Here is a 57,671-nt window from a genome sequence, read left to right on the forward strand (position 1 = left end):
TTTTGCTTATCAGCCTGAATCCAGCAGTAACTGAATACGCCCTGCGTTTTTTAGCTCTGAAACTGTTGGGCTATGCGTTGCATATTTTCACGCAATATTGCAATAAAAGCGGCCGCCAGCTGTGATGCCGGACGGTGCGCCGGTTGCAGGATGGAAACCGACAGCGGCACGACTGGCAGGAAGGGTTTGAATACCAGTTTTGAGTCCACTTCCCGGTAGTCGAAGTAGCTGCTGGCGGTCATTGGGTCACAGATGGTGTAACACAGACCTTCTTCAACCAGCGTCAGGGCTGGCTGAAAATTACGCAGTTCAAAACGGGGGTTAAACCCTGCTTTAGCGGCTTTAAATGCTCGCTGAGTAGCGATTAGGTTGGGGTGGTCTTCCTGTAGTACGGCCAGTGGCTGGTCGGCCAGATCCTGAGGCTGAATATATTCCTTTCTGGCCAGTAGGTCATCCTTGGGCATGGCGCAGACACAGGGGAGTTCAAAGGTTTCGACTGCCAATGCAGCGTTAGGTGGCGGAGTTTCTGCCAGACCAATATCGTACTGCTGGGAGGCAATCCATTCTTCAATGACGGCTGACGCCCGCATCATCATAGACACTTTTACCTTAGGTTTATCACGAATAAAGTCAGCCACTAATCTGGGCATGATGAACTGTGACGACGCCGGCATACAGGCAATGCGCAACCGGCCTTCTTTCAGGGATGCTATTTCTTTCATGGTGCGGGCAGACTGCTGCAGCCGTTCCAGAATGGCTTCGGTTTCTTCGAAGAAGTAGATCGCTTCTGGTTGGCGAACCAGCCGGCCTCGCTGGCGCTCAAATAACTGAATCCCCAGTTCTTCCTCCAGGCTGGCAATCATTGAGCTGACTGCTGGCTGAGTGCGATTCAGCACTCTGGCGGCTTCTGAAATAGAGCCTGTGCGCATGACTTCACGAAAGGCCTGAAGTTGGCGAATGCTGAGGTTCATCATGATTACCTGTGATTAACCGCATAAATCGGGATTTTTTTCACCGATAAAAGCAGTTGAAAGTTAAGGGTTAATCTACAAAGCATAAAAAAAATCTATAGAGTAATCAATATTATCGTTTTGATTTTATGGGTTGCTCTCGCCAGTATTTCCTCACGAATAACTATAAATCTGCTGTGTTATCACTTCACCGGATCAGGACCGAAACCTGACCTGAAGCCATATAGATGAGCACAGCGTTGTGAGGAACCCGCCCATGAATCGATTCGTCAGCTTGCTTCTGACCGGGTTGATATGTCTGGTAGCCGCCGGGCAATTTGTCCAGGTTATTACCCGTTACGTACTGGAAATTCCGGTAATGGGGCTCGAAGAAAGCCTGCTTTATCCTACTTTGTGGCTGTATGTACTGGGGGCGGTTAATGCTTCCCGGGAAAATACCCATATCCGCGCTAACGTGCTGGAAATCTTTCTCAAAACGCCTCGTCAGTTCACCATCCTGGCCATTCTGGGTGAAGTGATCAGCCTGACGGTTGGCTGCTGGCTGACTTATTGGGCCTGGGATTTCACTAAGTATTCCCTGCGGGTCTGGAAAGAAAGTCCAACGCTTTATATCCCTACCTTTTATGTCGATATCGCACTGCTCTCCGGCCTGGTGCTGATGATGCTCTATACCCTGATGCATCTGGTGAAGCATATCCGCAGCCTGAGTGATGCCGACTCAGGTGACAGTTCAGTTCAGGAGTCTCAGCAATGATTGAAGTCGCGTTAATCGCAGTAGCCTTACTGGTCATTCTGCTTACGTTAGGTGTGCCGCTGCCGTACTGCTTTGGTGGTGGTTTGATGGTGATGTATTTCCTTGGCGATGTAGTAATGAAGGGCAACATGCTTTGGGGCTTTCAGCAACTAGGTAATCCGGTATTGCTGGCTATACCACTGTTTGTACTGGCCGGCACGATTATGAGTGTCAGTGGGATTGCCGCGAGTCTGCTGCGCTTTGTAAATATCTTTGTTGGTCATTTACGGGGTGGTCTTGGTGTGGTTGCAACCATCAGCTGTGCGCTGATCGGGGCTATTTCTGGCTCAGGTTTAACAGGTGTCGCTGCGATTGGTCCGCTGCTGATACCGGAAATGGAAAAGCAGGGTTACCCCCGTGAATACGCCACTGCGTTGATTGCCAATGCATCTCTGCTGGGGTTGTTGATTCCACCAAGTGTCACCATGATCGTTTATGGCTGGGTGACAGATACGTCTATTCTGGCCTGCTTCTTAGCGACGCTTGGCCCGGGGCTGCTGATCATGACGAACTTTTCGGTCGTGAACGTATGGTTGGCGCGTAAATTCCCACTGGTGTTGGAAGAACGCCCGAAAGGAAAGGAATTCGTAGCGGAAGCGACTAGCCGTGGTTTTAAAGCTACGCCTGCGTTGCTGATGCCTGTGATTATTCTGGGCGGTATTTATGGCGGCATCATGACGCCGACAGAAGCTGCAGCTCTGGCGGTTATTTACGCTATACCTGTTGGTTTCTGGATTTATCGCGGCCTGACTATCAAGACTTTCCTGGCAGCCTGTAAAGAAGCATCGACTTCTGTCGGCGCCATTATGCTGATGATCCTGTTCAGTATGATTCTGTCGCAGATGTTTGTACTGGAAAGTATTCCTCAGGCATTGGTTGAGTCTATTTTTGCGATCACCGAAGACAAAACCATATTGCTGATTCTGATAAATATTCTGCTCTTCCTGGTAGGCATGGTGGTGAACGACGTGACGGCGATCATTCTGATTGCGCCGTTGCTGTTGCCGCTGATGACTGCGATTGGAATTAGTCCGATTCAGTTTGCCGCCATTATGGGTGTGAATACCGCGATGGGTGGTGTAACGCCGCCATATGCATCGATTCTGTATCTGGGTGCCCGGGTAGGCAAGGTTAAGGTAACAAAGGTAATTCGTCCGGCGATGATCCTGATCCTGACCGGTTACTTGCCAGTGGTTTTCCTAACATCTTTCTGGGGCGATCTGTCGCTCTTCCTGCCACGTTTCTTTGGCTATTAAACCTGATTGATTTTCCGGGCAGCTGCGGCTGTTCGGTGCGTCTGTATGTGAAACCTGTAATAAAAACAAATGAGGCTATAAACATGAAACTGAATACTCTGACTAAGTATGTCAGCGCTGCGGTGCTGGCCGGATCTCTGGGCTTAACAGCGGTTGCTGAGGCTGCAACGCTGAAAATCAGCCACATCCGTCCACAGGGCGCGATCATTGATAACGAACTGAAAGATTTTGCTGCAAAAGTAGATACAGCGACTGAAGGTGATGTGAAGGTAAAGATCTTCGCGGCCAGCGCACTGGGTGATTACACCACTGTTCAGGAGCGTATCTCAGTAGGCGCAATCGACATGGCAGTGCAGCCAGCAGCGACTGCTGCTGAGCGTAAGATGCAGATCAGTGCGTTTCCATATGTGGCCGAAAACTGGACACAGGCAAAAGAAATTTATGGCCCGGGCGGCGCGATTCATTCAGCAATGAAAGCGCTGTATGCCAAACAGGACATCACTATGCTGGCGGCGTATCCGGTGTATTTCGGTGGCGTAGCACTGAACCGTGATGCGGTTTCACCAGGTGATCCGAGCGTAGATAAAGGTATTAAAGTACGTGTACCAGGTATCAAAAGCTTCCAGCTGACATCTGATGCACTGGGCTACATTAGCTCTCCAATCCCATTCTCTGAAGCATTTACTGCTGTACAGACTGGCGTAGTTGACGGAGTTGTTGGCTCCGGCGCTGAAGGCTACTACGCATCTTTTCGTGATGTGACTAAGACCTACGTGCCAGTGAATACTCACTTCGAAGTCTGGTACATGATCATTAATTCTGAATCACTGGCTGATCTGGATACAGAAGATCGTGCAGCGTTAGAGCAGCAGGCGTTGGCATTTGAAACTAAGCGTTGGGAAAACGCTGAAGCGGATCAGGCGGCTTATGAGCAGAAGCTGGCAGATAACGGCGCGACTATTGTGGACCTGAGCAATGAAGAACTGGCTGCAGCAGCAGCGAAAGTACGTGCTGAAGTATGGCCGCAGATTCTGGAAGACGTAGGTGCCGAATGGGGCCAGAACGTTCTGGACCAGATCGCTAAGTAAAACGCATATTTCACCAGGCCCTGGGAGGTGTGTATACCGCTTCCCAACCGGCCGGGCAGATAACTGCCTGGCTGGTTTTCTACCTGCTTAGTGATTCTTCAGTAATAAGCTTAAACAGCATCTGCTAATGAAAAGCGTGCTTATAAAACGATCTAACAGATAGTTTTGGCCAGTAGCTGGCGAATTTTTAGAGCATCAGTTACTGGCAAAGTTTTCTGTCCGCAGTTCTATGGGCGGGTGTATTACCGCCAAATAAGGAAGCCTATGTTTCGTTATCTTGCAGATGACGCACCGAATAAAAGCCAACAACAGGTGTGCATCATAATTAATGACCGCAAAGTGACTGTACCGGTGAATACCTCCGTGTGGTCGGCTATGGCTGCCAGTGGTGAAGCCACCACCCGGTTGTCATCTGTCTCACAACAGCCCCGTTCAGCCTATTGTGCGATGGGTGCCTGTTTTGAATGCCTGGTGGAAATAGATGGCTTGCCTAATCAGCAGGCTTGTATGACACGGGTTTATCCTGGAATGGAAGTACGTAGCCAGACAATAACTGAAGCCAGTCAGGCGGTTCCTTTGGCAGCTGGTTTGGGTTATGAGCTAAATGCTGATCAGGAGGCTGATCATGACTGATAGCTACGATATCGCTGTTATTGGTGCGGGTCCTGCTGGCATGTCTGCAGCAATAACGGCTAGTAATGCCGGTGCCAGGGTAGTTGTGCTGGATGATAAGCCTCAGGCTGGCGGGCAGATCTATCGTCATGTGACTGACAGCCCGTTGGCAGATACTGCATTACTGGGAACAGACTACACCAAAGGTGCAGATCTGGTGGCAGAATTTAATGCCTGTCGAGCAGAAAAAATTACTGCAGCGAATGTATGGCATGTAGACGAAAGCGGTGAAGTTTTATTTTCACAGGCAGGTGCATCTGCCAGCCTGACCGCCCGGGAAGTAGTGGTGAGTGTCGGAGCAATGGAGCGACCTTTTCCCATTCCTGGTTGGCACTTGCCAGGGGTTATGACTGCTGGCAGTGCACAGGTCATGCTGAAGTCTGATGGTTTAGTACGTGAAGATGCTGTGTTTGTTGGTAGTGGGCCTTTGTTATATCTGATTGTTGCTCAGTACTTACGTTTAGGCGTTAAGGTCAAAGCGCTGGTAGACACGACACCAAAGCAAAACTATCTGGCGGCATCTCATCTGCTACCCGGTGCGTTTGGGCACCTGAGTGTTTTGACAAAAGGATTAGGCTTACTGAATGAAATCCGTCAGGCCGGAGTGCCTGTGTATAAGTATGCTGAAGATCTTAATATTCGCGGAGCACTTAAGGCGGAAGCATTGAGCTTCACCTCGAAAGGTGTACAGCATGAGCTTACAGCGGAGCATATTTTTCTGCACCAGGGTGTTATCCCTAACCTGAATATGACCCGGGCAATTGGCGTAGAGCATAGCTGGAATCAGCAACAGCTCAGCTGGCAACCGCAGACTAATGACTGGGGACAAACGTCAGTTCAGCATATTGCTGTTGCCGGAGATGGGAGAGGCATTATCGGTGCAGATGCCGCCCAGCTCTCCGGGCAGTTAGTCGCCTGGCAACAGCTGGCGCGATTGGGACTGATCTCAGCGGCAGACGCGGCGAATCATAGCCAGCCATTACAGCAGAAGTTGAAAAGCTATCAGGGGTTACGGCGTTTTATAGATCGCCTGTATCAACCGATGGATGCACTGCGTAAGCCTTTCCGTCCCGAAACTATGGTATGCCGGTGTGAAGAACAGACGCAGGGGCAACTCAGAGCCGCGTTTGATCAGGGGGCACGGCTTCCCGATGAGCTTAAAGGTTTGACCCGTTGTGGTATGGGGCCCTGCCAGGGGCGTCAGTGTGGCCATATAGTCAGTGAGCTGCTGGCTGAATGGCAGGGGTGTGAGGTTGAAGAGGTTGGCTATTACCGGTTGCGGTCACCTATGCGTTTGATCAATCTTACAGAGCTGGCACGTTTTCAACCGCATCATCAAACTGCCCGTACCGAGGTGAAGTTATGAATGCTCAGGCCGGTAAGAGTAAAGCCAGTGTGATTATTATTGGTGGCGGTATTCAGGGGTGTTCGACCGCTTACCAGTTAGCGAAGCGTGGCATTGACGTTCTGGTGCTGGAAAAGGACCGGGTAGCAAGGCATGCGTCAGGTGTTAACGCTGGTGGTGTACGTCTGTTAGGCCGGGATATCGCCGAAGTGCCCTTGAGCAATGTGTCGATGCAACGCTGGCAAACCCTTGATGATGAACTGGATGCTGATACGGGTTTCCGACGACGCAGTCTGATTAATATTGCGGCGGATGAAGCGGATATACAAACCCTGCAAAAGCGTCAGGATGTGATGCATCAGCAGTGCTATTTTCACGAAACAATGATCGATCAACAGGAATTACGCGAACGTTTGCCCCATGTGGCTGATTATTGCGTCGGCGGTGTGGTTTCTGAGACAGATGGTTATGCGATTCCCTATAAGTCTACTTTCGCGTTTCGTCAGGCGGCGGCCAGGTTGGGTGCAAACTTTGTTGAAGGTCAGCAGGTGCAGCAGCTACGCCGGGTAGGTAATAGCTGGCTGGTGGAAACAGTAGCCGGACGGTATGAAGCTGAGTATCTGGTGAATTGTGCAGGTGCCTGGGCAGATCAGGTTGCTGTCATGATGGGAGATAACTGCCCAATGACATACAGCGCGCCAATGCTGATGATCACCACCAGAATGCCTCACTTTGCGACGCCGGTAGTGGGGGCTGTCAGCAGGCCGTTATCTTTTAAACAGTTTGAAAACGGCACTGTGCTGATTGGCGGTGGTGCAAAAGGTTTTGCGGACCGTGCCAATAATAAAACCCGTCTTGATTACGCCAAACTGGCAGCTGGTGCCAGTAATGCCGTCGATTTCTTTCCAATTATGCGTACCGCCACTGTGAACCGGATGTGGGCGGGCTTAGAGGCTTACATGCCGGACAATCTGCCGGTGATCAGCGCGAGTGTTAACAGCCCGAATGCTTTCCATGCTTTTGGTTTTTCTGCCCACGGTTTCCAATTGGGGCCGGTGGTAGGTGAAGTGATGGCCGATCTGATTACCCGAACCCATAGTGATTTTGATCTCAGTGCATTCAGAGTTGATCGCTTTGAACGCAAGGTCCTGTAGGCAGCAGGTTTTCATAGTTAATTGATGGTTGCTGTTCAGGAATCATCACTCAAGAGAGGTTTTGAAATGACAATTGAACGTATCGAATCTAATGAACGTATGAGCAAGGTAGTTAAGCATAACGGTACCTTGTACCTCTGTGGTCAGACTGCCAGTGCGCCGGAGTGGGATATTTCTGAACAGACGCAGCGTTGTCTGGATAAAGTAGAAACACTGCTGACGGAAAACGGCAGTGACCGTAATAAGATCCTGTCGGTAACCATTTATGTGCGTGACATGAAGGACTTCGCGGCGATGAATGCGGTATGGGATGCTTGGGTAGCGGACTATGAAAAACCCGCCCGTGCCTGCGTGGAAGCCCGTATGGCCCGTCCTGATCTGTTAGTAGAACTGTCGGTCATAGCCGCGCAGTAGTTATGTATTTTAATCCGGTATTGCCTTACGAATAACCGGTTGAATGAACAGACAGCCGGATAACATCCTTGAACCAGGTTCAGTAACTGTTATCCGGTCTGACTCCCGCAGCGGTTTATGCTAACCGCCTGAGTTCTCCGCTCAGGCGGATTTTTTACTTTAGGTTGTGTTGAATCTTGTCCAGTATTTGCCAGATTCGATCACCCCATGAAGCATGTTCCGGTTTCATAAGGCAAGAACGTACACAGGTGGTGTAATCTGAATCTACATATACATCCGGAAATGTTTTCTTGATGAGATGCGACGGATAACTGAATGTTGCCAGATACAAATCCTGCTGCTCGGCCCGTTCAAACGTCAGTTGCGAAAGCCTGGATATTTCACTGGTGCTGGTTGCCTTAGGTGCCCAAATAACAATATCCAGATCCGGTTCCAGTGGTGTGATAAATCGACTGTCGTTGTTAAGACGGGCGTATAAAGCCAGTGCTGCCTCTCGACAGTGGCTCAGGTCGGTAGCAAAGTTGCCTTTAGGTACTAGCGGGAACATTTCCAGCGTTGCCCAAAGAGCCACCGCAGCTGCGCCTGCACGTGAACATTCCAGACTGATTTCTCCCAAGTGCAGTTCATCTGAACTGAAATAGGTATAGGGAGAGTCGTGTTTGTAATAACGTCCAACTTGCGGATCTCGGAACAACACACAGCCGCAGCCGTAGGGTTGCAGACCGTGCTTATGAGGGTCTACTACAACAGAATCTGCTTGTTGGATTGCATCATAGGCAGCCCGTACCTCAGTTGTGAGGTTATCCGCCAGGGTATAGTAGCCACCGTAGGCTGAATCGATGTGGATCCGAAAACCGTATTTCTTTTGTAGCTTTAATATTTCTGGCAACGGATCGACCGAGCCGACGCCGGTGGTGCCCAGAGTTACCACCACAGTGCCAACGTCCAGTTGTTGCAACTTAGTTTCCAGGTCTGTCAGATCCATTCGTGCCTGATCATCCACGGCTACCGGTTCAAACGGAATTTGTAGGACGCCGCAAATTCGGTTGTGGGTGTAATGGGCCTGTGATGAGGCTAGTACTGTTTTACCTGGATGGATGTGATTAGCAACCCATAAGGCTTCCAGATTAGCCAGAGTGCCGCCCCCGGTGAGGTGGCCAAGATAATCATTCCAACCGTACATTGTTGCGATTTTAGCAACAGCTTCTTTTTCCATGGCTGAGCTGGCTTTACCGCCGTCCAGTGCATGATTATTCGGATTGATCCAAGTCGCGAGCATATAGGCCATACGGGCTACTGGATGAGGTGGCTTGAGCATTTGTCCTGCATATTGTGGATGCGGATAAGGGTAGTTATCCCACATTTTTTCAGCGACCTGTAAAAGAATCTCTTCGGCTTTTTGCTGATCGTATTCAGTAGTATGGGCTGGCAAATGGCTGTAACCATCTGCGAGTTTTTCAACAGCTTTTTGAAGAATGCCAATACTGGCTGTTTCTATAGTCATAACAGTTATTTCCGTGGGTAGTTTTAGAAAGCGGAGATCACAAGTACCGCAACAAATGCTGGTACTACATAGCGGATGACGACACGAAATACCGGTATTGCTTTAGGATCAGTACTGAACATGGCCTCCAGTTGGGGCTGTCTTAAAGCAAAACCACAGAACACTGCTGTTGCCATTGCACCGAAGCTCATAAAGACATTGGCTGTCAGATAATCCAATGCGTCGAAAAAGGTTTTTCCAAAGAAGACGGGCGAGTTCCAGATATTTAGGGAAAACACGGTTCCGAGACTTACTATCCACAGGCTCAGTGTTGTTAAACCTGCGGCGGTTTTACGGCGTAAATTAAAACGGCGTTCCAGCCAGGCGACTGTTGGTTCCATCAGCGAAATCGCTGACGTAAGTGCAGCAATGAACAACATGAAGAAAAAGAGTGAACCAAACAGCTGGCCATAAGGCATATCACTGAAGATAAGTGGCAGGGATATGAACATCAGACCTGGTCCTGCACCTGGTTCTAAACCGTACTGAAATACTAACGGAAAGATTGCCAGGCCCGCTGTCAGTGCGACCAGAGTATCAATACCTGCAACAGCAAATGCTGTCTTGGTGATAGAGCTATTGGCCGGCATATATGCGCCGTAGGTGATGATAGCCGCGGAGGCAAGGCTCAGAGTAAAAAAGGAGTGGCCGACAGCAATGAATATGGCTTCGCTGCTGAGTTTGCTGAAATCTGCACTGAAAAGGAAATCAACAGCTGCTTCAAAGTTACCGTTAGCAGCAGAGTAACCAATTAGCACAGCCAGCATCAACATCAGTGAAGGCATAAGCCAGTTAATGGCTTTTTCAATACCTTTTTCGATACCGGAACTGATAATGCTAAATGTAATGAGTAGGAAAATTACGCTGAAGATAATCAGTGTGACAGGATCTCCCAGCAAGTTTTCAAAGGTACCACCGGTAAAAGCGGTATCTATAGTCGTACCTGCTGTGTTAAATGTGCCATTTGCTGTGATCCAGAAGTAATACAGGCACCAGCCAGCAACGACAATGTAGAAAGATAGGATCAGATAACTGGTACAGATAGCCAGTCCGCCGATAGCTTTCCATCCTTTGCTGGCTCCTGCTTTACCTGCAAGATTACCGAAGGCGTCTACTGCATTGAGTCGGGTCGCACGACCGATACCAATTTCTGCCATTAATAGCGGTATGCCAAACAGAAGAATGCAGGCCAGATAGACGAGTACGAATGCTCCGCCTCCGTTTTCACCTGCTATATAAGGAAATTTCCAGAGGTTTCCCAGGCCGACAGCAGAACCTGCTGCAGCCATGACAAATGTTAATCGACCGCGCCAGATTCGGTTGTTTGCTGGGGCGTCAGCCTGACCGTTATAGGTAATATTTTCAGCACTCATAGAGTTGCTCCTGATTCTTATTTTTGTAGAGAAGTGATTCCGGCCGCAACCATCACCACTGTGGCAGAGGTGATGTCAGTGCAAACCGGTAACAAATAAGAGTCTATGGAATGATGTAAAAGCTAAGAAATGAAACCTGGAGATGGCGGCTATAACTTCAGTGAATGCCCTGAGGAGAGAAAATAGATTTACGCATGACAGTCGCAATTTCCTCCCTTGCCCAATGGTGGGCTGCATCATTGTGATGGATGCTGTGCCACAGCAGAAAATATTGGTGATCAGGTAAGCTTTCTATCGGCAACTCACGCCATTGAACCTGATGCACTCTGGCGGCATTAGCGGCGATATGTCGAGGTACGATCAATAGCATGTCGGTGGCAGCCGCGACATTAAAGGCAGAAGTATAAAAAGGTACTTCATAGGCAATTCGTCGTTGTAAGGCACATGTTTGTAAATACTGATCAAAAAAGCTGTCTTTATCGCCGCCCGCAGTGATCCGGATGAAAGAGTATTTAAGCAGGTCAGGCAAGTCTGGATCTGTCAGTGTATTTAGTGGATGCTGTCTGGCCATTAATAGTACAGGTTGATCATTACCCAGATGGATACCATATAGATCTTCTGGAATTTCGCTGGCCATAGTAGTGGCATAATCAATAGGCATAGCGCCAAGATTGCCTAACCATTCGGGTTGCCATTGTCTGTAAACCAGATCAATACCAGGTGCCTGCGCTGAAAGGCTGCAGATAACATCCGGAAATATGAAATTAGCGACGTAATCTGTACAGGCGAATGTAAGTCGGCGGCGGCACTGGCGAGGATTAAAGCCACTGTCATCCCGTAGGTTATCAAGTTGATTTATGATCGTCTGTAAGCGGGGTTTAAGCCGCTGTGAGAGGCTTGTTAGCAGGTAATCATTGCCGTGGCGAACTAATAGTTTATCGTCAAAGTAATTCCGTAATTGAGCCAGTTGTTTACTCATTGCTGATTGGGTCATGCAAAGTTGATCCGCACTTTGTGTGACATTCCGGGATTCAAGTAATACTGCCAGGGAGCGCAGCAGGTTTAGATTAAGGCGTTCCATTGGCAACTCCGATAAATAGTTAACTAATTAACAGTTTATGGGGGTGGTCAGAAATGCTTATATTTCATGTCAGTCATGAATAAACGGAATAGCTCAGGCAATTCATGTAGATAGCACTGTGTTATGTAAAAGTATGAATGAGTAAGCCCAAGTTGCTTTTACGCAGACTTTGCGTTTTGCTTATGCTCTTCAGGATGAAGTGAGTAATGAGGTACAGCTGTGTTTTTGATAATACGTATCGCAATGTTTTGCGGACTTTTTGCGCTGACAGGAATGGTCAGTGCGGAAGTATTTCATTATGTAACTGACAGCGGTCGAAAAGTTTATGTTAACAGCAAGCATAAGGTACCGGCGCAGTACAGGGATCAGTTGAAAGTGAAAAAGGAAGCGAGTGCTGCATTAACCACTGAGGAAAGATCGGCTCAGGATAAGACGCGGGCTGTGGCACAGACTCAGGCTGATATTCGCCGGGAGATACGCCGCCTTGAAGGCTTACGTGACAAAATGCGCACGCCGGTAATTATTCGTGGTAATCAGGTTGTGGTGCCTGTACGTATGGTTACCGCCGGCCGACGTCTCGATTTGAAGCTGATATTAGATACAGGTGCTACCCGTACAGTTATTCATCAGAACTCTGTCCAGAGTGTGTCTTTGAATGTACGTAATAAGAGCAAAGCAGTTGTTGCTGGCGGCGGTCTGATTAATCTTCAGAACGTCGTTTTTGAGCGTGTTGAGTTTGGGCCTTATACCGTTGAAAATCATACTGCTTCTGTTATCGAATCTAAAAGACAAAGCTTTTATGATGGCCTGTTAGGTATGGATTTGCTGGCTCATTCTGCATATAAAATTGATTTTAAAGAGCAAGTGATTATTTGGAATGCAGAACAGTATAAGAAGGTGAATGATCTGCTTGATGAATTAGCAGAAGAGCAGAGTTCAGAACAAAAACTTCAAAAGTAAGTATGTTTCTATACAGTCTCAGATAAACGAAACTGAGTGAGAAAAGCCTGATCGTAACAGAATGAACGGTTTATTCTTTGGGATTAAGTCGCCCCAGATTTTTAGTACCTCTAAGTTAAATTGTTAAGGAAGATGAAATGCAAAGTTTTATAAAGCTAACCACTATTGCTGTAGCTGTTTTGTGGCTTTCAGCCTGCTCCAGCAAGGTAATGATGAAGTCAGAATCGCCTGATGTTGTAGCGCCGCCTGCGGAAAAGGCGACTGTTGTCTTTATGCGAAAATCGATAGTTGCCAGTGCTGTTGGCGTAGAGATATTTGAAGTAGTCGATGATGAATTAAGCTTTGTCGGTGCGTTGCCTACAGGCGATAAAATTGCTCATCAGACTTCGCCGGGTACCAAGGTTTACATGGCATATGGTGCGGCTGCAGATTTTATGATTGCGAATGTGATCGGCGGTAAAACCTATTATTCGATTGTTAGGCCTAACTGGGGAACCGGCGGTTTTGCACCAACACCTATCAGACAGACAACGTCTGAATACAATATGCAAACGGATGATTTTAAAAGCTGGGATAGCGGCACAGCCTTGATTGAAAAAAATCCGACAGCGGATGAGTGGTTTCAGCAAAATAAAGCTAAGTATCAGGCTATATATGAGAAATACTGGCAGCGGTTTCAGAGTAAAACACCTGACGAAAAACAACAGCGTACTTTGATGCCTGAAGACGGTATTTAAGCTCAGTACGTGAAGTAAGAGGTCTGAGTATTTTGGCCTGATTCGGTAATGCTAATAGCAGGGATATCGAGATGGATACAACTCAATTCGTCATAGAACTGACAGACAAGCTGGCCTGGCCGTTGGTTGCTGTCATGGCACTGGCGATGCTGAAGCGGCCCTTAGAAGAGCTGTTACCGCTGGCTAAACGGCTAAAGTATAAAGATCTGGAGGTTGAGTTTGATCAGGTGCTACAGGCTGTCAGTCGTGATGCTGCAGGAGTGTTTCCGGAGCTTGAACAGGATCAGCGTAGTCGCTTGATCGCGACTGTAAAGCATCTGCCAAATGCTGCAGTTCTGGAAGCCTGGGATGAGGTGGATGTTGCTGCTGAAACCTTAATCCGCCAGCAGGTTAAGGATGTGGATCTGGCCGTTAATACCCGTTACAAAACGATGGGGGCTATACTTGCCCGGCAAGCATTACTGGATACTAAGAAAGTAAAGCTGTTTCATGAGCTGCGTCAGTTGCGTAATAAGGTAGCCCATGCTGAAAACTTCAGTGTCGGACCGGCAGAAGCGGTGCAGTATATTGAGCTTTGCCTGAGGCTAGTGGAGCATCTGAAGACTATCAGTGATACTGCTGCAGAGTCAGATAGCCCGTTACAGGCCATGTCCTGAAGCGGCTCTTCAGAAGCAGCTCTTCAGAAGCAATTCTAAGCTGTTTTAAACCTATAACGCCCGGATAATCCGGGCGTTTGTATTTTAAGGCTTTGTGTTACTTACGTTATTTAAGCCTGAGGTACCAACTGGCGAATATCTTCCAGTAAGCTGTCATTTACTTCGCGGCTTCCCTGATCCTGACGCAAAGTATGACGGCGCTGTCCCGGCAGGCGTACGCCTTCCATTGCTTCCAGCTTGTCAAACAGGCCTTCTGCCTGGTTAGCCCAGTTATCGCCACCAAGTACTTTTGGTGATACCGCCAGCAGGAACTGGCCACCTTGCGGTGGGCCGCCATCTACCGTATCCCTCTCCGCAGTTTCAAAGCTCAGGCTTTCACCTACTAAAGGCCCGGCCATTAATTCAACCATCATGGCAATGGCTGAGCCCTTGTGGCCGCCAAAAGGCAGTAAAACACCTTTAAGAATTTCCTGAGGATCAGTGGTTAGTTCGCCATCGGGACCGAGACCTGTACCCAGTGGGACGCTGTGGCCGTCACGGGCGGCAATTTGTACTTCCCCTTGTGCCATTGCTGCCGTTGCCATGTCGTATACCAGCGGAGAGTGTCCCGGACGTGGCCAGGCGAAGGCTATTGGGTTAGTGCCAAATATTGCTTCGTTGCCACCGGCTGGCGCGACAACGGGTTTATAGGACACACAGGAAAAGCCCATCAGGTCATGTTCCGCGAGGGCTTCTACTTCCGGCCAGAGTGCTGCGAAGTGGTAAGAGTGAGTGAGCGTCAATGCAGCGATGCCATAAGTTTTAGCAGCTTCAGCCAATGCCGGAACAGAGCGCTTTAATGCCAATGGTGCGTAACCGTGGTCACCGTTACAGCGTAAAATTGCTGGCGTAACCTGTTCAGGCTGAGGGTTAGCCTGTCCGTTTACTTTGCCGCTGAGCAGGGATTTCAGATACCCTGGAATTCTGAACAAACCATGTGATGCAGAACCGTCCCGCTCAGCGTGGGTAACTGTGGTTGCGACAGCTGAAGCATTGGCGTCGTCGGCGCCAGCCTGACGCAGGCTTTGGTAAGCCAGCTGATAAATTTCGTCCAGCGTGAGGGTTGCCATGAGCGTTCCTTGTTTCGGATATATAAAGATCAGCTATTGTGCCGGAATTTTCGGCAGGCTCAATAGCTGGCGACCCGGTTACGACCAGTGCCTTTGGCTTTGTATAGCGCCATATCTGCCCGTTTAATCAAGTCCTGTGAAGACAGCTGATCGTTAGGAACCTGACTGGAAATGCCCAGGCTAATAGTGCAATAGAGTTCTGTAGCATCTGTGCTGAAGCGACGAATCGCAATGCGTTCCCTGAGTTTTTCTGCAGCTGCCATACAGTCTGCCTGATTGGTATTTTCCAGCAGTACGATGAACTCTTCGCCACCATAGCGGGCAAGGGTATCAGTAGCCCGGGTAAAAGCTTGTCGAATTATGTCGGAAAGGGCGATAAGTATCTGGTCGCCAGTATGGTGACCCCAGGTATCATTTACCTGTTTGAAGTTATCTATATCGATCATGATCATGCTTAGAGGCTGCTGATCACGCCGGGCTCTGAACCAGGCAACCTGTAAGCGTTCATCAAAGTAACGGCGGTTGTTCATCCGGGTTAACGGATCCAGCCGGTTTTCCTGTTCAAGATCGCCGGCGTATTTACCCAGTTGCTGATTCAGTTTTATGTAAGCCCAGTAGTCATGGTTGAACCGTGAAGCAGTGACACTGATGTATATGTAGCCAATGAGAATAGCCAACGCAGCAATCAGAGGATGTGGGTAGCCTTCTATAAAATATACGCTGAGGGGGATCGCAAACATGACGGCGAAGAAGGTATCGCTCAAAGGCTTATAGATACAGAATGTCAGAGCACCACTTGGAACGATACACGCCTGAATAATGATGATTGCAGCAACTGTTTCAGGCGTAATGTCCTGAGTGAGCAGATAGGCCAGCAGGCTGGCGAAATAAGCAGCATTGATTAATGTGCTGAGATATAAAATAGTGACACGCCAGCCAACGCTGAATGAATTTGTTACTAAAGAGAAGTGGCGGTTCAGGGCGAAGCGGATGAGCGTGAAGCTGCTGAGAATAACCAGATGGAAAAAGAAAAATGCCTGACTCATTTGTACGGTGACCAGTGACAGAATAAACCATGCAATTGGGTAGCTGATATAACCTGTCCGGGTGCGCTGACAAAAGTCATGCAATGCTTTTAACTGAATATCCTGTGTGGCGTTAGTTAGAATCTGGCTATTCATTTCACTTACCTGTGTCGCTGTATCACTCACAGCGGTACGTCTGAAAGACAGATAAAAGCACCGCCGATCATTCAGTATACGCTGGCTGAAGCACATAAAATACCTATGAGATTCAATGGTTTTAGATTGCTTTTTAAGCTGTACGTAAGATGAATGCCGATAAGTTTTTTGTTATCTGTACTTATTGTTATTCATTTTTGTGTATCTGTTCTTATAGGGGGTTTGTGCTTACTCTGCTGCGATACCGGATCTGCCGAATAGAACCGGTCAGCAGTTAAACAGAGAGTGTCCGACGATGTATCAATATGACGAACTTGATCGCCAGGTGGTGAATAACCGAGTGCAGCAGTTCAGAGGACAGATGACACGTTACCTGTCCGGTGAGTTGAGTGAGGAAGCTTTTTTGCCCTTACGATTACAAAATGGTCTGTATATTCAGAAGCATGCACCAATGCTTCGGGTAGCTGTGCCTTATGGCATGTTGTCGTCCGGGCAACTAAGGCGGATGGCAGAGGTCTGCGACCGGTACGATAAGGGTTATTGCCATATTACGACGCGTCAGAATGTGCAGTTTAACTGGGTGAAACTCGAAGAAGTGCCGGACATTCTCGACAGTTTGGCCGAGGTGGAAATGCATGCTATTCAAACCAGTGGAAACTGTATTCGCAATACCACGTCGGACCCATTAGCGGGTGTCGCTGCTGATGAGCAAACTGATCCGCGGCCTTATTGTGAAATTATCCGTCAGTGGTCATCTTTGCACCCTGAGTTCGCTTTTTTGCCGCGTAAATTCAAGATTGCTGTGATCGGCGCGGAAGAAGACCGGGCATCGGTTCAGCTGCATGATGTTGGTTTGCAGTTAGTGAAGAATGCGCTGGGAGAAACCGGTTTTAAAGTCTGGGTCGGCGGCGGCTTGGGCAGAACCCCGATGCTGGCTTCAGTAGTGTGTGAGTTCTTGCCGCAGGCACATTTACTGGGCTATCTGAAAGCGATTCTGCGGGTGTATAACCGCTACGGCCGACGGGATAATAAATACAAAGCACGCATTAAAATTCTGGTGAATAGCCTGGGTGTTGCTGACTTTTCTGCGCAGGTTGAGACTGAATTTCAGCGTACGAATGCTGAAGAATACTGGCTGACGGATGCTGAGCTTGAGCATGCTCGCAGCTTCTTTACGGCACCAGCATATGAGCAGCTGGAGTCGGTTCAGTGGACTGCAGAGTCTGATTCTCAGGATTATAGTCACTGGCTACGACGTAATGTACGGGCGCACCGTGTTACAGGATATGCCATCGTAACTTTGTCACTGAAGTATCAGGGGACGGCTCCGGGTGATATCAGTAGCGAGCAGCTTCGTCGTGTGGCGGATCTGGCGGAGCGTTTTTCCTTTGGTGAAGCGCGTAATACTCAGCAGCAAAATATAGTGCTGGCTGATGTAAAATGCAGTGATTTGTTTGCGCTCTGGCAAGAGGCCTGCCGGCTGGAACTGGCGGCACCAACTATTGGCACGCTTTCCGATGTTGTCTGCTGTCCCGGTGGGGATTTCTGTGGCTTAGCGAATGCCCGTTCTTTACCGATTAATACTGCTATTCAGCAGCGTTTTGAAGATCTTGATTACCTTTATGACTTGGGAGATCTGAGTCTGCGGATATCGGGGTGCATCAATGCCTGCGCACATCATCACATTGCCAATATTGGCATTCTTGGCGTTGATAAAAAAGGTGAAGAGTTTTATCAACTGACCCTTGGGGGCGACAGTGGCATGCGTTCACAGATAGGTAAAGTGCTGGGGCCATCGATACCGCTGGAAGCTGTGCCAGATGCGTTACAGGCCATTGTTGATGTATTCGTCGAGCAGCGCCATGAAGAAGAGCCTTTTCTTGCTACTTATGAGCGCATCGGGAAAGACAGTTTTAAGGAGCGGGTCTATGCAACGAATCATTAAGCAGCAACTGAGCACTGATGATCAGTGGCAACTGATCAGTGAAATTGCGCCAGACTTTATACCTGAAGCGAATATTGATTACATTCTGCCGGTTGAATACTGGCAGGCACTGGCGCCGGAATTTACAGGTTTTTCCACTGTGCCGGCAGTCTGGCTGGAAGCTGATATTGAATTAGAGCCGCTCTCAGAGGTCTTTGCTGCAGTTCCCCTGGTTGCAGTGGAGTTCCCGGCGTTTATGGACGGCAGTGGTTTCTCAACCGGTTCACTGATTCGTGAAATGTTCAGTTATAAAGGCGAGCTGCGTGCATTTGGCAGTTTGCTGAGTGATCAGCTGGGATATTTGCGCCGCTGTGGTTACGACAGTGTTGCCCTGCCGGATGATCAGGACCCTGATACGGCTGTGCAGCAGTTTAATGCTGAAGGTGTCAGTTATCAGGGAGATGTGCTGAGACCGACAACGCCTTTTCGTGACCGGGTACTGAAACGCTAAAAATTGTTGGGCTTTGATGTTTTGTTTCGTCAGAAACAGCGCGGCAAGGGATTGCCGTTTTTCGACCTCTGCTGCTGTTTATGATCAGATTTTTCTTTTTCGTTTTATTAATAATCAATAGCTTGCCTGTAAAAAGTTGACTCGGGAATGCATCTTGCTTGTTAACTCTTCCCTGATACAAAGGAGGCAGCAGTATGAATGTTGGAGCTATAGGTAATGCGGTTGTTGATTTTTTTGGCAGTGACCATTCCCGTACACAGTCCCGTCCGCAACCCAAAGATATAGCGGCAGATCTCGCGACGCGGGTAGAGAAGGGAGAGATAGATGCGGGAAAGTTTGCTGAGCGGTTACAGGAACGTTACGGTGAACGTGCCATTGGCATTGTCCGTAATGATGGCAGTGTCGATGTCAAAGGCCTAAGCGCTTTGCTGGAGAGCTCAGCACCAGCGCCGAGACGTAATCCAGGCGATCCTGCGTCACCTGCCAAGCTTCAGGACCAGGAAATACTCCAGACTCAGTTGATCAATGAGTTTGGCAATGATGCCGCCGCTAAAGTTATCGGTACTGATGGAAAGGTAGACTTTAACGCCTTGGTTGATTTGGTTAAAGATGCTCCTCCAGCCCGTGTTGGCCCGGGTTATCTGAATGAAAAAGTCTGATGAGCAGAGTTTATCCAGCCACATGCAATTTAAGACATCGGCTGGGTGTTCTGCGTTTCAGTATGTATTGCTGTCGCGGCAGAGTTACGTCTGAGGAAAGCACCTAAAGCCATGCATACAAGTACTATTGCGTTAGCAGTAAGTACCCAGTAAGCGGCATCCAGAGTACCGGTAGATTCACGAATCCAGCCAACGATCAGATTACCGGATGCACCACCCAGTCCTGCTGTAATCATGCAGACGCTGCTGATCTGCATTGTTACTGTTGATGAGTAGACCTTGCTTAACCAGCCTGAAACGATTCCCCAGATCGGAAAATACATAATGCCGTAGCCGATTCCAGCTATGAGCGCATAGCTCTTTTGGTCAAACAGAAAAGTCATTAATCCCAGCGCAAATAAACTGCAAATCAGCAGTAATGCGAAATGATGCCCGAAGCGGTCGGCCAGGCGGCCGATTGTAAGCCCTGCTAACATGCCGGAAAGGCCAATTGCCGTCCAGGTGTAACCACCAAGCTCACTTGGTAGCTCAAGTTCTGTCAGATAAATGTTCATCCAGTTAGCAAACGGAATGGTTGAGAAGCACACTGAAAAGCAGATCAGGCAGGTAAAGCGCGCCAGTGGCTCAAATGCGACTGTTTTCATCAGTGCAGAAAGGCTGAGGCTGCTTCTGGCGACAGGTGTTTCAGCTGCTATCTGATGTGCGACCGCGCCGATCAGACCGAGTTTCTTGAGTAAAAACCAGTTGGCAATAATGACGCAGATACCAAAGGCTGCAGCAATCTGCCAGCCGGCACGCCAACCAAGTTGCGGCACAATGAACAGCAATAACAGACCGTTAAAGCTACAGCCCCAGGCGGTACCGCTGGCGGCGGCTGAGAGGTAAGTTGAGCATTTCTCAAGTGGCCCGCAACGACTGATAATCTCGATAATAGTGCTCCAACTGATAGAAGCACTGGCGGACAACAGAGCGAGAGCTATAAGAATAAGTAACGGGTCTGTCAGTACTGAGATTGAAAATAACATGACAGTTATGTTGGTCGCGGTAAGCATTGCCAGACGCGCAGAGCCAATACGTTCGCCGAAGGTGCTGATCAGCAGAGCACCGGCTAAATAAGCCAGCTGAGAGAGTGCACCAATAGCGGCGATATGCCAGTTAGTGAAAGCGATTTCTTCGCGCATCAGTGGTGCCAGGCTGGCAAACAGAAATACGCCGAAACCATGACTGATGAACTGGTTCATCCCAAAAACAAGTGCCATATGCATATTGGCAAAATCCTTTAAAAAACCTGATTGTGGAGCTATCTGGCAATAAAAGTGGGCATCCTAGTGCCGTAGGCTACAGATGGCAAAACAAATTTCAGAAATAATTCTTATCGTTGATAAAGGTCTCTGTGTCTGGTGGATTCAGACCAATAGTCGGGGGATGTGTGCAATCACAGAGCTGGGGTCTGGGGTAAATATTTATTGCAAATAGTTTTTATTTACATTTGCATTCTATAAGATTGCGCCCCTTACATGGGGGGGAATTATCATATGCAGACATTAGCAGTGCCGCGGCCCAACATTCTCATTATTGAGGATGACAAAGGGCTGAGTGAAGAGTTGGCAACACAGCTGGGAGAGTCCGGATATCAGTCGCTGCAGTGCTATGACGGACAAAGTGGCTTAAACACTGCGCTGAACGATCAGTTCAGTCTGATACTGCTGGACGTATTGTTACCGAATCTGGATGGTTTTGCTGTGCTTAGCCGGTTACGTAAATTCTGCTCTACGCCAGTTATTATGCTGACTGCCCGGGGAGCCGAAGAGGATCGTATCAGTGGTTTTCAATGCGGTGCTGACGATTATTTGCCGAAACCTTTCAGTATTACCGAACTGATTTTACGGATTGATGCAGTGATTCGGCGGACTTTGCCGCGCTCTGATGCCGTGCCTGTTCAGCAAAAACTACAACTGGGTGAGCTGGTACTTTTTAAAGAGAATCAGCGTGTAAGCTGTGGTGATATTCAGCTCAGTCTGACAGATATGGAGTTCCGCTTGCTATGGATGCTGGTTAAAGACAGCGGTGAAGTACAGAGTAAATCACACCTTTATCAACAGCTTATGCAGAGACCTTTTAGCCGCTACGATCGTAGTATCGATATGCATATCAGTAATTTGCGGCGTAAGTTAAAAGCAGCGGGGTTTGCGGCGAACAGATTAGTGACAATGCATGGCCAGGGGTACTGTCTGACATGAACCGTAAACTGTTCTGGAAGCTAAGTGTATGTTTATCCCTGGGCAGTATTTTGCTGGTCTGGATTGTTTCTACATCTAGCCTGAATATGGAAAACCATTTCAGCCGTATCAGTGCTGAAAATAAGGCGGAATTATTGGGCTATCAGCAACAGGCGGAAGCGCTGATAAAAGCCGGTGACAGAGATGCTGCCAGTCGTTGGGTGAATGATCTCAGCGCCCGTGAAGATGTGTATGTCAACATTGTCAGAGTACAGAAAGAAAATCTGGTGGAGCTGACTAGCGATCACAACAGCTCGCGGAGAGCTGAGTTAGGCCGCAGTATCGAATGGGGTATCCATCTGTATCACGATAATCCAACGATGGAGTTACAGTTTAGCGATGGCAGTGCATCATTGGTGATTGAGCTGCCACAACGCATGCGTCCTGGCCAGTGGTGGCCGCATATTCACTTTCTGCTGAATACTCTGGCACCGCTGTTACTGATGGTTATTATCAGTATCTTGTTATACAGGCACTTCATGCGTCCTCTGCGGCAGCTGGAAACGGCAACCCGGCAGTTCATGCACGGAGATTTTGCGATTCGGGTACGCCCACAGTTGAAAAGGCGGAATGATGAGCTCGCCCGGTTAGCGGAAACTTTCGATACCATGGCGGCTAGGGTTGGCTCCCTGATTCAGACTCAGCGGCACCTGATTAATGATCTCTCACACGAATTACGCACACCTCTGCAACGCTTGAATCTGGCGCTCACCTCCAGTCGGGATGACAAAGAACAGCGCATTCAGCGAGAAGCGGCACTGATGCAAAAGCTGGTGGAAGATACCCTGTCACTGGCATGGCTGGATAATGTCGCTTATCAGCCAAAGCAAACACCTGTGGATATTCGTGCTTTGCTGGACGTCATTGCTGAGGATGCCCGATATGAATATCCGGATCGGGAAATTCAGCTAAAGGTGCCTGATCATCAAACCTGGGTAGCTGGGAGTGAGCGCAGTCTTAGTCAGGCCTGCGAAAATATAATCCGCAATGCCGTGCGGCATACATCACCCGAAGGCTCAGTGCAGATTACTCTGAGTGCGACTGACGAAGAGGTTGAAATTCGGATTCGGGATCAGGGAGCGGGTGTACCTGATCAGTTACTGGATACTATTTTTAAGCCTTTTTTCCGTGTCGACAAATCCCGTGAGCGGGAAGCCGGAGGATTTGGACTTGGACTGGCGTTAGCTAAGCGCCAGCTGGAAAGTATTGATGCGACTGTTGAAGCCAGAAATTGTTCGCCTGGCCTGGAGATCATCATTCGCCAACTCTGTGTAATCTTACCTCAGGGCGGGTAAACCCTGCCTGACAGACGATATGTAAAACATGTAAAGGTACTGTCAATTTAAGGCCAGTTAACAATAATCGTTCGCATTCGTTTTTAGTTAACTGGAGTATTCACACAATGTCCCCACGATTGCCTGTCAACCGCCTGGCAACGGCTGTAACGCTGGCAACTGCCGTACAGGCCGGATCAGTCTTTGCAGAAGATACCATTCTGATTACCGGAAAGCCGGTAGATCCTAATCAGACGACTGTTAGTCAGGAGCAGCTAGAGCAGTATCAGGCGACTGATCTGGAAGATATCTTTAGCCAGAACCCGGATGTCACTGTTGGTGGCAGTTTTGGTGTTGCGCAAAAGGTCTATGTTCGCGGTATCGAAGATACCATGCTGAATGTGACAGTGGACGGTGCAACTCAGGCAGGTTACCTGTTCCACCATCAGGGGCGTTTATCGGTTGAACCTGAATTGCTGAAGCAAGTCGAGGTTAATGCTGGTGCTGGCCTGGCAACTGACGGTCCGGGGGCTCTGGGTGGTGCGATTCGGTTCATCACCAAAGATCCTGAAGACCTGTTGCGTGAGGGTGAACAGGCTGGTGCATTAGTAAAGCTGAGCTATTTCGATAACACCGAAGGCGGTAAAGCCAGTAGCAGTATTTTTGGCCGTCTGAGCGATAACGTTTCTGTGCTGACATCTTTGAGCAAAGTTGACACCGGTAATATTGTTGACGGTAACGGCAATACTTTGGCGAACACTAAAACTGAGCAGGAAAATGTATATCTGAAGCTGGTCGCAAACCTGGATGAAACCCAGACACTGCGGTTTAGCCATGAATCCCGTTATGACGATGGCCGTCGTAATGTGCGTCCGCACTTCGTTGCAGCTGGCTGGAATCAGGCGAATAAGCAGCAAAGCCGTCGAAACACCACCAATGTGCAATATAACCTGAATACTGAAAACCCTTTGTTGGATTTTCAGGGGAATGCGTATTTCACCAAGAGTTATCTGACTCAACAGCCAGATGACGGTGCTAAGGATGGTGCCGGTGTAAAAAGTATCGGTGTAAACGGCCACAACACGTTTGATCTGGGTGACCATAAACTGGTGATAGGTACGGATCTGCGCCGTGATACAGGTTATTACATTAACAGCACCAGCACGACCGGACCGAATCAGGACGAAGTTCTGGACTTAGTGGGACTGTATGTTCAGGACCATTTTCAGCTGACAGATGCGTGGTTACTGACGGCAGGTATGCGTTATGACAACTACCGTCTGAACGATAGTACGGGGACCAATATTAACTCTGATGGTTTCAGCCCAAATGTGGGTGTGCGTTACAGCGTGAATGAAAATCTGGATCTGCATGCAAGTTATGCACAGGCGTTTCGTGGTGTCGGTGTTAAAGAAGCTTATCTGCTGAACTTTGCTACCTATGGTGCAGGCGTTAAAGCGGAAGAAGCAGAAAACGTAGAGTTTGGTTTTGATTATGAAGCCGGTGATCTGACGCTGGGAGCGACAGCTTTCTACAGTGAAATCGATAACCCGTTGCGACGTACCAGCCGAAGTGTGATCACTAACGATGGCAAAGTGAAGAACAAGGGTATTACCGCCAGCCTGGGTTACGACTGGGATCATACCCGTGCCAGCATTGGTTACAGCCGTAGCCGTCCGACACTGAATGGTCAGCCGCTGAGCGATGGCACCATGGCTGTAGGTACTGCAATTGGCGACACTGTTAGCCTGAATCTGGAGCATGATCTGCCAAAGTATGATCTGCAACTTGGTTGGTCTTCCAATCTGGTTCAGCGGTTAACGAAGGTGGCAGATGGCCGTGCAGAAAAACCGGGCTACGGCGTACATGATGTGTTTGCCAAATGGTTGCCTACCAGCAGCGAAGATCTTTCGCTGACTGTAACTGTGAAGAACCTGTTCGATAAGCAGTATCTGGATCACGGTAGTTACGGTGTCAGCACTGACAGCGGCAATATTATCGGCTTACCAGAGGCTGGCCGCGATATTCGTCTGACATTGGCGATGCGTTTCTAAGCTATACAGAAAGACTGTTAGCCAGCCAGCCAGCCAGCCAGCCAGCCAGCCAACGTCAGTCGGTCGTTTCCTATGCCGCTCAGGGTTTTCAGATATTCATCTGACATGAGTTCCCGGCGGTCCTTGTCAGATGAATGTTGCCAAATGAGTGTTTGCAGGTGAATTACCGAATACTACGTACCCTTCATGTTTATAGCTCGGTGGTGGTGTTGGCACTGGTGCTGTTTTTTGCAGTAACTGGCATCACGCTTAATCATCGTGACTGGTTTTCGGATAGGGGTAGTGCCGTAGAAGTGTATTTGTCGGTGCCCGCAGTAATCATGGAGTCCACCGACTGGCAAAACCGACCACTGGATGGTGCAGATCAGCTGCGTCGCTGGCTATCAGATCAGCACGGTCTGGAAGGCGGCAGCATCATGTATGACTGGGATCAGGATGAGCAGATGCTGATGATCGATATAAAACGTCCCGGCAGTTACAGCTCAGTTGAGTTTTCCCCTTTCTCCGCTGAGGTAACTGTTTTTCACCAGAGTAATGGTCTGATTGCAGTACTGAATGATCTGCATATGGGACGTTATTCCGGTGTCTGGTGGCGTCTGTTACTCGATATCACAGCCTTCATCATGCTGGTGTTTATCGTGACGGGACTGTGGCTTGTTGTACCACAGAAGAAGCGTCGTGGAGCTTTGTTCAAGGTGGCTGCTGCAGGTACCTGTGTACTTGCTGCCAGCTATTGGATAGCGCTGCTTACCTGAGTCTGTCTGTATATTTTTTCTATCGTTTTCTGAGGCATGCAATGAAATTAATTCCTTTTCTGGCGCTGTTAGTGCTCGTCAGTCAGCCGGTTTCGGCCGCATCACAGGTCGAAATCAACTTTAGCCTGCCGGTGCAAACCAGTCATGAGTACCGTCGCCCTTATGTGTCGGTCTGGGTGGAGTCCGGTGGCAAGGTGGTTCGCAATCTGGCCCTGTGGATTGATGAAGAGGACTGGCTTAAAGACTTACGGCGCTGGTGGCGCAAGAGCGGTCGTTATCTTGATTCTGTAGATTCTTTCAGCGGTGCAACCCGTAAGCCTGGGGACTATCAGCTTTACTGGGATGGTCTTGATGATCAGGGGCAGCCGGTAGCAGAAGGTGAGTATCTGATTGTACTGGAAGCTTCCCGTGAGCATGGCAACCGCAGTCTGCAAAAACAGCGTATTCAGCTAGGTGGCGAGCCACAGATTTATCAATTAAAGCCCGGAACAGAGCTGGGTGAAGGATCAATTAAAACAGGAGTCAGTCGATGACTATGAAACAGAATTTACGTGTGCTGGCGATGGCTGCTGGCGCACTTTATGGGTCGTTAGCAGGCAGCACAGTATATGCACATGATTATTGGTTGCTACCAAATGAATATGTAGCCTCGTCAGATACTGCCAAGTGGATTACAGTGGATGTAACAGCTTCTAACACTATTTTTGTTGCCGATAAGGGATTCAGTCTTGATGATCTGACTATTTCCGCACCACAAGGTGAGAGTGAGCGATTAGCACATTACTTTAAGGGCAAGCGCAAAAGTGTTTTTGACCTTAATCTCGAAGACGAAGGCACTTATCGGTTACGCCTTCAGGATACGACTTTCTTTACCTTCTATGAAATGCCGGGCAGTGACAGAATGTACCGTATCGAGGCTGATAAGTTACAGCGAAAAGTGTTATTACCGGAAGGTGCCGAAAATGCAGAAACGTTGGAAATACATGGCAAAAGCACCACTTATGTAACTCGTCGTGCGCCTTCATCTGAAAATCTTAAACTGCAAAATAAAGGTCTGGAGCTGGGCTTCGAAGTACATCCAAATGATGTGGTCAGCGGAGAAGCGTTTAATTTTAAAGTGTTGCTGGATGGCAAGCCGGTGACACAAAAAATGTTGTTAGAAATTACTCCTGATGGCACGCATTACAGAGACCAGCGAGGAGAGTTAGCTTTAAAACCGGATGCGGAGGGCAACGTAAGCTTTACACCAGCGCAACCGGGCCGTTATTTACTCAAGGCTGAACTGGCTCAGGAAGAGAGCGGTGTTCGGGCAGATATAATTGAGCACAGATTGTTTTTAACTTTTGAAGCACAGCCCGGCTAGGCGTTCATTTAGTATGGATTGCTGGTAGCAACTGTTTAGTAATGGTTGTTTTATGGCGAGTTTAAGGCGCTGCTAAGAAGTAACGCTTGTTATATCGTTGATAGCCGAAAGCATCGACTCTCTGATTTGAGGGGCGATGCTTTTTTTATTTCAGATCAATATCTTCATGGCTGATGACCTGTAAATCAGTAATGCTTTGCGCAAGCGTTTCAAAGCTGTGGATAAACTCTTCTGCCAGCGCCGGGATTTGTTTATGCATTGGTGTAATAAATGCGAAATAGAAAGGTATATCAGGCTGGAAACTCAGGCTCTTACCGCCACTTTCGGTGAATATGCTGGCGGTAAACGGATCAATTATTGAGACGCCTAAGCCTTCTTTAACCAATGCCTGCACGGTGATAAACATCGGTGTTTCGATTGATTGGCGGGGGCGAATATGTTTAGCGTGCAGAGCGGCATCAATACGGTAACGCGTGAGGGGATTTCGTTCGCCAATGGCGACAAAGTCCTGTTCGTGAAGATCTTCCGCAATGATCTCCTGACGTTCAGCATATGGGTGGTCGGCATTACAGATAAACCGGCAGCTGCTGCGGTAACAGCGATAAAACGAAAGTTCACGGGTATCTACCGGCAACATAACAATGCCCAGGTCAAACTGCTGTGATCCAACCATTTTAGCGACGTTAACCGAAGATCCTGGCGTAAGCGATAAAGATACGTCCTTTCGGGTTTGTATGAAATTACTCACAACCTTAGGTAATACACTGTAAGCCAACGCTGGCATTGCGGCGATTCGTAAACGGCCGGTACGCAGGGTTTTGATTTGCTCAATACTCTGGGACAGCTGATCCATTCCTGTGAAATGACGCTTCACTTCCTGATAAAAAGATTCCGCTTCTGCAGTTGGAAATAGTCGGCTACTGCGGCGCTCGAACAACGAAAAACCACATCTTTCTTCCAGATCTTTTATCAGGCGTGTAACCGCAGGCTGTGAAATATAGAGCATTTTCGCAGCGCCGACGGTACTGCCTGAAATCATCACTGCGCGAAATGCAGCTATTTGCTTTGCATTCATAAGCTTAAATCACCTGTCTGCATCAGATATAACATTAGCTGATAGATCCATCTTTATATTGTATTGGAAATTATTGACTGTGATTTAAATAATATCAATGTCACATCGCTGCTTAATTTGCACAGCGGTGTATCTACGAGATCAGTTATGAAGAGGAATATCAGGGTGTTGCAACGTATTGGAGTAGGCGAGCGCATGAGCCGGGCAGTGATTCACCAGGGAACGGCGTATTTCTGTGGTCAGGTGCCAAAAGATGAAACGCAAGATATGCAGGGTCAGACCCGCAGTTTGCTGGAGAAAGTTGATGCTCTGCTGGCAGAGGCAGGCAGCGATAAACAGCATGTTCTTTCGGTCACTATCTACATCAATAACATGGCGGAATTCGCTGCTATGAATAGCGTTTGGGATGCCTGGGTTGCTGAAGGACATACACCAGCCCGTGCCTGTGTTGAAGCACAGATGGCCCGCTCCACCCTGAAGGTTGAAATGTCGGTGATTGCCGCTGTCATCACCTGATGCTTCTTGAAAATAGAAGCAAGTTCCTGATTTCACAATAAAAACAATTGAGGACATACCATGCGATATTCAATGGCAACATTAACCAAGGCCGTGGCTCTGACTACACTGACACTTGCCGGTAGCCTGACAATGGCAGCAGAAAAGTGGGATATGCCTATGGCGTATACCGATTCGAACTTCCACACCCAGAACGGTAAATCTTTTGCTGAAGCGATTGAAATTGCGACTCAGGGTAAATTGGATGTGAAAGTACACGGTGGCGGCTCCCTATTTAAGGGCAGCGAAATTAAACGTGCTGTGCAGACCGGGCAGGCGCAGATCGGCGAGCGGATTCTATCCAGTCATGCTAACGAAGATGCCGTCTTTGGTTTTGATTCAGTGCCATTCCTGGCAACTTCATTTGCCGATTCAGAAGTGCTTTGGAAAGCTGCCCGGCCACATTTTGAAAAGTTGCTGGATAAACATAATTTAGTATTGCTGTATTCAGTGCCGTGGCCGCCTCAGGGTATCTATGCGAAAAAACCTCTGAACAGCATTGCCGATATGGAAGGGATTAAATTCCGCTCCTACAGCAACGCTACTGCTCGTCTGGCGGAGCTGGCTAAAGCGATTCCTGTGCAGGTGGAAGCATCAGAACTAAGCCAGGCGCTGTCTACCGGTGTGGCGGAGTCTTTCATTTCTTCCGGCGCGACCGGTTATGACCGTAAGGTCTGGGAACAGCTAACGCATCACTACGTTGTAAATGCCTGGTTGCCGCGTAACTATATTTTCGTTAACAAACAAGCCTGGAATGAGTTGGATGAAGCTTCTCAGAATGTCGTTCGCGGTATTTCTCTGATGGCTGAAAAAGCCGGAACCGCCCGTTCCGAACAGTTGACTGGCTGGTATCTGGAACAACTGTCGTCTAACGGTATGACTGTGACTGAAGCCGGTCCGCAACTGAAAGCTGATTTTGAAGCAATTGGCGCCACTATGACGGCTGAATGGCTGAAAGACGCTGGTGACGTTGGTCAGGCAATCATTGATGATTACCGCGCCGCTCAGCAGAAACTGGCACATAACTGATCCCCCGGGATGCTCCAGATTCACTTCACCGTGAACTTTGGCCGGTGCAGGGCAATTGCCTGAGCACCGGTGTTTTTCCCGAGTCTCCCTGCTGTCTGGCTGTTTTTTACAGCTCGGGCAGTCCTCCTGCTTGAAGGTTCAGTTATGAATACTCAAACCCACACTCAGGCACCAGAAAACTGTTCGCTGACACCTGTTTCGGTAAGTCCGTTGCGACGCTTTCTGGATGGTCTGTATAACCTTTGCGGCGGCATTGCAGCGCTGTTTTTACTGGCAATTCTGAGCATTATTGTGTTGCAGATGATTGCCCGTTGGAGTGGCGTTCAGTTTCCAGGTTCCGCGAACTATGCTGGCTACTGTATGGCCGCCGCGTCTTTTTTTGCGCTGGCTTACACCCTTAATCATGATGCGCATATCCGCGTCACCTTATTTCTCTCCAGGCTCACGGGCTGGCCAAAGCGGCTGGCGGATTTGTGGTGCTTAGGCGTAGCGACTTTTTTCTCTGCTTATCTGAGCTGGTTCGCGGTAAAAAACGTATTTGTTTCCCGCATGATCCACGATATTTCTCAGGGACAGGACGCGATGCCACTCTGGGTTCCGCAGTTACCGGTCGCGATTGGCAGTACGGTTTTTACGCTGGCGCTGGTGGATCATCTGATTCGTACCCTAAGGGGCGCGGACGATACTTTTACTGAGCAATTACCGGTAATAATGGAGGACTAACTGATGAATGAAGTCTTAGCGACAGGCATCTTCCTGTTTACCTTATTTTTCCTGCTTGGTAGCGGTGTCTGGATTGGTCTGGCATTACTGGGCGTTGCTTTTGTTGGCATGGAACTCTTTACCAGCCGACCGGTTGGCGATGCGATGATAACGGCTATCTGGTCCAGTGCGTCTGGCTGGTCTCTGACTGCTTTACCTCTGTTTATATGGATGGGGGAAATTCTTTACCGAACCCGGCTGTCGGAAGATATGTTCCGCGGTCTGGCACCCTGGATGTCGCCTCTGCCTGGACGCTTACTGCATACCAATGTAGTGGGCTCGACCATTTTTGCAGCGGTATCAGGTTCCTCTGCAGCTACCCTGACGACAGTGGGTAAAATGTCGATTCCTGAATTGGAGAAGCGCGGTTATCCGGAATATATGGTGTTTGGCACTCTGGTGGGGTCTGCCACATTAGGATTGATGATTCCGCCGTCGCTGACGTTGATTGTTTATGGCGTCACTATCAATGAATCTATTTCTAAATTGTTCATGGCGGGGATTCTGCCAGGTTTGACTCTTGCCCTCTTGTTTATGGGTTATGTGGCGGCCTGGTCGTTCTTTAAGCCTTCTCAGGTGCCGCCGGCTGAGCCGGGTATGAGTTTTGCTGAACGGATTAAAGAGTCGCGTTTTCTGATTCCGGTAATTGTGTTGATAGGCGTTGTCATCGGTTCGATTTATACCGGGACGGCGACGGCGACAGAGTCAGCCGCTTTTGGTGTTGTCGGGGCTTTATCGCTGGCATTTTTTCAGGGGTCTCTGAGTAGAGATACCTTTGTTAAAAGCCTAATGGGAGCGACTCGCACCTCCTGCATGATCGCATTGATTTTGTCCGGCGCGGCTTTTCTGGCGCTGGCGATGGGCTTTACCGGTCTGCCTTCGCTGGCTGCTGAGTTTATTGCCGGTCTGGAATTGGCTCCGTTGACGCTGATACTTGCACTGATGGTGTTTTATATCATTCTGGGTTGTTTCCTGGATGGTATTTCCTCTGTGGTGCTAACCATGGCGGTGGTTGAGCCGATGATTCGTCAGGCGGGTATTGATCTGCTCTGGTTCGGTATTTTCATTGTAGTGGTGGTCGAAATGGCGCAGATCACGCCTCCTATTGGCTTTAACTTGTTTGTACTTCAGGGCATGACGAAAAAGTCGATTGGCTATATCGCCCGCTGTGCTTTCCCGATGTTTCTCATTATGGTGCTGATGGTAGGTATTCTCATCATGTTTCCTGAGCTGGCAACTTTCCTGCCGGAGAACATGCGTCAGGCACCCGGCTAAGGCTGTATCTGAGTAAACAGATCCCGGCCTGATTCGACAGTGTTAGATCGGGCCGGTTTTAAGAGTTAATCGCAGAGAATAAAGATTATGAATGCTTTACAAACAGCCCCTCAGGTAACAGTCATTGGTGCCGGCATCGTAGGTATTTGCTGTGCACTGGCATTACAGAAGAGAGGTCAGCAGGTCCGGGTTGTGGATAAGTTTGCGCCCGGTGAAGCGACTTCATTCGGTAATGCCGGGGTGCTTGCTGAATGCGGCTGTGTACCTGTGAACCTGCCTGGGTTTGTCAGGAAAGTCCCGCAGCTGATGCTTGATCCCCAGGGGCCTTTATCTATTTCAGCTGGGTATATGCACCGCATAGCGCCTTGGGGAATGTCCTTTATGCTGAACAGTCGCCGAGGCAAGTTTGAACAGGTAGCAGATGCCATGAGCAGCCTGCTGCAGGACGCGACAGAGCGGCATGTTTCACTGGCAGCAGATAATGCGGCGTCTGAATGGGTATGTGCATCACCGTATTATTATTTATACAAAGATGAAGCCGATTTCAGGGCAGACAGTACTGCTTGGCAAGCCCGTGAGCAGCGTGGCATTACTTACGATATTTTGCAGGGTGAGGCGCTGGCAGCAGCAGAGCCGGCCATTGCTGAGCAATATAAGTATGCAGTTTCATTACATAATCATGGTTTTAGTCGTAATCCTGAAAAGTTGGTCAAAGCGCTGGCAGCAAGTTTTGTCAGTAAAGGCGGTGAAGTTATTCAGGCAGACATCCGCGATATTCTGTTTACGGATAATCAGCCTTCAGGATTACTGACTCATAAAGGTGTGTTATCCATTAATAAACTGGTGGTCGCTGCAGGTGTTTGGTCACGTACGCTGGCTGCCCGGCTGGACCGGGATATTCCTCTGCAATCGGAGCGGGGTTATCACATTGAAGTGCATAACCCGGGGGTTTCTTTGGGGAAACCTATTATGTATGCCGCTGGAAAACTGGTGGCAACACCAATGGAAAAAGGTATTCGTTTTGCCGGGCTGGTCGAGTTTGCTGAGCTGGATAGCCTGCCCAACCGTGATTTTTGTCATCGTTTGCTGTATCACGCCCGACGTTTGTTTCCGCAGATTTGTCTGGATGACTTTACGGAGTGGATGGGTAACCGGCCATCCATGCCGGATAGCCTGCCGGTGATCAGTCAGTCTGAGAATTTTGCTGATGTATTCTATGCGTTTGGTCATCAGCATATGGGGTTAACGCTAGGGCCGCATACAGGTGAACTGATCGCAGATTTAGTCAGTGGCAGACAGCCAAAGATTGATTTGCAGCCATTCAGTATCAGGCGTTTTTAAACGACCGAAATAGTGCTTTGTGTATCTCAAAGAACAATATTTGTAATCAGGTGTTAAAGGCTAAGAATACAGCGCTCAGAGCTTATCGTGGCCGGCTGCGAAAAAGTCCTGCGGATTGTTGCTGATAACGGCGTCTACCCCCCAGTGCCAGAGAGACTCGAAGGTTTTCGGGTCATTGGCGGTCCAGCAGAAAAGCGGGTAGCCGGCAGCTTTTACTGCACGGGTCTGACTATAGCTGAGGTTTTTCCAGTCCAGATGAATACTGAAGACGTTAAGTGTCTGAGCCTGTTCCAGCCAGTTAGAGGGTAGGTTGTCATATAGCAACCCTAACGGGATTTGGGGCGCAAGACGGTGGAAGCATTCGAGTAATTCATAACTGAAACTGGAAACTACAATGCGGGAATAATCGTTAAAGTTGGCTTCAAGTTCAGCAATGATAGGCGTGACAATCGCTTCAGCCGGGACTCCATGATCTTTTATCTCAAGATTCATTCCCAGGTTCAGTTCATTGAACAGCTCAAGTACCTGATGCAGGGTCGGGACCGGCTCTGCCGGCCATTCAGGAAACAGTGCAGCATTATTTATGCTGCTCAGCTGAGATGCTTTGAGATTATCCAGCGAACCTTGCTGATTACTGCAGCGGTCGATGCTGTTGTCATGATGCACAACGGTCGTGCCGTCACCCAGTAAAGATACATCCAGTTCTATCCAGCGGGCACCCAGTTCAGCGGCTTTGCGGAAACCACCAAGAGTGTTTTCCGGTGCCACACTTGGTGCGCCCCGGTGGCCCATGATTTTACTGAAATTAACCGCAACCGGCGCTGGCATAATCGTTGTCCTGAGAGTTGAGTAATTTGGCTATGGTTGTCCGAAATTGTTTATGAATCAAGACTGTTATGCCGCCGGTGTTTTAAGGCGGATAAAAATCGGACATCTGGGTGACAGTCTGTTCAGGTCTGTGTATCAGAGGGGCAATGATCGGAGGCGGCTGCGTTGCTGGCGCGGGGATGTACTTCAATCGCAGTAAATGTTGTGTCGTCATGGCTGAAGTGTGACTGGCAGGTATGCTTACGTAATGCTTCAAGTAGCTTGTATTTGAGCATTTGTGGACTGACATCCGCGTATCTGTCCAATAGTTTTATCAGTCGCTCCAGACCAAAGAGTTCACCGTCCGGTGAAGGGGCTTCGATCAGGCCGTCGGTATAGAGAAATACTTTGTCTCCGGTATCGAAAGGAATGTCGCACTGGCTATATTCTGCGTCTTCATCAATAGCTAACGGACAATCAGCTATTCGTTCTACTAAAGGCAGTTGAAGTTCATGCCAGTTGGAGTCTGACGAGCGCTTAATCAGTACCGGATGGTGGCCAGCGTAGCTGAAATATAAACGGTCAGTATTCAGATAGTAAGCAATGATGGCAGCGGTCGTCATTGCTTCATAACCGATGTCATTGGCCTGCCGGTTGAGCTGACGGAGTATATGACTGCCATCAACCATGTTCATGTTGTCGTGCAGGGCCTTATATAACCATGCACTGGTATTGCGGGCCGCACTGCCGTGCCCCATAACATCGGCGACAACAATACGGGTTAGCTTATCGGTAGAGCAAACACTGAAGTAGTAAATATCGCCGCCGCTGTCGCCATCAGCCGAGCTACTGTACACGCTGGCTTCAACGCCACAGGTGCGTACGTCTTCGTCTATGTTGCGGATGCCTCCCCAGACTTCCTTACATTTGATGTCATGCATGCTGCTGTCTCAACTGATTAAGGGTGAATGGCAGTGCTGCATCAAATATCCTGAATAGTTTTTCCGGGTTAAACAACTGTTTAGGGTCTCATTATGAACATGAGGCAGCTCAGGAAATCGCCATACATTGCAGTGTAGATGGTTATTTCACCTTGATGCAGATCAGTTATGAAAGATTTTTTTGTATTTTCGACCGGGCTTTGCGGCACGCATATAGCGTGATTGTCATCTGGTCGATTTACAATGCGCGCAGAATTTAGTCGGATCGAAGGAGATCACGGATGGCAGGCACACTGATGGCCGGAAAGAAGGTACTGATAACCGGTATCGCTAATGATAAAAGTATTGCTTATGGCGTAGCCCGGGCGCTTCAGGCACAAGGTGCGGAACTGGTGATTACTTATCTGAACGCTAAGGCAGAGCCTTATGTGCGACCGTTGGCAGAGTCATTAGGTGCAGAGATTATTTTACCTCTGGATGTCAGTAAGCCGGAGCAGCTGGACAGGTTATTCACAGCTATTGATGAATCTTGGGGGCGTCTGGATGGCTTAGTTCATTCATTGGCATTTTGTCCGCTGGAAGATTTACACGCCCCAATCTCAGAATGTTCCAGAGAAGGTTTTTTACAGGCAATGGATATTTCCTGTTATTCCTTTATTGATATGGCTAACCGTGCCAGACCGTTAATGAAGGATGGCGGTTCGATGATCAATTTTTCTTACCTGGGTAGTGCGCTGGCCACCGGTGATTACAATATTATGGGTTGTGCTAAAGCTGCTTTGGAGGCTGCTACCCGTTATCTGGCGAGGGACCTGGGGACACAGAATATTCGAGTTAACTGTATATCACCCGGCACCATCGCAACTCGTGCAGCGGGGGGCATAAAAGACTTTGCCAGTATGCTTGAGTACAACCAACATAAAGCGGTGGATGGTCAGTTACCCACAATCGAAGAAGTAGGTAATGCCGCACTGTTTTTCCTTAGCGATTTATCGGCAGGAACTACCGGCAGCATTCACTATGTGGATCATGGTGTTTGCATTAACGGCTAAGGCCTGACGTGTTAATCGCACCGGCCTGAAACGTGAATTCTGTATGAGAGGTACCTGAGTAAGCCTGGTCAGAGGTTGTCTATCAGTTATCTGAAATGCCTTCCTGCAGTTCATCGCTGTGCTGTTGCTTTGGTGGTGCCGGAGAAAAATAACCGACGACTAACAACAGCAAGCCAACCACAATGAACGAAACGATACGTTCAACAGTTCCCCGGTCTGATAAGTCCAGAATGAACAGTTTGGCGACGACGACGCCCATCAGTGCTGCGCCGATGATCCATATTTGTCGGTGAAGCAGGCGGGAGGCCATGACCATCAGGCTCAGGCCAATGAGTGTCCAGCTGATAGAAACAGCCATTTGTACCCGGGCGGATTCAAACAATGCATCCGGTCGATACGCAACACCGCTGTAAACATGCAGTGTTTTACAGAGCATCACGTTAAACCAGATAAAACTGAAACCACCAAGCAGGTATCTGGCCAGTTGCAGGTCAACGGTCAGGTATGTGATATGACGGCTGCGCAAATACCAGTGAAAGCTGGCAAGTATCGCTGCAAGTTGCGCCAGATCGACAGGGTTCAGCAATGGTAAGTAAGGCAATGGTGCAGGCAGGTTAACCTGGAAAAAGTTCCCCAAAACAGACCACCATACCAGTACTAACATTAGTCCACAGGCAGCGATTGTATTGTAAGCCAGTGGCCATTCCCTGAACGGCCAGCGTGGGCTGCGATTTATCAGAAGTAGTGCAAGGCTGAGAATGCCAGCCGGCAGGCTAAGCTGCCAGGCTTCAGCGACTTCCCTATCGTTGAGGAACCAGTACACTTCAAAGGCCAGAATCATACTGGCGAAGAGATAGCTGAGGCTGTGCAAACCGTTCGGCCAGCAAAGTTTGTAGCCGCGTTCTTCGCTGATGCGCAGCCCCGCATAAATAACACTGAAAGCCAGTAACCAGGCGTCAAAGTTATGCAGGCTAAGGAAGTGATGCGCCGGGCTGCTCCACCAGTAAGAAAACAGTGTGCTGCAGGCGCAGAATACTAGCGGTACCAGTAACAGCCAGAGAGCAAAATGAAACAGTTGCCAGCGTAGCCAGAGTGTCATACCCAGCCATAGCAGCGCTGACAAACTAAAGAATATGACAGCAATGCGAACTTCATCGAAACTGCTGAAGGTTTCTATTTCAATCAACCCGCCTGCATACCACCAGAGTAATCCCCAGATCAGATAACCAACCGCTATAGGTAGACGGATTTTATCGCTAATACCTGAGTGCGCTGAGGTTGTCTGGCTGAGCAGCCAGCTGGAAATGATACCCGGCAGTGCAATCATCAGCATGCTGAGGAAGTGTCCGTTCAGGAAGGCAGTATCGGTGTAGTTATAGCGATAATCATCCAGTAACAGTGCGCCGCCGGCCAGCTGAATCAGACAGCCGAACAGTATGGGAGCACGGCGTTGCTGACGCAGACCTATCCAGATTAATCCACAGCCTTCTATTGCCCAGACCGCAGCACTCCAGCGACCGTCCAGTTCAAAGGCAATGCTGAGGGTAGCAAATACAACGCCAATGGCGAGAAATGCCTCTGCTAACAGGCGCAGTTGGGATTTATGCCAAAGCAGTTTAGCTAAAGCCAGATAAGTCAGTGCCATTGCCAGTGCGCTAAGGCTGAGACCCTGCTCAAACTCACTGACAATAGATGCCTGTAAACCGAACGCGGCTACCGGCAGGCCAAATACCAGACTGCCATCAATCAGGCCCCTGAGTTTTGGTGGTTGTTTGGTGGCAAACAGCACCGCGATAGTCAGATAAATCAGAAAGAAGATGATCAGAAAAGGCTCGACACTGCCGAACATCTCCGGGCGATAGCGATCTACGCCCCAGAGCAGGCTGATGGCAAAGGTGAAATAGAAGCCGGTGACATTGAGTAAACGCCAGGATTTTAACCAGGCGACGGCGAAAATTGCCAGGTTAAGCACACTGTAATAACTGAACAGTGCGACATAATTACCGCTGCCGGTAGACGCCAGAATAGGGGCTGCAAAACCGCCTGCAATGGCTGTCACAGCTAACGCTTTTGAGTCTTGTATAACGGCCAGTGACATGCCGAGAATACTCAGCAGAATTAGTAGAGGGAAGGCCAGAGTAGCATCGACAATGCCGTACATTTTGAAGCTGGCAAAACTTAGTAAATACAAAATTGCAATTGCACCGCCCTGCATGACTAACCCGTAATCAGGGCGCTTCAGACGTAATCTCCAGCCAATGATTAGCATGATTAATGCGCCGGTTGCAGCTGCGGTGAGACGAATTTCGATGGGCAGAAGGGCGTTGTCGATGGAGTATTTGACCAGGAAAGATATGCCGAAAAACAGCACGATAATGCCAATTCGAATGCTTAAATTACCCTGAGTAAAGTAACTCACTATACCCTGTTGAATTTGACTGAAAATGTTCCTTTTTGGCGGGGCGTTTGTCGTGGGAGAGCCAGTAGTTATGGCATTTCCTACATTTGCTGGTTGAACGGCTTCTCCGGTCCATGGGTCGGTTGTTATTGCAGCTGAGGCAGCGTCTGTCGTTTCAGAGCCGTTGTCTGAATAGCTGCTATCTAAAGAGCTGCTGTCTGAAATGATGACCGGGGCTGTATTCGCTGTTTTTGGCGTGACGGTAATGCTGCTGGTGGATTCCGTGATGGCGGTATCAAGTGTCTGAGATGTAACAGGTGGAGACGCAGCGTCTGAGCTTTCCTGGAACTTTGTCTGATCTGTGCTTTGATCATGTAATGACTGTTCGTTGCTGTCATCCAGTGGATGATCTTGATGATGCGCCTTTTGCTGCTGAGCAGCCAGTCGGATGACTTGCTGTTCAAGGTTTTTAATGCGGTTGTTTTGCTGCAGTAAACTGCCAAATAAATACCCGATAACGGCGCCGATAGAAGCACCGGGGATTTCCAATATCAACAGTCCCAGCACAGCGCCGGTAACCAGCAGTATCCATAGCATCGTTACGCTTCCTGTATCACGATTTTGTCTGGCTTCAGCAGTTAATATAACACTGCTGGCTTAAACAAGGCGATGCTCTGCTGGCAAGTGCTTGTTCTGACAATTGATTTAGCTGAAATGGTCAGTGCAGATCTGCTCATGTTATCCGGGGAAATATTCATATACATCTTATGGTTTTTGCGTATTTTCAGTGTGGCAACGGCTATAATTACGCCGCGTTGTGTTGGGTCACAACGCATATCTGAATGGTTTGGTTTAGAGCGCTGTTCGGCGGCCGCTTACCGCCGGTAGCAGGTTCTTTTGGGGTCTTTGTGTGGTGAAAACTGGCAATTTTATTCCGATTATTTGTCGTATTTTATCCATACCGGAGATCCAGCCACTAAGGCCATTTGCTTCGGAAGTGTCCCTGCATATGTATTTATACGGTTATTTCCGGTACTGCTGATCCTTCGCATTGCCCCGTTTTAGTGGGCGCTGCGGCGGGTGTCGTAAATCAGCACCCGGGCGACGTGTACAAGCATATGTTAAGGCGAGAGGGCGTTAATATTGGCAACATTGGGAGTTGTCTTCGATGTCCTACCACTGATGCTACACAGTTTTGGCTGTGTTTATCTCCCGAAAGTCGCCGATTTGCTCAGCTATGAGCAGGGGACAATAAGAATAAATTAAAATTTGAGATGTATTCATTTCGCGGTAAAGCGAAAGGTGCTCTCTATGTTACTCGGCTGTAAGGCTAGGAGACTTCAATGTTTACAAAAGATGACCAGATTCAGGGTTATGATGATGTTGTTTGGGCGGCGATTGAGAAAGAAACTCAGCGTCAGGAAAACCACATCGAACTGATTGCTTCAGAAAACTACACCAGCCCTCGCGTAATGCAGGCGCAGGGTTCTTCTCTGACAAACAAGTACGCAGAAGGTTACCCTGAGAAGCGTTACTACGGTGGTTGTGAGTACGTTGATGTTGTTGAACAGGCAGCGATCGAACGTGCTAAAGAACTGTTTGGTGCTGATTACGCGAACGTACAGCCTCACTCAGGTTCACAGGCTAACGCTGCTGTTTACATGGCATTGTGCGAGCCAGGCGACACTGTACTGGGTATGAGCCTGGCACACGGTGGTCACCTGACTCACGGTTCACACGTAAACTTCTCCGGTAAAATCTACAACGCTGTTCAGTACGGCCTGAACGATGCAACTGGCGAAATCGATTACGATCAGGTTGAAGCGCTGGCAATGGAACACAAGCCTAAGATGATCGTGGCTGGTTTCTCTGCTTACTCCGGTGTTGTTGACTGGGCACGTTTCCGCGAAATCGCTGATAAGTCCGGTTCTTACCTGTTTGTTGATATGGCACACGTTGCTGGTCTGGTTGCTGCGGGTGAATACCCTAACCCAGTACCTTACGCTGACGTTGCAACTACAACGACTCACAAAACTCTGCGTGGTCCACGTGGCGGTCTGATCGTTGCTAAGTCTAACCCTGCTCTTGAGAAGAAGCTGAACGGTGCTGTATTCCCTGGTGGCCAGGGCGGCCCGTTGATGCACATCATCGCGGCTAAAGCGGTAGCCTTCAAAGAAGCACTGGAACCAAGCTTCAAAGACTACCAGCAGCAAGTTAAGAAGAACGCTTCTGCAATGGCTGAAGTATTCATCGAACGTGGCTACGAAGTTGTTTCCGGTGGTACTCAGAACCACCTGTTCCTGCTGAGCCTGATCAAACAGGGTCTGACCGGTAAAGATGCAGATGCTGCTCTGGGCCGTGCTCACATCACTGTTAACAAGAACGCTGTTCCTAACGACCCACAGTCTCCATTCGTAACTTCTGGCCTGCGTATCGGTTCTCCGGTAGTGACTACCCGTGGTTTCGGTGAAGCTGAATGTCGTGAACTGACTGGCTGGATCGCTGATCTGCTGGACGTTCTGAACCAGCCTGAAGCGCTGGAAAAAGAAATTGTTGAAGTTCAGGGTAAAGTAGAAGCTCTGTGCGCTAAATTCCCAGCGTACAAGTAAGCTCGCCTTACTCTTCATGCCGGCTCCTTTTCTGGAGCCGGTTTTGTAATCTAAGACCGCCTGACGCAGATTCCTGCGACCCAATCAGGCAGAAATCGGAGCTGATGATATGCAGCATTATTCAGGTTTCGGGCTGTTTAAGCACAGCTTGAGTCACCACGAGAATTGGCAGCGCGCCTGGCGCAACCCTACGCCAAAGAAAAAGTATGACGTCATCATTATTGGTGGTGGTGGTCATGGTTTAGCGACGGCTTATTACCTGGCGAAGAACCACAACGTGACTAACGTAGCGGTAATCGAGAAAGGTTATCTGGGTGGTGGTAACACTGCACGTAACACGACAATCGTACGTTCTAACTATTTGTGGGACGAAGCGGCGCACATGTATGAGCATGCGATGAAATTGTGGGAAGGTCTGTCACAGGATCTGAACTACAACGTTATGTTCTCTCAGCGTGGTGTACTGAACCTGGGTCATACCCTGCAGGATATGCGTGATATCGAACGCCGGGTAAATGCTAACCGTCTGAACGGTATTGATGGCGAAGTGGTTGATCCACAAACGATTAAAGAAATCGTGCCACACATGGACTGCTCCGATAATGCCCGTTACCCAATTATGGGTGCTTCCTGGCAGCCACGCGGCGGTGTAGCCCGTCACGATGCAGTAGCATGGGGTTTTGCCCGTGGTGCTGATTCCTTCGGTGTTGATCTGATTCAACAGACCGAAGTGGAAGATCTGATTATTGAAGATGGCACCATTGTTGGCGTGAAGACTAACCGCTACGGTGACATCATGGCAGACCGTGTAGGTTCTGTTGTAGCCGGTAACTCCGGTGTGGTTGCCAAGATGGCTGGCTTTGAGCTGCCGTTGGAATCTCACCCGTTGCAGGCAATGGTATCCGAGCCGATCAAACCGATCCTGGATACAGTTGTAATGTCTAACCACGTACATGGTTACCTGAGCCAGTCCGATAAGGGCGATCTGGTAATCGGTGCAGGTATTGATGGCTGGATTGGTTACGGACAGCGTGGTTCTTTCCCAACTGTTGAGCACACCATGCAGGCGATTGTTGAGATGTTCCCGATTTTCAGCCGGGTCCGTCTGAACCGTCAGTGGGGCGGTATCGTAGATACTTGTCCGGATGCGTGTCCGCTGATTACACCTACACCTGTTAAGAACCTGTTCTTCAACTGTGGTTGGGGTACGGGTGGCTTTAAAGCGACTCCGGGTGCAGGCCATATTTTTGCTGACATGCTGGCGACAGGTGAAGCAAACGAAATGTCTAAGCCTTTCAATATGTACCGTTTCCATAGCGGCGCGTTGATTGATGAGCACGGCGCTGCCGGCGTAGCACACTAAGGGGAGAGAGCTGACATGTTTTATATCTACTGCCCGCATTGTGGCGAGCACCGCGAAGAAGAAGAGTTTCACCCAAAGGGCCAGGCCCACATCGTGCGTCCGTTAGATCCGGATAACTGCACCGATAAAGAATGGGGTGAGTACCTGTATTTCCGTAAGAATCCACGTGGTTTGCACCATGAAATGTGGGTTCACGCTGCTGGTTGTCGTAAGTTCTTTAACATAACGCGCGATACAGTGACTTACGAAATTAAAGAAGTATACAAGATTGGCGAGCAGCCATCTGTTGTAGCTGACAGCTAACAGGAGCGGATCCATGACACAGCAAAACCGCCTCCAGTCCGGAGGCCGCATCGACCGTTCCAAGTCCTTAACTTTTTCCTACAATGGTCAGGAATTTAAAGGTTTTCAAGGCGATACACTGGCATCTGCGATGCTGGCGAACGGCATCGACGTAATTGGTCGTAGTTTTAAGTACAGCCGTCCACGCGGTATCGTTGCTGCAGGTGCTGAAGAGCCGAATGCGGTAATGCAGCTGGGCGCTACTGAAGCGACTCAGGTACCTAACGTACGTGCGACACAGCAAGAGTTATTTCACGGGCTGGTAAGTAAGTCCACTAACGGCTGGCCGAATGTAAACACTGACGTAATGAGTTTGTTGGGGAAAGTCGGTGGCAAAATGATGCCTCCTGGCTTCTACTACAAGACTTTTATGTATCCGCAGTCTCTGTGGGATACTTATGAAAGTATGATTCGTAAGGCTGCTGGTTTAGGCCGCTCGCCACTGGAAACAGATCCGGATACATACGATAAAGTAAATCAGCACTGTGACGTTCTGGTTGTTGGCGCGGGTCCTGCGGGTCTGGCTGCTGCACAAACAGCAGCGCGCAGTGGTGCCCGTGTAATGATCGCTGATGAGCAAAGCGAATTCGGTGGTAGTCTGCTGAGCAGCAAAGAATTGCTGAACGGCAAGCCAGCAGCTGAATGGGTTGCTGAAGTAACAGCTGAGCTGGAAGCTGCTGAGAACGTAATGGTTATGCCACGTTCTACAGTTAACGGTTACCACGATCAGAACTTCCTGACGATTCACGAACGCCGTACTGATCACATTGCTGATCTGGCGCCAGCCGGTCAGGTGCGTCAGCGTCTTCACCGCGTCCGCGCTAAGTGGGTTGTACTGGCAACTGGTGCGCATGAACGTCCATTAGTATTTGCTAACAACGATGTACCTGGTTGCATGGTTGCTAATGCTGTTTCTACTTACATCAACCGTTACGGCGTTGTACCTGGTAACAACCTGGTACTGATGACGACTAACGATAACGGCTATCAGGCTGCGATCGACTGGGCTGAAGCTGGCCGTAAAGTTGTTGCGATTGTTGATACCCGTCAGTCGCCTGCTGGTGACCGTGTTGATGCTGCCCGTAAACTGGGTATTAACATCATTTCCGGTTCTGCAGTGATTGAAGTGCAGGGCAGCAAGCGTGTATCTGGCGTAAGCGTTGCACCTATCAGCAGTGATGGCAGCACTATTTCCGGTTCAGTACAGCGTTTAAGTGCTGACACTGTTGCCAGCTCTGGTGGTTGGAGCCCGGTTATTCACCTTTCCAGTCATACTGGTAGCCGTCCTGTCTGGAATGAAGAAATTGTTGGTTTCCTGCCAGGTCCTACTGTTCAGAAGCAGTTGGTCGCTGGCGCAATCAACGGTAACTACACCACTGCGAAAGCAATGGCTGAAGGTGTTGAAGCCGCGAGCAGCGCGATTGCTTCTATGAACCTGACAGCAGCAAGTGTAGAGCTGCCTGCGACTGAAGAAGTGGTTGAAGGCCCTGTTCAGACGTTGTTCCACATTCCGCACACTAAGCCAACAGCATCTGCGCCTAAGCAGTTTGTTGATTACCAAAATGACGTAACAGCATCTGGTATCGAGTTGGCGTGTCGCGAAGGTTACGAGTCTATCGAGCACGTTAAGCGTTACACCGCAATGGGCTTCGGTACTGACCAGGGTAAGCTGGGTAACATCAACGGGATGGCGATTGCTGCCAAGACACTGAATAAGAGTATTCCGGAAACGGGTACGACTATTTTCCGTCCAAACTATACGCCTGTTACTTTCGGTGCGATGGTTGGTCGTGACTGTGGCGCACTGTTCGATCCTGAGCGTTACACAGCGATGCACAAGTGGCATCTGGAAAACGGCGCTAAGTTTGAGGACGTAGGCCAGTGGAAGCGCCCTTGGTACTTCCCGAAAGCCGGCGAATCCATGCAGGAAGCGCTGAACCGTGAGTGTATCTCTACCCGTGAAAGCGTTGGTATTCTGGATGCATCTACACTGGGTAAAATTGATATCCAGGGTAAAGATGCCCGTGAATTCCTGGGCCGTGTTTACTCTAACCCATGGGCTAAGCTTGCGGTTGGCAAGTGTCGTTACGGTCTGATGTGTGGTGAAGACGGTATGGTTTTCGATGACGGTGTAACGACTTGTCTGGGTGAAAACCACTTCCTGATGACCACCACTTCCGGTGGTGCTGCGCGCGTATACGAGTGGCTGGAATTGTGGCACCAGACCGAATGGCCTGAGCTGGAAGTTTACTTCAACACAGTAACAGACCACTGGTCGACTATGACTATCTCTGGTCCGAACAGCCGTAAGTTGCTGGAAGAAGTTTGCACGGATATCGATCTGTCTAACGAAGCGTTTAGCTTCATGGACTGGAAAGCTGGCACAGTTGCCGGTGTACCTGCACGTGTATTCCGAATTTCCTTCACCGGTGAACTGTCTTACGAGATTAACGTTCAGGCAAACTACGGTTTGCAGGTTTGGGAAAAACTGTTCGAGTGTGGTGAAAAGTACAACCTGACACCTTACGGTACTGAAACGATGCACGTACTGCGTGCTGAGAAAGGTTTCATCATTGCCGGTCAGGATACTGATGGCTCTGTTCACCCGCACGATTTGGGTATGAGCTGGTGTGTTTCTGATAAGAAGCCGTTCAGCTACATCGGTAAGCGCGGTATGAAGCGTGAAGATTGTGTTCGTGAAAACCGTAAAGAGCTGGTGGGTCTGAAAACCAAAGATTCTCAGGTTGTTATTCCTGAAGGTTCTCAGGGCGTATTCGATAAGACTGCGTCAATCCCTATGCCTATGGTTGGTCACGTAACTTCCAGCTATTACAGTGCCGTTCTGGGTCACAGCATCGCCATGGGCTTTGTGAAAGGTGGTCTGAGCCGTATGGGCGAAACCGTTTACTATCCACAGGCGGATGGTAGTTTCATTGAGGCTGAAATTTGCAGCCCAATCTTCCTTGATCCTAAAGGGGAGCGTCAGAATGTCTGATAACGAAGTATTTGCAGCGGTTATGAATCAGCTGCCGGATGCCAGCATCCCAGGTTACTCACCGTTACATCACGCCGATCTGGCGTCACTGGCTAAGCAAGGTCCACAGCAGGGTGGTGTACACCTGCGTGAACACGCACTGTTAGGTCATCTGGTATTGCGTTGCAATCCAGAAAACCCAGAACATCTGGCAGGCGCTGAGCGCGTGCTGGGTGTAGCGCTGCCTTTAAAGCCACTGACATCAGTGACTGAAGGTAATGTATCTGTGCTTTGGACCTCGCCTGATGAGTGGGTAATCATGGTTCCGGGTTTGGAATCATTTGATTACGAAACTAAGTTCCGTGCAGAAATGTCAGGTCACTATTCGCTGGTTAACGTTAGCGGTGGTCAGACTCTGGTTGAGATTTCCGGTGCAAACGTTGTGGATATGCTGAAAAAGTCTGCTCCACTAGACTTTGATCTGAGCGTATTCCCAGTGGGTAAAGTTGCCGGTACTGTATTTGCTAAAGCAGGCGCCGTGATTCGTCGTACCGGTGAAGACCGTTTCGAAATGATCGTTCGTCGTAGCTTTGCTGACTACCTGTGGTTATGGCTGCAAGACGCCAGCCGTGAATACGGTTTGGTTGTTGAAGCATAAGCAGACTCTTAATTAACGAGAGTAACTGTTAAAAAATGCCGGGCTGCTTATTTTGATATAAGAGTCCGGCATTTTTGTTTGTGGTGAATTTACGCCGCAGCTTTGCACCTTATAGCTGAGTCTGTGACAGTGGCTGCAGGACGCTAGCCGTGAATACGGTCTGGTTGTCGAAGCGTAAAAGGTTTTATTACTGCTAGAGAAATGCCGGGCTGCTTATCATGAAATAAGCAGCCCGGCATTTTTGTTTGTGGCCGATCGGTAAAAATAGTTTGTTAGAGGAAATGTCAGGATTCTTTTTTCGGCTGAATAGTTTTTTATAAAAGCTAAATGCACTGGTACTAAGGTATTAATTCGACATCTTAGCTCCTCACTATGAGATCAAATGCAGGCTGTTCAGCTTGATCCGGCTTTTGCTGGTGAGGTAGCGTAGCTCAGGGCTGCGGGAACAGATGGTATGCATCGGTTTCTGCCGCGCTTTCTTTTAGTGCTTTGGCGTGTCATTCCTCTTTGAATTGCTTTGGATCATGGACGAGTTTGCAGCCTGCAATAAAATACGCTTTCGTGAATTAAGAGGTCTGACTGAGAATGTATAGCCGTTTAGCAGGTGGGATTGATGGAGTGCTGCGCATGTTGGGGGCCAAAACCCTGAATGCTCAGTTTATGTTGTCTTATGCGTTGATTTTCTTACTGGCAGCCGCCGCTGCTATTTCCCTCTATATGAGTATGGCGATTAATCCCGAAACGATTAATACCGCCGGCCGTCAGCGTATGCTGAGCCAGCGAATTGCTAAAGAAGCTATGTTGGTAGCGGCTCAGGCTGAGCAGCAAACGGCCCTGACGAAAACTATTCAGCTTTTTGAATCCTCACATCAAATGATTCTGAACGGCGATGAGTCCCGTGGTATGAATCCGATTTCTGATAGAACCATCATTGCCCAGATGCGGCATGTTGAGGGTCTGTGGAAAACCTATAAGGCGGCTATTAATCAGCATGTCGCTAAACCTACTGATCAGACACTGGCGCAGATTCAGCAGCAATCACCGGTGGTTCTGAAAGAAATGAATAAAGCGGTCGGCATGATGACGGCGACAGCCAATGAAACAGTAAAGAGTCAGTTACTGATTGCCTTTGTCTGCATTATTGCCATTCTGGTATTGGTGGTATTTGGCCGTATGTTCGGTCTGACCATGCTGATGAGCAATATTGAGCGTTTGCGTAAGCGTATGTCCGAAGTGGGTAAAGGTGATTTCTCACACCGCTTCAATGTTGATCATGTGGATAACGAAGTGGGTCAGCTGTTCAATTCGTATAATGAAATGTTGGAACATGCCAGTGAATTGCTGGACGTGGTACAGCGGGTATCATCGAATACCGAAAATCATATGGAAGAAATGATCAGGCTGACCAATGCTGCTGATGAAGGTGTCGCGCGTCAGTACGAAGATATTGAGCTGGTTGCCACTGCTATGACTGAAATGGCCGCAACCGTACAGGAAGTGGCCAGTAATACGAATGAAGCGGAAAAAGCTGCCAGTACTACGGGTGAGCAAGCTAAGCGTGGCGGTGATGTCGTTAGTCAGGCGGATACACAGGTGCAGCAGATGTTGCAGAGTATTCGAAGGACTTCAGAACAGATTCAGCAACTGAAAGACGAAACTATTGAGGTTGGTAAAGTTACATCAGTCATTGATGATATCGCAGAGCAGACTAACCTGCTGGCACTGAACGCAGCTATCGAAGCGGCCCGTGCCGGTGATCAGGGACGTGGCTTTGCCGTAGTGGCGGATGAGGTACGCACGCTGGCACAGCGTACTCAGGAGTCGACAACCCAGATTCAGAATATTGTTAGTGAACTGCAACGTATGGCCGAGCAGTCCGTTGCGACAATGGAAGAGAATAACCAGCTGGCGCAGCGTAGCAGTGAGCTTTCTGTGGCGGCGGCGGAATCATTGCGAGAGATTATATCCTCTACCGATACTATTTCTTCAATGAACGTGATGATCTCCAGCGCGACTGACCAGCAGAGCAGTGTTGCGAACGACATTGATCAGCGGGTCGTGAATATCACTAACGTAGCAGCAGAAACGAAGAATGAAACGCAAATGGTCGTGAGCGCTATTCAGGAAGTACGTGAGAATTTGCAGGAACTGAATCATCTGACGCAACGCTTTAAATTGCGCAGTTAAACACCGTATAGCTGTTATATTAAAAGCCGGATGATGATCCGGCTTTTTGCGTTTTAAACTGCAGGAAATTAATAATGTCGGATAGACAGGCAAGACAGTGCTTTGCGCGTCAGAGTAGCTTCGCTGACCTGATGGCAGACCTTGATCCTGATCAGCAAGTGATATGTGCAGGGGTGCGTCAGAAATTGCTGGAGTTGTCTGTTCCGCTGAATGAAGTGATCTGGCATCAGCAGCGGCTCGTAACTTATGGTCTGATAGTGGATGAATACGCTGCTACAGCGACGGATAACTTTATGTATATCTGCATTGAAAAAGAGGTTCAACTGGGCTTTTATTACGCTTCCGAACTGGCTTATGCAGCTGAAATACTGAATGCTCGCGGACGCCTGGTTATAAATAATATTGATGTGCTGCAATCTGCTGCCGTGACGGCGTTATTGATGGCTGCTCTGGAACAGAGAAGTATCTGCTAAGTGTTTTTTGTAAGGTGGTTTCTGTTGTGTGCGATTGGCAGTATCTGTAGCGGTATCAATACTGATGATTAGATTTTTATGGGTAACGAGTTGTGAATAAAGAGTCAGTATTACCGGACTTATCCGCTGCCTGTGACTGCGTTGTATTTTTACTGGTGCGCAACGGTCAGATGCTGCTTGAAAAACGTTCTATGCTGAAAACCTCAGGGCCGGGTTTAGTCAGTATGCCGGGCGGGCATGTCGATCCCGGTGAAAATTATGAACAAGCTTTATTGCGGGAAATACAGGAAGAACTGGGTGTTCGACCACTGCGCTGGCAGCATTTTTGTACCTTGTATTATCAGACTGCTGAGTTGCAACGGAATCATTACTATCTGGTGGATAACTGGCAAGGTGAGATTCAGTGTTTCGAAGCTGAATCACTGCGTTGGGTTGGGTTAAGTGATGTTGAACAGCTGGATGTGCTGGAAGACCGAATGGCCCTGCAGGCTTACCAGCAACTGATAGCTACTCTGTCATAAAGGAAGGTTTAAGATGGAACTGATGATTGCTGCTTTATTTATTCTGGGTGCCTTGTTATTAGGTGCTATGAGTCCGGGGCCGAGTTTTCTGGTGGTTGCCCGGTCGGCAGTCAGCCGCTCCCGTAAAGAAGCGCTGGTAACTGCATGGGGTGTAGGGTTGGGTGGCTTATTATTTGCTGTGCTCGGCTTACTTGGCTTGCAGGTGGTGCTGCAAAGCGTTCCTCAGCTGTATCTGTTACTTAAATTACTGGGCGGTGCATATCTGTTGTATCTGGGCTGGAGTATCTGGCGTGGTGCATCACAGCCAGTACAGGTTCAGGCTGATGATGTTCAGAAAAACAATGGCCGGCCATTATTCAGGGCGTTTGCAACGGGCCTGCTGACACAGATAAGTAATCCGAAAACTGCCGTAGTGTTTAGCAGTATCTTTGCAGCATTATTGCCTGTTGAGCAGCCAGTATGGTTTCTGGTGACGCTGTTGATACTGGTAGGGTTACTTGAATTCATTTGGTACAGTCTGGTTGCTATGTTGCTTTCTGCACCTGCTTCACAGCGCACATACTTGCGTGGCAAGAGCTGCTTTGATCGAATTGCCGCGGTAATGATGGGGGCGCTGGGCGCCAGGTTACTGGCGCACACAGATAGTTAACTGGAGAGGCTGGTTTAGGCGGCTGATTTAACTGGCCGATTTAACCGGCTGATTTAACAGATGAGCTCAGACTGCTAGTTAATATGCGTTAAATTGCTGCCTGAGGCTTAGCAGGCTTTGGCAAGTAGTGCATGACATAGCGCAGAGCCACGTAACTAACTACAGCGGTAGCAATCCATAACTCACCTTTAGCAATCATTTCGACTTGCTGTGTGAGTACAGGATCTATATTACGTTCTGCGAGAAATCCTGCGGTCTTGAATAATGCAGTAGCACCAATGACAACAGGAAAGGTAAAAGCTGCATATGCAGGGCTGAACGGCAGTCGTAATAATACAAAGAATGCGATATAGACTACGGCCGTCATCAGCAGGGCAATTCCCAGCATAAATAGCACAAACAGCATTGATGGATCAGGCGTCAGGGCCAGGTATCCTGCCAGACACAGGTTTGGTGGTGCAGCCAGAATAGCGATCGTAGGCTTAGCTGTGTCCATTACCGCTTCGCTGAATATCAGCCGGAACAGCATTAGCGGCACCATTATCAGATAAGTGATGATGCCAAATTGCAGCAGCAGATCTGCTGTAAACATGCAGCTTTCACCCGGACACGTCAGTGATCCAACAACCAGGCCAACTGGCGGTACAAACCAACTGGGCAGCATGTGAGATATGTGAAAACGGCGTGCCCGGTTAGCAATAAATATCAGCAGAAATCCAACATGCATAGCAATCGCCGAATACCAGACGAGAATCCCCAGTGTTTCATCCACCATGCCCAGTGTTTTACTGATAACCATCCAGGTCATTGCCAGTGTTGGAATGACTGAGCCAACGACCGGGTGTGCCAGTTCGTTCCAGAGTACTTTAGGGTTCAGCAGGAATTTCGCTAACAGTGTCAGGGCAATCAGCATAGCGATATAAGCTGCGCCGGTCTGCACCATGCCTCCGGCAGGCATCATCGAACTCTCCCAGCACCAGCCTAAACTGGCGATACCCAGTGCCAGACCCGCAGCGGGAGTTGGGAAGCTGGCTAAGCGGTGACGTGTTGCAGTAACCATGAGAAATGTCCGGGTAAATTTAAGTTGCAACTATCATAGCCTGCTGGCTAATATTAATAATATCTAAACATTTTCTACCTAAGGTTTGAGTAATTTGAACATTAATGCACTTACTCTGAAGCAGCTACGCGCATTCACCAGCGTTGCCCGGCTGGGAACTTTGACCGCTGCGGCAGAAGAACTATCGCTGACTAAAGGGGCGTTGTCGGTTGCCTTGCATGAGCTGGAAAAGCAGCTGGGGCACCCGCTATTTGACCGGGTTAAAAACCGTTTAGTGATGAATTCCTATGGGCAGCAATTGCGCCCCCTGGCTGATGAACTGTTGCAACGAACCATGACGATTGAGAGTTTGTTTGGGCAAGGCAATCTTGCGGGTACGTTGAATATTGGTGCCAGCTATACCGTAGGTGAGCATTTATTGCCGATGCTGGTGGGTAACTTTATGCAGCGTCATGGCTGCCAGCGGCCCCATCTGATTGTAGAGAATACATCGCATTTGTGTCAGCTACTGGAAAGCTATGAGCTAGATCTGGCGCTGGTAGAAGGACAGATTAATTCGCAGCGGCTGATGGCCCGTCCCTGGTTACAAGATCATATGCTGGTGGTTGCTGCGCCCGGGCACCCGTTAGCTCAGCAAACCGATTTGCCAATTAATGCGCTGGAAGGTGAAAACTGGGTAGTGCGGGAAGCATTTTCCGGAACCCGGGAGCAGTTTGACCGGCGTTTGGCGCCATTGCTGGATAACTGGCAGTTAGGGTTGGAGTTTAATACTAATACGGCGGTTATCAGTGCGGTGGCCAGTGGTATCGGTTTGGGTTTTATTTCTGACCTTGCTGCTGCGGATGCGCTGTGCTGTGGGCGTATTGTTCGGCTTGACCTGCAACAGAGTTGGACCCGACAGTTGAATCTGGTGTGCGCTGCAGATAAATATCAGACCCCGCTGATGAGTACTTTTATGGAGTATGCATTGCAATGGCAGGGGTTGCAGAATGTTACAGAAGAACGTATCAGTTAATCCCTTCAGATAACCTCTTTAATTAGGTCCCTTTTACTTACGACACGGATTGCTTACCGGTATGGGCAATCCCCTGAGTTTTGATGGCCAAAAACGGTTCTGTTTTTGTCAAATGCAGTCAGAAATTGTCTGATTGCGACGCATACACAAAGTAAGTAGTAAAGCCCGGGTAATTGCTTGTATTGATTTGGCTGCGACTTTAGGCTGATTTACAGCGTGTAGTTAGTATTTCATTCGAAATAGTTCTCTGCTACGCCCTTGAGGTAAAGGAAAAACGCAGTGCGATTCATCAGGAAATAAACTGGCAGATCCCGTTACAGGTGGGTTCTGAGGTGCCGCCAACCGGATTATCAACCGGCTGGTAATCAGATCTCTCCGGTATAGGTTCAGGTAGGTTAAGCACGCTCAAGGTACTGATTTTTTAGAGGGAAAAGTCAGGTATTTAACCCCGTCGTGAGTCTGACAGGAGAGAAGAATGTTTTTTATTCGTAATCTGCCGATACGTGTAAAGATGACCTTGCTAGTGTTGATACCACTGCTGTTGAGCATCAGTTACATTGCACGCGATCTGTACGGCAACTATGAGATTTATAAAGTTTTAGAGCAAGCTGAAGAAGTTTCAGAAGTAGCTTTTGTTGGCGCTCAGTTAGTGCATGAATTACAGAAAGAACGTGGCTTAACCACGGTCTATGTGGATACCAAAGGTAAAACCGATAAAGGATCGATTCTGGCACAGCGCCAGAAGGTAGATAGCAAAATTTCCGAGTTTCATTCCATTGTACAGGCTGATGCAGAGTCGATTGCCAGTAATGGTCTGAAAACTAAGATTGATGCCGTCAGTGAAGGTTTGTCGAGTCTGGTTGAATTCCGGAGCCAGGTTGATCAGGTTCCGCAGGTTAAGCTGAAATTACGCGAGACTTTTGATTTTTATAATGGTTTGAATAAACAGCTTCTGGGAGTGACGGCCAGTCTGTCTAACTCTGTTAATGACACTCAGATAAGCCGTCTTGCCTCTGCCTATTATTATCTGCTTCAGTATAAAGAAGCCGGTGGCCAGGAACGTGCCATGCTGGCGATTACGTTTGGCAAAGATAAGTTCAAGCCGTCGTCTATCCGCAAAAACTTCAATCAGAACCTGGTTGCTCAGCAGTTCTATTTGTCTACTTTTAGTGAGTTTTCCACCGAAGCTGACATTGCGTTACTCAATGATGCGTTGGTCGGACCGAGCGTAGACAAGGTTGCGGAGTTACGTGAACTGGCTGTTTACCAGAGCCGTAGCTTTGGTATAGATCCTAAGGTGTGGGTGGATGCATCGACTGACCGGATTAATATCCTTTATAAAGTCGAGCAGCAGGTTGAAGAAAACCTGCATGCCGATATAAAGAATAAAATTAATGATCAGGTTGCCTGGCTGACGACGCTAATAGGTATCGCAGCAGTTGCTCTGCTTTTGACCATCTTACTGAGTGTGTATCTGGTTCGCCTGATTATCAAACAGATCAACCTGATCTCTTTTGCCGTGAACCGTATCAGTCAGCATTCCGATCTGACGCATGTCTGCGAAGCTATCAGTACTGATGAACTAGGTGGTCTGGCAAATGAATTTAACCAGATGACGTCTCACCTGGGTCAGTTGACCCGCAGTGTTAGTGGTGCAACTGAGCAGATCACCGGCGCTGTAGGTGGTATGCAGAGCATTTCTACTCAGGTTGATGAGCGGGTAAGTGAAGGTATCCGGGAAACTGACAGTATTGCTGTATCTGTACAGGAAATGTCTTCTTCTGTAATGGAAGTGTCGGAAAACTGTAACCAGGCGGCTGAGCAGTCTAAGCATGCAGTAGAAGCTGCGAATGAAGGTAGCGCCCGGGTGAGTGATGCCAATCAGGCAATGGGTGGTCTTAATGAACATATTAACCGTGCGGTTAGTGTGATCAATAAAGTGGCTGAAGACAGCAGTGAAATTGGTGGCATTCTGGACGTTATCAAAGGCATTGCTCAGCAGACTAACTTGCTTGCGCTGAATGCTGCAATTGAGGCGGCTCGTGCGGGTGAGCAAGGTCGGGGCTTCGCTGTTGTGGCAGACGAAGTACGTAATCTTGCACAAAAAACACAGCAGTCGACAGAACAGATCGAAACTATGATCGAGCAGCTACAGACTGGCAGTACTGAAGCGGTGAAGACCATGGAGCAAAGCCATCAGCGTACCACTGCGACGATGGAGACTGTGACCTCTATTCAGGATCAGCTGGAAAACATCATTAAGCAGGTAACGCTGGTGAATGATATGAACCTGCAGAACGCAGCTGCAACTGAGGAGCAAAGTGCGACAGTGGGTGAAATCAACCGTAACATTGGCATGATCCAGGAGCAGTATAACAATACCAATGCTTCGGTCAGCGATTTACGGGAAACCACTGAGTCGATGCACAGCCTGTCAGATCAGCTGAGCGATGAGGTTAGCCGCTTTAAGATTTGATAAGTGCTTTAGAGCAATAAAAAAACCGCGCCATGGCGCGGTTTTTTTATTGTCTGCTGATCGGTTGGCCAGTTAGTTGTGAGGCATTATTTGTCAGGCGTATGGCCCACAGACATTACTTGAGCTCAACTAAACCTTCGTTATCAATGCGGAAATTGCGACTGGTCAGCGGGCTGAATGCTGTGCCGCTGCGTAGCAGGATAATGGTCAGGTCGGGCATCAAGTGACGGATGCCTTCCAGCATTTCAAGTTGCTCAGCCGGCGTTTTATGTTCCAGAGCATCGTGCAGTATCAGGGTTTTAGGCCGTTTAACCAGGCAACGTAATAACTGTACATTGAGCTTAGCAGCCAGAGGAATACGTTCGCCCCTGATACCTACCGGAGAAAGACCTATAGTTACCAACACCAGTGATTCAGCGTCGTTGGCAACTAATGCCTGTTCAACTATTTCTATCAGGTCTCCATGGTCGCCATTATTGTTCGGCGCAACCTCAATGCCCCAAATCAGGTTTTCCATGACACTTAGCCGTGAATTGATTCGGGCATCATTCAACGGTTCCAGCTCAGTCAGTAAGCTTTGTTTGTCGTGTTCTATCAGCCAGTGGCGTAGCTCAACAATTTGCCGTTGCAGGTCGGCATGAATGTGTTCATCACCAGAGTCGACAATGCGCACTTTAAGAGCCATTTCCAGCAGGAATTCGCAGGCCGGTAAATAATCCGGACGGCCAATGCACTGCGTAAGCTGGTCACGGATACATTCACTGTCGTATTGGCTCAGGTGTGGTTTTAGCTGGCCTTCAGGACCTACCTCCAGGAGCTCATCAATAATATGTTTGGATACTTGCTCGCCGGCATCCCGTAACGGTTTATAGAGTTCATGCTGGTGCAAGATGTGTACAAATTCTTCGTTACCAGTAAGGCTACGAATTAAAGGTACTTCATCTTCTGTGTTAATTAAGCCGAAACCAATGTTCTCCAGGACCGACAGGTGCGGGTGGTAGCTATTGAGATCAAAGCGCTTAACAAAGCGTTCCAACTGATGACTGTGCCACTGATGGGTCAGATCATTTCGGGTATCAATAAACTTTTCTTCAATGATGCTTGGCATGTCTTTAGGGTCAAAGTGATCCTTGAGTCCCAGTTCAAAGACCATGCGGCGTGAGCCAATTGCGACCATCATTTCCTGAAGCCAGTTGCGCATCTGCCCCCAGTTTTCTACACCGGCCATCTCGAAATCTGTCCAGATGTCATGTGCACTGGAAGGGCTGTTTCCGGAGGCTTCGGCTTCAGTGATTTCTGTGAGGCGGGCAGGTGTTAACTGTTCTGAGCCTTCTTCCGGCGGTTTTCGGCGCAGACCGTAGTGGATATTTTGCAAAATAGTCCCGTCGAACAGAATAGGTTCCGGTCCGGCGTAACTGACATTTCGAGTTAAACGGGCAGTGGAAATCTGATTTATCTCTTCGTCGCCGTAGCGTATATAGCCTGCAGCTGGCTGGTCCGTTCGCATCAGATTCTGAGCCATTTTTCGCAGTAAAAAAGGGCTGTTTGAGTGAATATTTATTAACTCGCCCTGTTTAACATCCAGGTTGATGTTCTGGGCAATGTATTCACCGCGGTCATTCTTAAGGTATAGGTTATTTAAGCTAAGGGATCCGCTAAGTGATTTCGACTCACCTTCAATAGCTGGTACTGGTTGGATAATGTCAGGTGGATCAAAGTTTTCCTGAATTTGTTCGTAACGAATTTTGGCATCCTGATACTGTTGGTAGTACGCAAGCAGTTCTTTCCACGGCGCGACCAGATCTTTATAGGCGGTTAATGCTGCTACCAGTGCTCCCATGCTTAGGTGGCCCTGAATAACCAGTACACCACCGACAGCATAAAACATAATAGGCGGTAGCTGGTTAAGGAAGTTATTGATGAACTTCATCAGGAATTTCTGCTGAAAAATATTCAGCCGAATGGTGAACAGCTTGCCGAGAATCTGGGAAAAATGCGCCAGATGATAGCCGTGTGTGCCATAAATCCGTACTTCACGATTGCCGTCGACGCTTTCACCTATATGGCTTGCCAGTACCCGAACCTGTCGTACTCTTTCTTTTTTAAGGACGTTAAGTTTCTTCTGCATCCGCGGAATAATATAGGCCTGCAGTGGGATCATTGAGATCGCGACAATACCGAGAATCGGGTCCTGTACAAACATGAATGTAAGGATTGTGATCATGGTACCGCCCTGGAATAGCGGCTGTGCCAGGCTGTCACCGATAAAGCCCGCAAGAGGTTCGGTTTCAGAAGTGACTGTAGCGATGATTTCGCCCTGTGAGACCCGCTGGAACTGGCCTGGAGGGAAACGCAGTACCCGTTCCAGCAACACATAGCGTAACCGGCGAACCATACGCTCACCGATAATGCCCTTGTAGGTATTAATACGCATCTTAAATGCGCCGCTGATCAGTACAGTCAGTAACAGTAAGCCACTGAGCAGCAACAGAAACTCGACAGGCTGCCATTCCATGCTAAGGAAGGTATTGACCTCAGCACCGTCAATCGCCCCGTTAATGATGGTCTTAGGCAGTTCTAATGAGAGATAAAGAATCGGAAAAAACAAAAGTGTTAACAACAGGACACGTATCTGGTCACGCATACTGTAGCGGTAAATAAACTGACTTATGCGACGATCCATAATGATTTCCCGGGTGGCTTCGGCCCATATAGATGGGGGCAATAGGGTCAGCCTTCAATAGCTGGCTGGAAAAATACCGATCAGTTTTCGGACATGCACCCATATAGACTAGCAGCGTCAGCCAGCTAAATGGGCGAATCTATTAAGTTGTGACACGAAAAATTTTAATTTGTGCCTTTTTTGATAAGCCGGGGGGCTAGAGAAGGTCTGTGTTGGCTCAGCTTATGCAAAAACGCTGACTGTTGGTTTGGAGCTGATTTGCCAGTACAGCAAG

At 48.7% G+C, this 57,671-nt stretch carries 51 protein-coding genes (2 of these 51 only partly in view); 37 read left to right on the top strand and 14 right to left on the bottom strand.

Annotated elements, in window-relative coordinates; all coding sequences use genetic code 11:
* Nucleotides 1-34, top strand: the 3' portion of a protein-coding gene (gcvA, locus tag OCU49_RS01230) for a transcriptional regulator GcvA (protein WP_261843211.1). Its footprint begins 896 nt before the window's first position; 34 of the gene's 930 nt are visible here — the last part of the coding sequence; its start codon lies beyond the left edge, outside the window; its stop codon occupies nt 32-34.
* A gap of 16 nt (nt 35-50) precedes the next feature.
* On the opposite strand, the gene OCU49_RS01235 is transcribed toward gcvA, so the two are convergent.
* Nucleotides 51-974, bottom strand: coding sequence for a LysR substrate-binding domain-containing protein (locus OCU49_RS01235; protein WP_261843212.1), 924 nt, complete (start codon nt 972-974; stop codon nt 51-53).
* Between the two features lie 253 nt (nt 975-1,227).
* Between OCU49_RS01235 and OCU49_RS01240 the strand changes: the two genes are divergently transcribed.
* The 7 genes from OCU49_RS01240 to OCU49_RS01270 all read left to right on the top strand — a co-directional run bounded on the left by OCU49_RS01240 (nt 1,228) and on the right by OCU49_RS01270 (nt 7,693).
* Nucleotides 1,228-1,725 (top strand): TRAP transporter small permease, encoded by a 498-nt coding sequence (locus OCU49_RS01240; protein WP_261843213.1) that lies wholly within the window; start codon nt 1,228-1,230, stop codon nt 1,723-1,725.
* Complete coding sequence (locus tag OCU49_RS01245) at nt 1,722-3,020, top strand: TRAP transporter large permease (RefSeq protein ID WP_261843214.1); 1,299 nt, start codon at nt 1,722-1,724, stop codon at nt 3,018-3,020. Before OCU49_RS01240 ends, OCU49_RS01245 begins: the two co-directional genes overlap by 4 nt.
* A gap of 83 nt (nt 3,021-3,103) precedes the next feature.
* Nucleotides 3,104-4,108 carry a TRAP transporter substrate-binding protein DctP gene (gene dctP, locus OCU49_RS01250; protein WP_261843215.1) on the top strand — a complete coding sequence of 335 codons (1,005 nt, stop codon included), beginning with the start codon at nt 3,104-3,106 and terminating at the stop codon, nt 4,106-4,108.
* A 264-nt stretch (nt 4,109-4,372) separates the two neighbouring features.
* Complete coding sequence (locus tag OCU49_RS01255) at nt 4,373-4,741, top strand: (2Fe-2S)-binding protein (protein WP_261843216.1); 369 nt, start codon at nt 4,373-4,375, stop codon at nt 4,739-4,741.
* Nucleotides 4,734-6,146 (top strand): NAD(P)/FAD-dependent oxidoreductase, encoded by a 1,413-nt coding sequence (locus OCU49_RS01260; RefSeq protein WP_261843217.1) that lies wholly within the window; start codon nt 4,734-4,736, stop codon nt 6,144-6,146. Before OCU49_RS01255 ends, OCU49_RS01260 begins: the two co-directional genes overlap by 8 nt.
* The gene (locus tag OCU49_RS01265; protein WP_261843218.1) at nt 6,143-7,279 is read left to right on the top strand and encodes an NAD(P)/FAD-dependent oxidoreductase; all 1,137 of its coding nucleotides are present in this window, start codon (nt 6,143-6,145) and stop codon (nt 7,277-7,279) included. The genes OCU49_RS01260 and OCU49_RS01265 overlap by 4 nt, the downstream gene beginning before the upstream one ends.
* Nucleotides 7,280-7,345: 66 nt before the next feature.
* Nucleotides 7,346-7,693: a RidA family protein gene (locus OCU49_RS01270; RefSeq protein ID WP_261843219.1), complete on the top strand. Its 348-nt coding sequence runs from the start codon at nt 7,346-7,348 to the stop codon at nt 7,691-7,693.
* 154 nt (nt 7,694-7,847) lie between these two features.
* Here the strand turns inward: OCU49_RS01270 and OCU49_RS01275 are convergent, their stop codons facing one another.
* The 3 genes from OCU49_RS01275 to OCU49_RS01285 all read right to left on the bottom strand — a co-directional run bounded on the left by OCU49_RS01275 (nt 7,848) and on the right by OCU49_RS01285 (nt 11,690).
* The gene (locus OCU49_RS01275) at nt 7,848-9,197 is read right to left on the bottom strand and encodes a pyridoxal phosphate-dependent decarboxylase family protein (RefSeq protein WP_261843220.1); all 1,350 of its coding nucleotides are present in this window, start codon (nt 9,195-9,197) and stop codon (nt 7,848-7,850) included.
* Nucleotides 9,198-9,220: 23 nt separating this feature from the next.
* Nucleotides 9,221-10,609 (bottom strand): sodium-dependent transporter, encoded by a 1,389-nt coding sequence (locus OCU49_RS01280; protein ID WP_261843221.1) that lies wholly within the window; start codon nt 10,607-10,609, stop codon nt 9,221-9,223.
* A 157-nt stretch (nt 10,610-10,766) separates the two neighbouring features.
* Nucleotides 10,767-11,690: a LysR family transcriptional regulator gene (locus OCU49_RS01285; protein ID WP_261843222.1), complete on the bottom strand. Its 924-nt coding sequence runs from the start codon at nt 11,688-11,690 to the stop codon at nt 10,767-10,769.
* 219 nt (nt 11,691-11,909) lie between these two features.
* Between OCU49_RS01285 and OCU49_RS01290 the strand changes: the two genes are divergently transcribed.
* The 3 genes from OCU49_RS01290 (at nt 11,910) to OCU49_RS01300 (ending at nt 14,043) form a co-directional block, all read left to right on the top strand.
* Nucleotides 11,910-12,650: a retropepsin-like aspartic protease gene (locus OCU49_RS01290; protein ID WP_261843223.1), complete on the top strand. Its 741-nt coding sequence runs from the start codon at nt 11,910-11,912 to the stop codon at nt 12,648-12,650.
* A 137-nt stretch (nt 12,651-12,787) separates the two neighbouring features.
* Nucleotides 12,788-13,387, top strand: a complete 600-nt coding sequence (locus OCU49_RS01295; protein WP_261843224.1) for a hypothetical protein — start codon at nt 12,788-12,790, stop codon at nt 13,385-13,387.
* 71 nt (nt 13,388-13,458) lie between these two features.
* Entirely contained in the window at nt 13,459-14,043 is a 585-nt protein-coding gene (locus tag OCU49_RS01300) for a hypothetical protein (protein ID WP_261843225.1), read from the top strand.
* Between the two features lie 110 nt (nt 14,044-14,153).
* On the opposite strand, the gene OCU49_RS01305 is transcribed toward OCU49_RS01300, so the two are convergent.
* Complete coding sequence (locus OCU49_RS01305) at nt 14,154-15,152, bottom strand: Ldh family oxidoreductase (protein ID WP_261843226.1); 999 nt, start codon at nt 15,150-15,152, stop codon at nt 14,154-14,156.
* A 59-nt stretch (nt 15,153-15,211) separates the two neighbouring features.
* Nucleotides 15,212-16,333 (bottom strand): GGDEF domain-containing protein, encoded by a 1,122-nt coding sequence (locus tag OCU49_RS01310; protein WP_261843227.1) that lies wholly within the window; start codon nt 16,331-16,333, stop codon nt 15,212-15,214.
* Between the two features lie 295 nt (nt 16,334-16,628).
* Here OCU49_RS01310 and OCU49_RS01315 point away from each other — a divergent pair, with 295 nt between their 5' ends.
* The 3 genes from OCU49_RS01315 to OCU49_RS01325 all read left to right on the top strand — a co-directional run bounded on the left by OCU49_RS01315 (nt 16,629) and on the right by OCU49_RS01325 (nt 19,427).
* The gene (locus OCU49_RS01315) at nt 16,629-18,278 is read left to right on the top strand and encodes a nitrite/sulfite reductase (protein WP_261843228.1); all 1,650 of its coding nucleotides are present in this window, start codon (nt 16,629-16,631) and stop codon (nt 18,276-18,278) included.
* Nucleotides 18,262-18,768, top strand: a complete 507-nt coding sequence (locus OCU49_RS01320) for a DUF934 domain-containing protein (protein ID WP_261843229.1) — start codon at nt 18,262-18,264, stop codon at nt 18,766-18,768. The genes OCU49_RS01315 and OCU49_RS01320 overlap by 17 nt, the downstream gene beginning before the upstream one ends.
* A 194-nt stretch (nt 18,769-18,962) precedes the next feature.
* Entirely contained in the window at nt 18,963-19,427 is a 465-nt protein-coding gene (locus tag OCU49_RS01325) for a hypothetical protein (protein ID WP_261843230.1), read from the top strand.
* Between the two features lie 29 nt (nt 19,428-19,456).
* Here OCU49_RS01325 and OCU49_RS01330 read toward each other — a convergent pair whose 3' ends face one another.
* On the bottom strand, nt 19,457-20,692 hold the full coding sequence (locus OCU49_RS01330; protein WP_261843231.1) for an MFS transporter: 1,236 nt from the start codon (nt 20,690-20,692) through the stop codon (nt 19,457-19,459).
* Nucleotides 20,693-20,962: 270 nt separating this feature from the next.
* Here OCU49_RS01330 and OCU49_RS01335 point away from each other — a divergent pair, with 270 nt between their 5' ends.
* The 6 genes from OCU49_RS01335 (at nt 20,963) to OCU49_RS01360 (ending at nt 27,152) form a co-directional block, all read left to right on the top strand.
* Entirely contained in the window at nt 20,963-21,667 is a 705-nt protein-coding gene (locus OCU49_RS01335; protein WP_261843232.1) for a response regulator transcription factor, read from the top strand.
* Nucleotides 21,664-23,001 (top strand): sensor histidine kinase, encoded by a 1,338-nt coding sequence (locus OCU49_RS01340; RefSeq protein WP_261843233.1) that lies wholly within the window; start codon nt 21,664-21,666, stop codon nt 22,999-23,001. The genes OCU49_RS01335 and OCU49_RS01340 overlap by 4 nt, the downstream gene beginning before the upstream one ends.
* Before the next feature lie 107 nt (nt 23,002-23,108).
* Complete coding sequence (locus tag OCU49_RS01345) at nt 23,109-25,034, top strand: TonB-dependent receptor domain-containing protein (protein ID WP_261843234.1); 1,926 nt, start codon at nt 23,109-23,111, stop codon at nt 25,032-25,034.
* A 158-nt stretch (nt 25,035-25,192) separates the two neighbouring features.
* Nucleotides 25,193-25,789: a PepSY-associated TM helix domain-containing protein gene (locus OCU49_RS01350; RefSeq protein ID WP_261843235.1), complete on the top strand. Its 597-nt coding sequence runs from the start codon at nt 25,193-25,195 to the stop codon at nt 25,787-25,789.
* A 41-nt stretch (nt 25,790-25,830) separates the two neighbouring features.
* Nucleotides 25,831-26,322, top strand: coding sequence for a DUF2271 domain-containing protein (locus OCU49_RS01355; RefSeq protein ID WP_261843236.1), 492 nt, complete (start codon nt 25,831-25,833; stop codon nt 26,320-26,322).
* Nucleotides 26,319-27,152, top strand: coding sequence for a DUF4198 domain-containing protein (locus OCU49_RS01360; protein ID WP_261843237.1), 834 nt, complete (start codon nt 26,319-26,321; stop codon nt 27,150-27,152). The genes OCU49_RS01355 and OCU49_RS01360 overlap by 4 nt, the downstream gene beginning before the upstream one ends.
* Nucleotides 27,153-27,297: 145 nt before the next feature.
* Here OCU49_RS01360 and OCU49_RS01365 read toward each other — a convergent pair whose 3' ends face one another.
* Complete coding sequence (locus OCU49_RS01365; RefSeq protein ID WP_261843238.1) at nt 27,298-28,227, bottom strand: LysR substrate-binding domain-containing protein; 930 nt, start codon at nt 28,225-28,227, stop codon at nt 27,298-27,300.
* A gap of 147 nt (nt 28,228-28,374) precedes the next feature.
* Between OCU49_RS01365 and OCU49_RS01370 the strand changes: the two genes are divergently transcribed.
* The 5 genes from OCU49_RS01370 (at nt 28,375) to OCU49_RS01390 (ending at nt 33,189) form a co-directional block, all read left to right on the top strand.
* Nucleotides 28,375-28,743 carry a RidA family protein gene (locus tag OCU49_RS01370; protein ID WP_336605360.1) on the top strand — a complete coding sequence of 123 codons (369 nt, stop codon included), beginning with the start codon at nt 28,375-28,377 and terminating at the stop codon, nt 28,741-28,743.
* A gap of 60 nt (nt 28,744-28,803) precedes the next feature.
* On the top strand, nt 28,804-29,811 hold the full coding sequence (locus tag OCU49_RS01375; RefSeq protein WP_261843239.1) for a TRAP transporter substrate-binding protein: 1,008 nt from the start codon (nt 28,804-28,806) through the stop codon (nt 29,809-29,811).
* A 144-nt stretch (nt 29,812-29,955) separates the two neighbouring features.
* Nucleotides 29,956-30,534 carry a TRAP transporter small permease gene (locus OCU49_RS01380; RefSeq protein ID WP_261843240.1) on the top strand — a complete coding sequence of 193 codons (579 nt, stop codon included), beginning with the start codon at nt 29,956-29,958 and terminating at the stop codon, nt 30,532-30,534.
* 3 nt (nt 30,535-30,537) lie between these two features.
* Entirely contained in the window at nt 30,538-31,848 is a 1,311-nt protein-coding gene (locus tag OCU49_RS01385) for a TRAP transporter large permease (protein WP_261843241.1), read from the top strand.
* Between the two features lie 87 nt (nt 31,849-31,935).
* Complete coding sequence (locus OCU49_RS01390) at nt 31,936-33,189, top strand: NAD(P)/FAD-dependent oxidoreductase (protein WP_261843242.1); 1,254 nt, start codon at nt 31,936-31,938, stop codon at nt 33,187-33,189.
* A gap of 75 nt (nt 33,190-33,264) precedes the next feature.
* Here the strand turns inward: OCU49_RS01390 and OCU49_RS01395 are convergent, their stop codons facing one another.
* A complete protein-coding gene (locus OCU49_RS01395; RefSeq protein WP_261843243.1) occupies nt 33,265-34,017 on the bottom strand; it encodes a glycerophosphoryl diester phosphodiesterase in 753 nt (250 codons plus the stop codon).
* A 122-nt stretch (nt 34,018-34,139) separates the two neighbouring features.
* Nucleotides 34,140-34,937, bottom strand: a complete 798-nt coding sequence (locus OCU49_RS01400; protein ID WP_261843244.1) for a PP2C family protein-serine/threonine phosphatase — start codon at nt 34,935-34,937, stop codon at nt 34,140-34,142.
* 281 nt (nt 34,938-35,218) lie between these two features.
* Between OCU49_RS01400 and fabI the strand changes: the two genes are divergently transcribed.
* Nucleotides 35,219-35,989: an enoyl-ACP reductase FabI gene (gene fabI / locus OCU49_RS01405; RefSeq protein WP_261843245.1), complete on the top strand. Its 771-nt coding sequence runs from the start codon at nt 35,219-35,221 to the stop codon at nt 35,987-35,989.
* An 82-nt stretch (nt 35,990-36,071) separates the two neighbouring features.
* Here fabI and OCU49_RS01410 read toward each other — a convergent pair whose 3' ends face one another.
* Nucleotides 36,072-38,984 carry a DUF2339 domain-containing protein gene (locus OCU49_RS01410; protein ID WP_261843246.1) on the bottom strand — a complete coding sequence of 971 codons (2,913 nt, stop codon included), beginning with the start codon at nt 38,982-38,984 and terminating at the stop codon, nt 36,072-36,074.
* A 746-nt stretch (nt 38,985-39,730) separates the two neighbouring features.
* On the opposite strand from OCU49_RS01410, the gene glyA reads away from it, so the two are divergent.
* The 9 genes from glyA to OCU49_RS01455 all read left to right on the top strand — a co-directional run bounded on the left by glyA (nt 39,731) and on the right by OCU49_RS01455 (nt 50,163).
* Entirely contained in the window at nt 39,731-40,996 is a 1,266-nt protein-coding gene (glyA, locus tag OCU49_RS01415) for a serine hydroxymethyltransferase (protein WP_261843247.1), read from the top strand.
* A 109-nt stretch (nt 40,997-41,105) separates the two neighbouring features.
* Nucleotides 41,106-42,359 carry a sarcosine oxidase subunit beta family protein gene (locus OCU49_RS01420; protein WP_261843248.1) on the top strand — a complete coding sequence of 418 codons (1,254 nt, stop codon included), beginning with the start codon at nt 41,106-41,108 and terminating at the stop codon, nt 42,357-42,359.
* A gap of 15 nt (nt 42,360-42,374) precedes the next feature.
* Entirely contained in the window at nt 42,375-42,662 is a 288-nt protein-coding gene (locus tag OCU49_RS01425; RefSeq protein ID WP_261843249.1) for a sarcosine oxidase subunit delta, read from the top strand.
* A gap of 13 nt (nt 42,663-42,675) precedes the next feature.
* Complete coding sequence (locus tag OCU49_RS01430) at nt 42,676-45,696, top strand: sarcosine oxidase subunit alpha (protein WP_261843250.1); 3,021 nt, start codon at nt 42,676-42,678, stop codon at nt 45,694-45,696.
* The gene (locus tag OCU49_RS01435; protein ID WP_261843251.1) at nt 45,689-46,333 is read left to right on the top strand and encodes a sarcosine oxidase subunit gamma; all 645 of its coding nucleotides are present in this window, start codon (nt 45,689-45,691) and stop codon (nt 46,331-46,333) included. Before OCU49_RS01430 ends, OCU49_RS01435 begins: the two co-directional genes overlap by 8 nt.
* Nucleotides 46,334-46,918: 585 nt before the next feature.
* A complete protein-coding gene (locus OCU49_RS01440; RefSeq protein WP_261843252.1) occupies nt 46,919-48,520 on the top strand; it encodes a methyl-accepting chemotaxis protein in 1,602 nt (533 codons plus the stop codon).
* Nucleotides 48,521-48,594: 74 nt separating this feature from the next.
* Nucleotides 48,595-48,993 carry a hypothetical protein gene (locus OCU49_RS01445; RefSeq protein WP_261843253.1) on the top strand — a complete coding sequence of 133 codons (399 nt, stop codon included), beginning with the start codon at nt 48,595-48,597 and terminating at the stop codon, nt 48,991-48,993.
* A gap of 92 nt (nt 48,994-49,085) precedes the next feature.
* On the top strand, nt 49,086-49,514 hold the full coding sequence (locus tag OCU49_RS01450) for an NUDIX hydrolase (protein WP_261843254.1): 429 nt from the start codon (nt 49,086-49,088) through the stop codon (nt 49,512-49,514).
* Nucleotides 49,515-49,527: 13 nt separating this feature from the next.
* Nucleotides 49,528-50,163: a LysE family translocator gene (locus OCU49_RS01455; protein WP_261843255.1), complete on the top strand. Its 636-nt coding sequence runs from the start codon at nt 49,528-49,530 to the stop codon at nt 50,161-50,163.
* Nucleotides 50,164-50,251: 88 nt separating this feature from the next.
* Here the strand turns inward: OCU49_RS01455 and OCU49_RS01460 are convergent, their stop codons facing one another.
* Nucleotides 50,252-51,223 (bottom strand): TDT family transporter, encoded by a 972-nt coding sequence (locus OCU49_RS01460; RefSeq protein ID WP_261843256.1) that lies wholly within the window; start codon nt 51,221-51,223, stop codon nt 50,252-50,254.
* A gap of 94 nt (nt 51,224-51,317) precedes the next feature.
* Between OCU49_RS01460 and OCU49_RS01465 the strand changes: the two genes are divergently transcribed.
* Entirely contained in the window at nt 51,318-52,238 is a 921-nt protein-coding gene (locus OCU49_RS01465) for a LysR family transcriptional regulator (protein ID WP_261843257.1), read from the top strand.
* Between the two features lie 475 nt (nt 52,239-52,713).
* Complete coding sequence (locus OCU49_RS01470) at nt 52,714-54,714, top strand: methyl-accepting chemotaxis protein (RefSeq protein WP_261843258.1); 2,001 nt, start codon at nt 52,714-52,716, stop codon at nt 54,712-54,714.
* A gap of 115 nt (nt 54,715-54,829) precedes the next feature.
* Here OCU49_RS01470 and OCU49_RS01475 read toward each other — a convergent pair whose 3' ends face one another.
* Both OCU49_RS01475 and OCU49_RS01480 read right to left on the bottom strand, forming a co-directional pair.
* Nucleotides 54,830-57,397, bottom strand: coding sequence for an ABC transporter transmembrane domain-containing protein (locus OCU49_RS01475; RefSeq protein WP_261843259.1), 2,568 nt, complete (start codon nt 57,395-57,397; stop codon nt 54,830-54,832).
* A 217-nt stretch (nt 57,398-57,614) separates the two neighbouring features.
* Nucleotides 57,615-57,671, bottom strand: the final stretch of a protein-coding gene (locus OCU49_RS01480) for a methyl-accepting chemotaxis protein (protein WP_261843260.1). 1,653 nt of this gene lie beyond the right edge of the window; the window shows 57 of its 1,710 coding nt (coding positions 1,654-1,710); its start codon lies off the right edge, out of view; its stop codon occupies nt 57,615-57,617.

The sequence above is a fragment of the Aliamphritea ceti genome (assembly GCF_024347215.1).
Classification (GTDB): domain Bacteria; phylum Pseudomonadota; class Gammaproteobacteria; order Pseudomonadales; family Balneatricaceae; genus Amphritea; species Amphritea ceti.

What these genes read in the sequence shown, in the direction of transcription:
- OCU49_RS01280 (WP_261843221.1), bottom strand. Translation starts at nt 10,609, where the DNA reads ATGAGTGCTGAAAATATTACCTATAACGGTCAGGCTGACGCCCCAGCA.
- OCU49_RS01295 (WP_261843224.1), top strand. Translation starts at nt 12,788, where the DNA reads ATGCAAAGTTTTATAAAGCTAACCACTATTGCTGTAGCTGTTTTGTGG.
- OCU49_RS01335 (WP_261843232.1), top strand. Translation starts at nt 20,963, where the DNA reads ATGCAGACATTAGCAGTGCCGCGGCCCAACATTCTCATTATTGAGGAT.
- OCU49_RS01370 (WP_336605360.1), top strand. Translation starts at nt 28,375, where the DNA reads ATGAAGAGGAATATCAGGGTGTTGCAACGTATTGGAGTAGGCGAGCGC.
- OCU49_RS01285 (WP_261843222.1), bottom strand. Translation starts at nt 11,690, where the DNA reads ATGGAACGCCTTAATCTAAACCTGCTGCGCTCCCTGGCAGTATTACTT.
- OCU49_RS01315 (WP_261843228.1), top strand. Translation starts at nt 16,629, where the DNA reads ATGTATCAATATGACGAACTTGATCGCCAGGTGGTGAATAACCGAGTG.
- OCU49_RS01385 (WP_261843241.1), top strand. Translation starts at nt 30,538, where the DNA reads ATGAATGAAGTCTTAGCGACAGGCATCTTCCTGTTTACCTTATTTTTC.
- OCU49_RS01360 (WP_261843237.1), top strand. Translation starts at nt 26,319, where the DNA reads ATGACTATGAAACAGAATTTACGTGTGCTGGCGATGGCTGCTGGCGCA.
- OCU49_RS01340 (WP_261843233.1), top strand. Translation starts at nt 21,664, where the DNA reads ATGAACCGTAAACTGTTCTGGAAGCTAAGTGTATGTTTATCCCTGGGC.
- OCU49_RS01310 (WP_261843227.1), bottom strand. Translation starts at nt 16,333, where the DNA reads ATGAATAGCCAGATTCTAACTAACGCCACACAGGATATTCAGTTAAAA.
- fabI (WP_261843245.1), top strand. Translation starts at nt 35,219, where the DNA reads ATGGCAGGCACACTGATGGCCGGAAAGAAGGTACTGATAACCGGTATC.
- OCU49_RS01260 (WP_261843217.1), top strand. Translation starts at nt 4,734, where the DNA reads ATGACTGATAGCTACGATATCGCTGTTATTGGTGCGGGTCCTGCTGGC.
- OCU49_RS01440 (WP_261843252.1), top strand. Translation starts at nt 46,919, where the DNA reads ATGTATAGCCGTTTAGCAGGTGGGATTGATGGAGTGCTGCGCATGTTG.
- OCU49_RS01410 (WP_261843246.1), bottom strand. Translation starts at nt 38,984, where the DNA reads ATGCTATGGATACTGCTGGTTACCGGCGCTGTGCTGGGACTGTTGATA.
- OCU49_RS01395 (WP_261843243.1), bottom strand. Translation starts at nt 34,017, where the DNA reads ATGCCAGCGCCGGTTGCGGTTAATTTCAGTAAAATCATGGGCCACCGG.
- OCU49_RS01475 (WP_261843259.1), bottom strand. Translation starts at nt 57,397, where the DNA reads ATGGATCGTCGCATAAGTCAGTTTATTTACCGCTACAGTATGCGTGAC.
- OCU49_RS01320 (WP_261843229.1), top strand. Translation starts at nt 18,262, where the DNA reads ATGCAACGAATCATTAAGCAGCAACTGAGCACTGATGATCAGTGGCAA.
- OCU49_RS01275 (WP_261843220.1), bottom strand. Translation starts at nt 9,197, where the DNA reads ATGACTATAGAAACAGCCAGTATTGGCATTCTTCAAAAAGCTGTTGAA.
- OCU49_RS01435 (WP_261843251.1), top strand. Translation starts at nt 45,689, where the DNA reads ATGTCTGATAACGAAGTATTTGCAGCGGTTATGAATCAGCTGCCGGAT.
- OCU49_RS01455 (WP_261843255.1), top strand. Translation starts at nt 49,528, where the DNA reads ATGGAACTGATGATTGCTGCTTTATTTATTCTGGGTGCCTTGTTATTA.
- OCU49_RS01305 (WP_261843226.1), bottom strand. Translation starts at nt 15,152, where the DNA reads ATGGCAACCCTCACGCTGGACGAAATTTATCAGCTGGCTTACCAAAGC.
- OCU49_RS01400 (WP_261843244.1), bottom strand. Translation starts at nt 34,937, where the DNA reads ATGCATGACATCAAATGTAAGGAAGTCTGGGGAGGCATCCGCAACATA.
- OCU49_RS01420 (WP_261843248.1), top strand. Translation starts at nt 41,106, where the DNA reads ATGCAGCATTATTCAGGTTTCGGGCTGTTTAAGCACAGCTTGAGTCAC.
- OCU49_RS01460 (WP_261843256.1), bottom strand. Translation starts at nt 51,223, where the DNA reads ATGGTTACTGCAACACGTCACCGCTTAGCCAGCTTCCCAACTCCCGCT.
- OCU49_RS01375 (WP_261843239.1), top strand. Translation starts at nt 28,804, where the DNA reads ATGCGATATTCAATGGCAACATTAACCAAGGCCGTGGCTCTGACTACA.
- OCU49_RS01380 (WP_261843240.1), top strand. Translation starts at nt 29,956, where the DNA reads ATGAATACTCAAACCCACACTCAGGCACCAGAAAACTGTTCGCTGACA.
- OCU49_RS01430 (WP_261843250.1), top strand. Translation starts at nt 42,676, where the DNA reads ATGACACAGCAAAACCGCCTCCAGTCCGGAGGCCGCATCGACCGTTCC.
- OCU49_RS01245 (WP_261843214.1), top strand. Translation starts at nt 1,722, where the DNA reads ATGATTGAAGTCGCGTTAATCGCAGTAGCCTTACTGGTCATTCTGCTT.
- OCU49_RS01265 (WP_261843218.1), top strand. Translation starts at nt 6,143, where the DNA reads ATGAATGCTCAGGCCGGTAAGAGTAAAGCCAGTGTGATTATTATTGGT.
- OCU49_RS01365 (WP_261843238.1), bottom strand. Translation starts at nt 28,227, where the DNA reads ATGAATGCAAAGCAAATAGCTGCATTTCGCGCAGTGATGATTTCAGGC.
- OCU49_RS01390 (WP_261843242.1), top strand. Translation starts at nt 31,936, where the DNA reads ATGAATGCTTTACAAACAGCCCCTCAGGTAACAGTCATTGGTGCCGGC.
- OCU49_RS01270 (WP_261843219.1), top strand. Translation starts at nt 7,346, where the DNA reads ATGACAATTGAACGTATCGAATCTAATGAACGTATGAGCAAGGTAGTT.
- OCU49_RS01425 (WP_261843249.1), top strand. Translation starts at nt 42,375, where the DNA reads ATGTTTTATATCTACTGCCCGCATTGTGGCGAGCACCGCGAAGAAGAA.
- OCU49_RS01325 (WP_261843230.1), top strand. Translation starts at nt 18,963, where the DNA reads ATGAATGTTGGAGCTATAGGTAATGCGGTTGTTGATTTTTTTGGCAGT.
- OCU49_RS01355 (WP_261843236.1), top strand. Translation starts at nt 25,831, where the DNA reads ATGAAATTAATTCCTTTTCTGGCGCTGTTAGTGCTCGTCAGTCAGCCG.
- OCU49_RS01235 (WP_261843212.1), bottom strand. Translation starts at nt 974, where the DNA reads ATGATGAACCTCAGCATTCGCCAACTTCAGGCCTTTCGTGAAGTCATG.
- dctP (WP_261843215.1), top strand. Translation starts at nt 3,104, where the DNA reads ATGAAACTGAATACTCTGACTAAGTATGTCAGCGCTGCGGTGCTGGCC.
- OCU49_RS01330 (WP_261843231.1), bottom strand. Translation starts at nt 20,692, where the DNA reads ATGCATATGGCACTTGTTTTTGGGATGAACCAGTTCATCAGTCATGGT.
- OCU49_RS01255 (WP_261843216.1), top strand. Translation starts at nt 4,373, where the DNA reads ATGTTTCGTTATCTTGCAGATGACGCACCGAATAAAAGCCAACAACAG.
- glyA (WP_261843247.1), top strand. Translation starts at nt 39,731, where the DNA reads ATGTTTACAAAAGATGACCAGATTCAGGGTTATGATGATGTTGTTTGG.
- OCU49_RS01470 (WP_261843258.1), top strand. Translation starts at nt 52,714, where the DNA reads ATGTTTTTTATTCGTAATCTGCCGATACGTGTAAAGATGACCTTGCTA.
- OCU49_RS01300 (WP_261843225.1), top strand. Translation starts at nt 13,459, where the DNA reads ATGGATACAACTCAATTCGTCATAGAACTGACAGACAAGCTGGCCTGG.
- OCU49_RS01345 (WP_261843234.1), top strand. Translation starts at nt 23,109, where the DNA reads ATGTCCCCACGATTGCCTGTCAACCGCCTGGCAACGGCTGTAACGCTG.
- OCU49_RS01240 (WP_261843213.1), top strand. Translation starts at nt 1,228, where the DNA reads ATGAATCGATTCGTCAGCTTGCTTCTGACCGGGTTGATATGTCTGGTA.
- OCU49_RS01445 (WP_261843253.1), top strand. Translation starts at nt 48,595, where the DNA reads ATGTCGGATAGACAGGCAAGACAGTGCTTTGCGCGTCAGAGTAGCTTC.